This window comes from Marinobacter sp., from assembly GCF_052091845.1.
Classification (GTDB): domain Bacteria; phylum Pseudomonadota; class Gammaproteobacteria; order Pseudomonadales; family Oleiphilaceae; genus Marinobacter.
Genome location: NZ_JBQDCO010000032.1, coordinates 1 through 45046, shown reverse-complemented (window position 1 = coordinate 45046; position 45046 = coordinate 1). Strand labels below are relative to the sequence as shown.

Here is a 45046-nt window from a genome sequence, read left to right as displayed (position 1 = left end):
TGTCCCTCAAGCGAGATGCGCATTCTACAGAGCTGGGCGCAGGTGTCAACGGCCATCTTGAAAAAATCTCAAAATGGCCCTGGACTGCTCAACCTGTGATCAATATCCGTGCAATCTTCTTCTTGCCAGCCTGAATCACGCAACTATCACCTTCTACGAAGGATCGATCACCTTCAAATTGCTGCCCATCTACGAAAACGGCGCCACGCCCCAAAACGTCACGCGCGGCCGCTCCATTCTTTACAAGACCTGACAGACGCAGCACTGTGGCCATGAGGATTTCCGGCTGACCGTCCAGAGAGACCTCTACACTGGGTATGTTCTCCGGGATATCTCCAAGCCCCACCCGATTGCCCGCAGACTTGTGCGCCGTTTGCGCAGCCTCTTCATTATGGAAGCGGGTAATAATCTCTTCCGCCAGAAGCTTTTTGTAATCCTGGGGGTTAGCCCCACCCTCTACAGCCTTCTGAAACTCAGCCACTTCCGTAAGCGGGCGAAAGCTCAGCAACTCAAAATAACGCCACAACAAATCATCCGGCACAGAGAGCAGCTTGGTATACATCTCCCCGGGGGTATCGTTAACGCCAATATAATTCCCCAAAGACTTGGACATCTTCTGCACACCATCCAGCCCTTCAAGTATTGGCATGGTCAAAACAGCCTGAGGTAACTGGCCATAGTGCTTTTGCAGAATACGCCCCATAAGAAGATTGAACTTCTGGTCTGTCCCGCCCAACTCCACATCAGCTTTTAACGCAACGGAGTCGTAACCCTGAATCAAAGGATAGAGGAACTCGTGAATAGCTATAGACTGCTCGGCCCGGTAGCGCTTGGTGAAATCGTCCCGCTCAAGCATTCTCGCAACCGTATACTGGCCAGCCAGCTGAATCATATCCACTGCCGTCAGCTTACTCATCCACTCGGAGTTGAAGACGATCCGGGTTTTCTCCGGATCCAGGATTTTGAACACCTGCTCCTTGTAGGTAACGGCGTTCTGCGCCACCTGTTCGTCGGTTAGGGGGGGCCGCGTAGCGCTCTTGCCAGATGGATCGCCAATCTTGCCGGTAAAATCCCCTATCAGGAAGATAACCTCGTGACCCAGATCCTGGAACTGGCGTAATTTATTGATGAGCACGGTATGCCCCAGGTGCAAGTCGGGCGCCGTAGGATCGAAGCCCGCTTTGATACGCAAAGGGCGATTTTCTTTCAACTTCGCGATCAAATCGTCTTCGGGTATCAGTTCGTCTACGCCTCGCTTAATAATGGCAAGCGCCTCATCAATAGATGCCATGAATGCTTCATCCCCAGTCAGTTTGGTGAATTATCAGTTACAGACCTCAACAAAAGAAATCTGTGCGTTACCCGGAGCCCTGCTACAGTACAAATGCTCAGTTTTCAAACAAAACCATGCGGTCTGGACCGGCGCATTATACCGATAACGCCCCAATAAATCCGGCCAACAGCGCAACAACCGTAATGTTCTGCGCTGTTCCACATACTTTTTATGCGGTAATCTGTTGTTCTATACTTGGATAACAGCTTTAACTGGGCAGCACAAGCTGCCGGAATACCGATTAAAACGGATGCGATAAGTACCGAACATGTTCCCAAAAGCCCACATTACCATTGCTGCTGCCACAACGATTGTCGTGACTGCTGCTATTCTGATGAGCCCCAGCGCAGACGTTGAGGCCAAAAGAATGTCCTATACCCTTGATCTTGAGCAGGGTAAAGCGTCAAAAGCCGTCTCGCAAAAGTCGCAGCAAGAATCAAAAGAAGCCCCCGACGAAACAGTGGTTGCCGAAGCCCAGCCTCAAATCAACTCTGAGACGGCAGAGCAGCCAGATCCCGAGCCGACACCTCGCCTGGACTGGCAAACATTCGATATTGAGTCAGGCGACACCTTGTCCTCACTTTTCAAACAGGCGGGATTTAACGACGGCATAATGCTGGCTGTTATTCATGGCGAAGGAGAAGCCGACAAGTTACAACGCCTTTATGCTGGTGAGACCATTCGCTTCGGCAGTGACAGTGACGGCAAGCTTGCAGCAATCGAGCTTCAGCGAAACCTGCTCGAGACCCTGAGGATTGAGAAACAGGAAGAGTCGTTTAATGGCACGACCGAAATGCGGGAACCTGAACCCAGACCTGTATTTGCGTCAGGGACCATTGACGGCTCACTGTACCTCGCTGCCCGGGAGGCCGGGCTCAATGACCGCCTAACCATGAAAATGGCCGGCATTTTCGGCTGGGACATAGATTTTGTCTACGATGTTCGCAAGGGCGACCGGTTTGAGGTGGTATACGAGGAACTGTATCTCGATGGGGAAAAATTCGGCACCGGCCGCATTCTGTCTGCCCGCTTTGTAAACCGTGGAGAGGAGAACGTCGCCTTGCTGTACACCGATAGCAATGGCGATAGCGATTACTACTCCCCGGATGGTAAAAGCATGCGCAAGGCGTTTTTGCGGACCCCGATCAGCGCGCGCATTTCCTCTTCGTTCAACTTGCAGCGCCGTCACCCGGTTCTGGATGTTGTCCGCCCTCATGAGGGCACAGACTATGCCGCACCCACAGGCTCACCAATCAAGGCTGCGGGCAATGGTCGAGTCCAGTTCTCGGGATGGAAAGGCGGCTATGGTCGCACGGTCGTTCTGAAGCACGGCGACAACATTACAACGTTGTACGCACACATGAGCAAGATCGGCAAGAGCATGAAAACAGGCGCACGGGTTAAGCAAGGCGATACCATTGGCTATGTAGGCTCGTCTGGCATGGTTACGGGGGCACACCTGCACTACGAGTTTCGGGTTAATGGCTCGCCGCGCAACTCACGAACTGTAAAACTGCCGGATGCTCAACCCATTCCGGCCTCGGAAATGGCCAGATTCAAAAAGGTCACCTCGCAACAAATTGCACAATTCGAGGCGTTCAGAAACAACTACCAACACCTGGCCTTGGCCCCGGAAGACTGAAGCACAATGGATACGTGGATTGGACTCATGTCCGGCACCAGCATGGACGGCATAGACGCTGTGCTGGTGTCCTTTCAGGGTAAAACTGTCCGCATCCATGATTCACACTCCGCTCCCTACCCCGAAAATTTGCGCCAACGCCTGGTTATCGCGAGCCAAAACCAAGCGACACCGGATGAAGTCGGCGAGCTCGACACGCTAACAGGAACGCTTTTCGCAGACACCGCGGAAACTCTCATTCGTAAATCCGGTATAGAAAGATCCTCGGTTCGCGCCATCGGAAGCCACGGACAGACGCTGCGACATCAGCCTTCAGGCCTTGGTCGTTTTTCGCTCCAGGTGGGAAACCCTTCAATCATTGCAGAAAAAACCGGGGTCACGACGGTAGGGGACTTTCGCAGCCGGGACATGGCCGCTGGCGGGCAAGGCGCGCCACTGGTACCAGCATTTCACCAACATTTCTTTGGTTCTGAAACCGAGGACAGGTGCATTCTGAACCTTGGCGGCATTGCCAATATTACCTGGATTCCTTCCAACCAGAATAGTCCGGTAACGGGTTTTGACACAGGCCCCGCCAACGCCCTGATGGACGCCTGGTGCTTTGACCAAACTGGTCGCGCATACGACAAGGATGGTCAGTGGGCCGAGGAAGGAATCGTAGATCAGGCACTGCTAAGCGATATGCTGTCCGATGGATATTTCGAGCGCCAGCCACCCAAGAGCACAGGGAAAGAGAAATTTAATCTGGAATGGGTGAAAACACAGGTGCTGCGACACGACGGAATCCGGCCGGAAGACGTTCAGCGAACCCTGCTTCAGCTGTCGGTTATAACGGCTGCTCGGCAAATGCCTCAGACACCGGCCATGACCGTTTACGTTTGTGGAGGGGGAACTCGGAACCGGCTTCTAATGAAGGAGCTGTCTCAGACGCTAAGCCCTGTCCGTGCTCTCAACACCGACACGCTTGGCATTGACCCTCAATGGGTAGAGCCAACAGCCTTTGCATGGCTGGCCAGACAAACAATGGAGCGCAAGCCGGGCAACTTGGCCGAAGTCACTGGCGCACTTGGCCCTCGAATACTTGGCGCCATATACCCGGCTTAAGCCCAAGAGACGCTTCCAGACACAAACTGCCAGCAAAGCTCAAATGGTAAACGAGCTTCCGCAGCCACAGGTAGAGCTGGCATTGGGGTTCTGTACCACAAACTGGGAACCTTGCAGCCCTTCCTGGTAATCGACCGTGGCTCCCACAAGGTACTGATAGCTCATCGGGTCGATCAGCAGTGTCGCGCCTTCCCGTTCAATAACCGTATCTTCCTCATCCTGACTTTCATCGAATGAGAACCCGTATTGAAACCCGGAACAACCACCGCCGGTCACAAATACCCGCAGCCTGAGGTCGGTATTCCCCTCTTCATCAACAAGTTCGCGTACTTTGTTGACTGCGCTGTCGCTGAAAAACAGCGGCGCCGCCATTTGCTGCTGGACTACACTCAAGTTCGCCTCCGGATTACCTGATGGGACTTCATGGATTATGGTATTCCTGAGTAAAACAATCAACTATTCGGACTTTCCACCATCCTCTTCGGATGACTCACGGGCGCTTTCATTCGCCAATACACCCGCGGCTGAGGCACTATCCTGAGACAGCAGACCGGAAGGTTCGCGCTGATGAACAAGGCTGCCATTTACCGACGACCCTATGGCCATCTGGATAAGATTATAGTAAACACTGCCGTTAATAGCCGCCTTTTCAGCGAGTTCAAGATGGGCTGTTGCAAATACGTCGCCATTAACAGTGCCGTTAATTATCACATGTGGAGCGGCAATATCTCCGGTAATTTCACCCACTTCCGACACCCGCAAAACAGCATCACTGCCTTCGTCGGCCAGAACTTTGCCACGAACATGGCCATCCACATGCAGACCACCCGAGAAGTGTACATCGCCTTTGATCGTCGTGCGTGACGAAATCAGTGTATCAAAGTTGCCCGTGGGTCGGCGGGGCTTCTGCTTTTTCTTGCCAAGCATATTCAATTCTCCGTTAAGTCATTCCAGTTGAATGTGCGCTCAGCCTGCGCGGATTTTCGCCCTTTCGCCTGTGCAACCACTTGCACTTCAAGCGGCTCGAAACCACTAGGCAGTGCCAACTTGCCTTCCACGTCCTGGAAATACCGAAAGCGGAACTTCACGCCCAAATCTTCAATATCTTGAGACAGATCGCGCAATGCAATCACTTCTTTCTCATCACCGCGCATACCGATTATGTTGACAGCCACCAGGCCCGAAATATAACTCTTGTTGTTGCCAACCTGGGTGAGCACCAGCTTGAAATTATAGGTGCCGGCCTGTCGGTCGCTGGCGAGTGAAAAGCGGTCAACCTGCAACCCCTTGCTGGTCTCAGAGGGCGCCATGATATTTCTATAGAAGGTGAGGTCAGACTTAAGGTCACCGGCACGGCTTTCCAGATCAACAATAATTGTGCGGGCTTGATTCAGGGCCTGCTCGTCGATGAGTTTACCACGCTCAAGATTAACCAGCTTCTGTCGAGCCTCTCGATAATTGGCTTCTAGCGTCGCGACTTGGTCCTCCAGCCGCTCATTAGAAGCCTCGGCATTAGTGAAGCGAAAGCCGCCCTGAGCGAGGCCGGCTGCATAGCCGGCTACCGCGGCAATAACCGTGAATGCCAGTAAAATCAGCGTCCGCTTCAGCCGGTATCCTGGCCGATGGCGAATAACAACATACTTCTCAGCCGGCTTGCGTTGTTCGCTCACGGATATTCCTCAGGGCAGCAGTGCGGGTGCTTCAAGACCCTGACTTTCGTTGAGGCCAAACATAATATTCATGTTCTGGATTGCCTGGCCTGCTGCGCCCTTCACAAGATTGTCGATGACTGAGGAGACAATAACCACGTTACTCCGCTCCTGGCGATGCAGTGCCATACGGCACATATTTGCGCCTCGAACGCTGCGAGTTTCCGGATGACTACCAAAAGGCATCACATCCACAAACGGTTCGTCGCGGTAGCGCTCCTCAAACAATTGCTGCAGCCGATCGAAATCAGCCGGGTTGTTAAGCTCAGCGTACAGCGTTGCCTCGATACCACGAATCATCGGAATGAGGTGCGGCACAAATGTAACGCCTGCGGCCTTGCCCGCTGCCTCAGATAAACACTGGCTAATCTCGGGCAAATGGCGATGGCCTGAGGCACCATAGGCTTTAAAGCTTTCTCCTACTTCACCATGCAGCATGCCAATTTTGCTTTGCCGGCCACCGCCGCTGGAACCGGACTTGGCATCGGCTATGAGTCGCGATGGATCTACCAGACCCTGTTCCAATAAAGGCAGAAAACCAAGCTGCACCGCTGTTGGATAGCACCCCGGGTTGGCCACCAGCTGAGCTTTGGCAATTTCATCGCGGGCAACCTCTGGCAGCCCGTACACTGCCTTCTCCGCCCATTCTGCCGATTCATGAGGCATGCCGTACCATTGAGACCACACCTGAAGGTCTTTAAGACGAAAATCTGCCGAGAGATCCACAACCCGAACACCGGATGCCATAAGTTCAGGAATCATCCCCATAGCCACGCCATGCGGTGTTGCAAAAAACACCAGGTCGCAGGCTGCCAGAACACTGGGGTCTGGCGCGGAGTATGCCAAATCAAAATGACCACGGAGGTTCGGGTACATGTCGGCTACAGGCAAGCCGGCTTCCGATCTTGAAGTAATACAGCTGACTGTAACGCCCGGATGAACGGCGAGAATTCTGAGTAGTTCGACGCCGGTATAGCCGGTGCCACCTACGATACCTACTTTAATCAACTTGCACTCCAGCGATATAAAATCAGGATTTAGAAGTTTAGACGCGTAGTCTAACATGATAAACCAGTGACTTATTGCAGCTTACAGGGCGACGGTTACAATGTTGCCAAAAACCTTTACGCGAACCACCCTTTTGCTCCGGAAAACCGGCATTCATGACTAAAATCTGGCATCAGATTAGCGAAAAACTGACCTCGGCGTTCACGCGTAGGCTGTCTGGCGTGGATTCATTGCCGCAACTGGCTATTCTTGGCTTGTTGTCCGGAATAGTCACCGGGGCTGTAATCCTGGTCTTTCGTCTGGCCATTGAGTGGCCGTTGGAGTACTTCCTCCCGGGCGAAGGCTCGGAAGCCTTTGAAGATCTGGGCCTTGTTGCCCGCGGGGTATTGCCTCTGGCTGGCGCTCTGGGTATTGGCCTGTTTTTGCATCGCCTTGCCACACACGACCGGAAGGTAGGTGTGGTTCACGTTATGGAGCGCCTTAATTATCACCAGGGCTACATCACCGCGCGCAGTGCTGTTATTCAGTTTGTGGTAGGCGTTGCCACCGTTGTAACCGGGCAGTCTGCCGGCCGGGAAGGACCAGCCGTTCATTTGGGCGCGGCCTTCTCCAGCCTGATGGGCCAATGGATGCGGCTACCCAACAACAGCATTCGCACCCTGGTCGCGTGCGGGTGCGCGGCCGCCATTTCAGCTTCGTTCAATACCCCTATTTCTGGTGTCATTTTCGCCATGGAAGTGGTGATGATGGAATATACCATTGCAGGCTTCACTCCTATCGTACTGGCGGCCGTGAGCGCAGCGGTCGTCACGCAACTGGTTTATGGCGCAGAACCGGCTTTTAATGTTCCCGCGTTAACCATGAATTCGTTTTTGGAGATACCCTGGGTTTTAGTAATCGCCGTTATCATTGGTGTGTCGGCGGCACTTTTCATACAACTCGTTGGCGCAATGGGGCGCTTCAAACATCGCCCTGTTTTGTTGCGTGTGATAGTAGCGGGTGTCCTGATGGCACCAGTCGCCGTACTTGTCCCCCAAACCATGGGGATTGGCTACGACACCGTGAATGAAACCATGAATGGTGGGTTGGGCTTCTGGTTGCTGTTAAGCGTGGGAGTCGCAAAACTCGTTATCACTGCGCTTACAGTTGGCCTGGGCATGCCCAGCAGTATTATCGGCCCAACGCTTATCATAGGGGCAACGCTTGGCGGCGCTCTGGGCCTGGTTGGGGCAGACATTATGCCCGACCATGCCTCGTCTGTGGGTTTTTATGCCATGCTTGGAATGGGCGCGATGATGGGCGCCGTATTGCAAGCGCCACTCGCTGCGCTGATGGCATTGCTGGAACTCACCCGCAACCCCAATATCATTCTGCCCGGTATGCTGGTTATTACCACCGCCACACTGATCACAAGCGAGGCGTTCGGAAAAAAATCGCTGTTTTTGACAGTGTTGAAAGGCCAAGGGCTGAGTTATCAGAGCTCGCCGGTTATCCAGGCCTTGCGCCGGGTATCCGTAGCCGCAATCATGGATAAGGGCATTTTGCGTGTTAGCCGAAAGCTTACGACTGAAGAGGCGCGAAAAGCCCTTAAATCTGAACCTAAATGGCTGATAGTGGAGGGAAAGAACGGCCCTACCGCCTTACTGCCGGCAGTTGACCTGGCGCGTTATCTGGAAGACGCGGAGGAAATGGCTGCTGAAGATTCCGGCGAACCACCGGAATCTATCGATTTAATGGATATCCCGGCTAACCGGCGTGATATCGCACCGGTACAATACCAGGCCACCCTCGAAGAGGCCCTGCACGAATTCGAAACGACCAGCGCCGAGGCTCTATACGTGCAACGCCACGTAGCGCCGATGATTCAGCGGGTTTATGGTGTGGTGCTCAAATCTGATATTGAAAGCTATTACCAATACCGACGGAGTTAACGAATGCTGTGGGTTAAAGCGTTTCACATAATTTCTCTGGTGTGCTGGTTCGCCGGCATCTTTTACCTGCCCCGGCTGTTTGTCTACCACGCCGCTTGCGAAGACCAGCCCGGGCGGGAACGTTTCAAGGTTATGGAGCGCAAGCTCTACCGGGGCATCACTACGCCTTCGATGATTGCTACCGTGGTATTTGGCGTATGGCTGCTCAGCTATAACCTGTCAGGCTACTTCAGTCAGGGCTGGCTGCACGCAAAGCTTTTGCTCGTGGCGCTGCTGGTTGTTTATCACTTGTACTGCGGACACCTTGTAAAGGTGTTTCGCGACGACCTGAACACCCGTGGTCATGTATTCTACCGTTGGTTTAATGAATTGCCGGTATTCATCTTGCTGGCCGTTGTTATTCTCGCCGTTGTTAAACCTTTCTAGGGAGCTTTAGCTATTACACACTTTACTCGCCCTCAAGTGCTTATACTGTCTGGCCTGGACCCTTCCGGTGGTGCCGGCATTCAGGCAGATATTCAGGCCATCACATCCCTGGGCTGCCACCCATTACCTGTGCTTTCCTGCCTGACCGTTCAAGACACCCGGAACGTATACGGTGCCGAAACCGTTAGCCCGGAGCTGATTCGCCAACAACTCAGTTGCGTGGCTGACGATGCGCCCATACATGCAATTAAAACAGGCGCCCTGGGAAGCGCTGCGGTGGTGGACATACTGGTCGATTTTCTTGAAAAGCACCCAAACATTCCGGTTATAACCGACCCGGTTATCAAAGCCGCAGGCGGAGGCGATCTGGCGGATGACGAACTGCTTGCTGCCATGAAGGATCGATTGTTCCCACTGGCTGAAATGATAACCCCCAACGGCATAGAACTGGGCCTGCTGGGACAAAGCGATGACCCTGCTGAAGCCGCGCGAAAACTGCTCGATAAGGGCTGTGCGTCTGTGCTTGCAACTGGGGGCCACGGCACAGGCATCCACATCACCAATACGCTTTACAATCATTTGCCCACGCCTATGTCGTGGGATGTTGAACGCATTGGCGGCGAGTACCATGGCACCGGCTGCACACTCGCGGCAGCGATTGCTGCTGGCCGGGCTCAGGGGCTCTCAGCCAGAGCGGCTATTTCCCAGGCGCAGAACTATGTGCACCGCACTATTTTGCACGCACTTGAGGTGGGCGGTGGCCAACCGGTTCCAGACAGAGGCATACTGTGGGAACGATAGATACTCGCGTGCCCGCCGGGCTTTACGCCATTACCGACAGCCGGCTTACACCGTCAGAAACGTTGATTGCATCGGTAGAGGCGGCGATTCGCGGCGGCGCAGTGATGGTACAATACCGCGAGAAGCACGCGCCTATGACCGAACGCCTGGCGCAAGCGAAAAGCCTGCAGTCAGTATGCTCGGCGGCCGGCGTTCCGCTTCTCATCAATGACGATATAGAGCTTGCCAAACGGGTAGGGGCGGCAGGTGTACACCTTGGCCAAACAGATGGCTCAGCCTCAGAGGCGCGCCACCTGCTGGGCGACAGTGCAATTATTGGCATTACCTGCCATGCAGACCTCACACTGGCAGAAACAGCCACAAAAGCCGGCGCAGATTACTTGGCCTTCGGTCGTTTTTTTAACTCATCCACCAAGCCCAACACCCCGGCTGCGCCCACCGACATATTGGCACAGGCAAAACGCTTCCGAAAACCCATTACCGCTATCGGCGGCATCACCTCACAAAATGGTGAGCAGCTCATTCGCTCAGGCGCTGACCTTCTGGCCGTTGTCGGCGGGCTTTTCGGGGGCAGCCCCGAGACGACAGAGCGCAATGCAAAACTATTTCAGAGACTGTTTGCCAGCCACCACTCTATTAAAACCGAAAATAGCAGGAGACCTCACAAATGACACACTCCGAAACCCTGTTCGAACAGGCCCAGAAGTACATTCCCGGTGGTGTTAACTCCCCGGTTCGTGCATTCCGGGGTGTGGGCGGCACCCCCATTTTCTTCAAACACGCGGAAGGTGCCTACCTGTACGATGAAGATGGTCAGCGTTATATCGACTACATCGGCTCTTGGGGGCCAATGATTCTTGGTCACTCAGACCAACGAATTAAAGATGCCCTGCACGCTCAGGTAGATCTTGGCGTTGGCTACGGTGCTCCCACCTCTATCGAGACAGATATGGCTCGAAAAGTGTGTGAGTTAGTGCCTTCCATTGACCTGGTCCGCATGGTCAATTCCGGCACTGAAGCCACCATGAGCGCCGTTCGGCTGGCGCGAGGCTACACCGGGCGAGACAAGATTGTGAAATTTGAAGGCTGCTATCACGGACACGTGGATTCGCTACTGGTAAAAGCCGGATCTGGCGCGCTTACCCTGGGCGTTCCCAACTCACCGGGCATTCCCGCCAGCCTGGCAGAGCTCACTCTGACTCTGGATTTCAACGATATTGAAGGCGTGCGCGAAACCTTCAAGGAAATGGGCGACCAGATTGCTGCCATTATTGTCGAGCCTGTTGCCGGTAACATGAACTGCATCCCTTCGGCGCCAGGCTTCCTGGAAGGTCTTCGGGAGGTGTGCGATGAATACGGAACCGTGCTCATTTTCGATGAGGTAATGAGCGGCTTTCGGGTGGCTCTTGGCGGTGCCCAGGCGCTATACGGCGTTACCCCGGATCTGACGGCTCTGGGTAAGGTTATCGGCGGCGGACTGCCTGTGGGTGCCTTCGGCGGTAAGCGGGAAATCATGGAACATATTTCACCGCTTGGCCCCGTTTACCAGGCCGGAACCCTCAGTGGCAACCCATTGGCCATGTGCGCGGGCCTGACCACACTGAATGCCATTTCAGAGCCCGGTTTTCATGACCGCCTCACTGAAAAAACCAACGCCTTGCGTGAAGGACTGAAAGCCGCCGCCGATGCAGCAGGTATTCCTTTAACGGTTCAGGGCGCAGGTGCAATGTTCGGGCTTTTCTTCACCGAAGAACCCAGCATCACTCGCTTCGATCAAGCAGTGAACTGCGACACTGAACGCTTTAAGAAGTTCTTCCAGGGCATGCTTAAAGAGGGTATTTACCTTGCACCATCTGCCTTTGAGGCGGGCTTCACTAGCGAGGCACTGTCGGATCAGGATATTGCCGATACCGTGGAAGCCGCTAAAAAGGTGATGGCAACTCTCTAAAACCAAACAGCAATATCGGAAATACTCCCCGGCAGGGCCTGCAGCGCTGGCACGTTCTGTCGGGAAGATTTCGCATTGCACCTGTTACAGGGCAGATGCCCGCTTCTCTGCCTGACTGGCTCCGGCCACATTACCTCGCGCCCGGCGAATATCTGCCAGCAACAACCAACCCGACCGTTGCAGCCGGGCGTTATTTCCAGCAAGCGTCAATCCTTTCAGGGTAAACTGCTCTGCCGGCCCAAGCTTATTACCGGCCACGTAGGCTTCAGACAGCTTGAAATAAACCTCCGATGACCTGGGCGCAATCCGCTGCGCTCGCTCCAATCGAGCGATAGAGCCTTGAGTGTCCCCTCTTTTCAGAAGTTTGTCCGCCTCGTTAACCAGGCTAAGGGCTGCCGGCGAGAGCTCATCCCCTGCATTCTGATAACTTGGCTTGTTGCTGCGCTGTTGCCGCGGCTCGGACTTCCGGCTTTCAGTCTGCTCACTTTTCCGCCAGACCCGTGATTCCTTTTTATTTTTATCCTCCGCCGTCTGTGGCGGCTCTGGTGCGGGCGAGCCGCTCCCGGCCGGAACATAGATAGAACCTCCCGGGCCCGAGGCGCAACCCGCCAAGCTTAAAAGAGCGGCCAATATGCCTGCCTGAACAATACCTTGCTTACTCATTGGAACAATCCCTCAAACCAGCCTCGAATTTTCCGCTCAAGGGTACCGGAACAAGACACTCTTTGTGTAGGTTCGCTACCTGATATAAACGGCAGAAGGCGGGCATTATCGCAATGCTCGTCAGTTAATGCCTGTTTTTCAGGATTGACCCAATGGTAGTTCACCCCGTCGGGCACCACAGGAGAAAACCCGTGCTGTGGAACCTGAGCCATAAACCGCGACCACACAGGTAAAGCACCGGTGGCACCGGTCAAGGCCGTTGGGCCATTATCGTCCCGCCCAACCCAGGCTACGGCCAGAAAATCACCGCTAAACCCTGCAAACCACGAGTCGCGCCCCTCGTCTGTGGTGCCGGTTTTCCCGGCGAGCGTCAACTCTTTAGGCACAGAATAGTATGCTGAACGCCCTGTACCTTCTTGCATGGTTTCCTGCATTGCGTACTGCAACAAGTGCACGGCAGCCGGGTCTGCCACCTGATCCACCTCCAGGCTATAGCGCGAAAGTGCCTTGCCGCCCGAATCTGTTACTTCTCTGATAGTGCGCAGCGGCGTGTTGAACCCGGAGGTAGCCAAGCCCTGATAGATTTGAGCAACGGTTACAGGGCTCATGGCAACCGAACCCAGAAGCATGGAAGGGTATTCCGAAATGGGCGTAACCACACCAAAAGCACGCAGGGTCTCACGAACCGCGGGCACGCCAACATCCAGCCCCACTCGCACTGCCGGAAGGTTATAGGACTTCGAAAGAGCGCGATGCAAAGGAACGTCACCTCGCTCTTTGCCATCATAGTTTTTGGGTGACCAGCGCCTGCCATCATCAAACTCCAGTGTGAACGATTTGTCCATAAGCTGGGTCATCAGGGTATAGCGATCGGGCTGCTCCAGTGCCGTCAAATAGGTAAACGGCTTGATCAGCGAGCCAATCGGGCGATTCGCGTCCAAAGCCCGGTTGAACCCCGCAAATTGTGGGTCTTTGCCACCTACCAGCGCCACAACCTCACCGGTATTCTTGGCGGTAATTACCAGAGTCGCCTCCAGCGCGTCGGCAGTTTTACCGCTGGCCAGCTTAGGCAGAGTATCGGTAACCGCATACTCCGCGGCATACTGAATAGCCGGGTTGAGTGTGGTGAAAATGCGTAGCCCCTCGCTGCGAAGATCCTCTTCCTTGTAATCTCGCGCCAAGTGTCGCCTTACCAGGTCAATGTAGGCTGGATAACGGTTTTCAGAGTAGGACGGCTTGGCGCTTACACCCAGGGGCAGGCCGCGGGCGCGGGCAGCTTCCGACGAATCAACAAGGCCCTTATCTTCCATTTCACCAATAACCAGGTTTCGGCGCTGAGTGGCACGCTTCGGGTGCCGGCGGGGATTGTAATAACTGGGCCCTTTAACCATGCCCACCAACAACGCAATCTGGTGCACACCTAAATCTTGCAGCGATTCTCCGAAATAGAATTGGCTAGCGAGCCCAAAACCATTGATGCTTCGAGTGCCCGCCTGCCCCAGATACACTTCGTTCAGGTAGGTTTCCAGTATGTCATTCTTCTCGTAATGCAGTTCGAGCAGGAGAGACATTAAAGCCTCATTACCCTTGCGCAACAGGGTCTGGTCCCGGGTCAGGAAGAAGTTTTTTACCAGCTGCTGGGTCAGGGTACTGCCACCCTGGACAATCTTGCCGGCACTAATGTTCGCAAGCATGGCGCGAGCGATGGAAGCAGGCGCAATGCCAACATGATCATAAAATTTACGGTCCTCCACGACCATCAGTGCGTTGGGCAGTTGTGGGGGAACTTCATCCAGGCGTACCAGAATCCGGTCTTCTTTATGGGCCGGGTATATGCCACCAATACGGGCGGGCTCCAGCCTCACAATTGCACTGTTTTCCCCCTGTATCACCGAAAAGTCCTGAATCCGGTCGCCGTATATATTCAGGGAAAGCCTGCGCCTGGGCTCTGCACCGTCCGGAAAGCGAAACCCGCGTGTGCTGATAATAAAGTGGCCTCCGTTGCGGCGATAGCTGCCGGGCTTAACACCATCGCCTTTGCGATAGCCTGAAAGCGCCAGTTCCCGAGCCAGCGCCCCGGAACTCAAGCCAGCACCGTCATAAAGCTCAAGCGGCCGCGCGTACACCCGCGAGGGTACTTCAAACCGCCGACCTTCAAATCGCGAGGTCACCACTGCGTCCAGGTACACTGTCCAGCAAGCCAGCAGCACGATGCCAACAGCCGCTACACGGATAAACATTTTCCAGAACCAGGGACGACGTCCGCTTTGGCGTTTTTTACTCTGGGGTTTTCTATTGGACTTTGAGGGGGATCTGTTTTTTTTCATCCGGGGATTATAACGAAGGCAACGGGATATAAGGCAGGCTAACTATGTGTTATTTCTGTAACCTGCCCGTTATGATGGGCCAATAAAAATCAATGAGTTCAGGGAAGCGAGGAGCACACCGTGAGTGAAACATCCCCAGGCAATCTGTTACTGGCAATGCAAAACCCCGACCTGTACGACCATCCGGTTGACGGATTCCAGATTATCGAAACTCACATCTCCCAGGTGATTCTTACCGGCCAGTACGCCTACAAGATCAAAAAACCTATGGACTTCGGGTTCCTTGATTTTTCAACCCTGGTGCGTCGCAAGCACTTTTGTGAAGAAGAGCTACGCCTGAACAGTCGTTTGGCAGAGCCCCTGTATTTGGAGGTGCTGCCCATTACCGGTACCCCGGAACAGCCTGTTATCGGCGGCGAGGGCGAACCGTTCGAGTACCTTCTGAAAATGCACCAGTTTCGCCAAAACCAGCTATTTGATCACCTGCAGGAGACCGGGGCCCTCAAACCAGAGCTATTATCCAGCCTGGCAAAACAAGTAGCTGGTTTTCATAGCAACCTGGAACCTGTGCCAGACCACAAGCCGCTGGGAACCCCGGAAGCTGTATACGCGGGAATGCAGGAAAACTTCGACCAGATTCGTCCGATGATTGACGACCCGGCCCTACTCAGCCAGTTGGAGAACCTTGAAGCCTGGACTCAAACCACCTTCGAGCGCCACCGTGATCTGATTGCACAACGCAAAAACGACGGATTTGTGCGCGAGTGTCACGGCGACCTGCATTTGGCAAATATCACCATTTATGACGGCAAGGTTACGGTGTTTGACTGCATCGAATTCAGCGACCCCTTTCGCTGCATTGATGTCATCAACGACCTGGCGTTTTTGCTGATGGATCTGGAATCCCGGCGTGAGTATGCTCTGGCGAATCTGGTTCTGAATACCTATCTGGAATACCGGGACGATTTTTCTGCGCTGCCCTTACTGCCACTTTACAAGGCATACCGTGCATTGGTGCGGGGCAAGATAGCCCTCTTCACCCGGGCTAACCCCGCACTGAGCGAAGAAGAAAAAGCGGAGTTAATGCAGCGCTATAGTGATTATGCTCAGTTGGCTGAAGACTACAGCAACATTCCAAACCGCTACGTACTGGCTACGGTAGGCCTATCCGCCAGCGGCAAGACCTGTGTTAGCGCAGCTTTGTCGGGCGAGTTGGGCCTTATTCGTCTGAGGTCTGATATTGAGCGCAAGCGGCTGCATGGACTGGCGCCACTGGACGATAGCCAATCGCCCGCCGGCGGGCTCATGTACACTGAAGAAGCCAATCAAAAAACGTACCAACGCCTGGCAGTACTGGCCAGCGACCTGCTTTCTGCTGGTCTGCCTGTAATCGTCGATGCCGCCTGCCTGAAAGAGAAAGAGCGCGCGCTTTTTGCAGCGGTTGCAGAAAGCCAGGGCGTACCCTTTGCACTGATCCATTGTGAAGCGCCAGACGATTTACGCAAAGAATGGGCGCGCAAGCGCAAGGGTGATGCGTCGGAAGCAACCATAGACCTGTTGGACAAACAAAAAAGCTGGTTTGAGCCACTCACTATGGATGAAAAAGCTTACACGGCCAATCTGCGTACCGATCAGGACCAGGTGGCAGAAGCAGTGGCCGACCGCATCCGGCAGCATTTTGGCCTGAGTTCATAATGAGCCTGTGGCAACCCGTTTGCACTAGACAGACCGTGCAGGCCGGCGAGTTTTTCGAATTCTCGCTGGCTGGCACAAAGCCTGAGAACCATGCCGACGCCCTGCCCCTGACTGGTTTTTTGTTCCTGGATGGCGATACCCCCAGAACCTACGTGAACAAATGTCCTCACATGGGTGTTGAACTGAACTGGATGCCGGGCCGCTTCATGGATATCGACAACCTGTTCCTGCAATGCTCCACCCACGGCGCACTGTTTAAACCAGGAGACGGAGAGTGCATTGCCGGGCCTTGCCAAGGCGACGTACTAACGGCCCTGGAGGTACGGGAACACCAGGGCAGGCTAGAGGTCAGGCTTCCAGAATAATCGGGACAGGCCAGGTGAGAGCCAACTCGCCTGTCGGGCCTCCATCCTCACCGATTAAGCCCGCCCGATAAGCCACCACCTCCACGCCAGCGGCACGGGCTTGCCGTATAAGCTGACCGTAAAGTTTGTCGATATGATCCGCAGGCCGCACAGTGTCTATACCTGTGTGGTTAACCACAAAAAACAACACTGCCCTGTCACCCAGCGCAACCTGCGCCATCAGTTCTCGCAAGTGTTTCTGACCCCGGGTTGTGACAGCATCCGGGAAATAGCCCTGGCCAGACTCCTCCAGGGTAACGTTCTTCACCTCTACCCAGGCATCCGGCTTGGTCTCATGTCCGGAAAGCAGCAAATCAATACGGCTTTTCTCCTCACCATACCTCACTTCCGGGCGGCAATGACTGTAACCCGCCAATTCGTCGATACGGCCGGCTTCAATAGCCTCACGCGCCTGAGCGTTGGGCCTGGCCGTATTCACACACGCGAGCGTACCCGGCGCAGTTTCAACAAGCTCCCAAGTATAGGCCAGTTTACGCGCCGGGTTGTTGCTACGGCTCAGCCAAACCCTGGCATCGGCCGGCTGGCACCCCAGCATGGAACCGGTATTAGGGCAATGGGCGGTCACCTCCCTGCCATCCGGTAGGCGTACATCGGCCAAAAAGCGCTTATAGCGACGAATCAGACGGCCTTCAATCAAGGGTTCCGGGAACTTCATAGTCTCTCCAAAAGCAAAGTTGCATCACAGGGCTGGCACCTCCGTGACTAATCTGCTATTTTCCGCCAAATCCCGTTTCAGGACGACTGCTTCATCCAAGTGATAACCGCGCCGCGACGGGGGCTGGCGCGCAGGGAAGCACAGCGTTCTTGTGAGGTATATAAAAAGAGGCCGGGTCATATGGCAACCACAGCAGACCAATCACGCGAGCGTTTTACCAACTTCACCCCTTATGAAATGAAAAAGGGTGAAGAATATATGAGTGCCGAGATGCTTGAGCACTTCAAAGATCTGCTGCTGCAATGGAAGCAGGAGCTGATGGAAGAAGTGGATCGCACAATGCACCACATGCAAGAAGATGCTGCAAACTACGCAGATCCCAGTGATCGTGCAACCCAGGAAGAAGAGTTCAGTCTGGAGCTGCGCACCCGCGATCGTGAGCGCAAGCTGATCAAGAAAATTGATCAGACAAACGACCGTATCGATCAGGACGACTACGGCTTTTGCGATCAATGCGGTGTGGAAATTGGCATTCGCCGCCTTGAGGCACGCCCAACAGCAACACTGTGCATAGACTGCAAAACCCTTGCCGAAATCCGCGAGCGCCAAACAGGCATCTAGGATGGCAAACCCGAACTGGCCGGCACAGCCTGTTAAGGCACTGCCGGCCAATTTGTTTGACTCATGACCAGTCCGCACCCATACCGGGGCCGCTTTGCGCCCTCACCCACAGGTCCTCTGCATTTTGGCTCGCTGGTGACCGCACTGGCAAGCTACCTGGAAGCTAAATCCCGGAACGGACAATGGCTGATTCGCATTGAGGATCTCGACCCGCTTCGTGAGCCGGCAGAGGCCACAGGCCAAATCCTCGGTAGCCTTGACGCGCACGGGCTGTTCCCCAGCGAACCTGCGCTCTTCCAGTCACGGCGCCATGATGCTTATCACGCCGCTATCCAACACTTGCTCAGCGAAGGTAACGCCTACCGCTGCAGCTGCTCACGCAAGCAGTTACAAGCCAATTTTGGCCGACACCCGCAGCACTGCCGGGAGAACGACACCGCCCGCGAAGCACCCTTCGCCATACGCTTTGCCCTAAGCGATGATCAATGCCACTGGCACGACCAGCTACTGGGGCCCCAGCGCCAGGTTGTTCAGGCTGAGATTGATGATCCGGTTCTTTTACGCAAAGAGGGGTTTTTTGCCTACCAGCTCGCTGTGGTGGTAGATGACATCGCCCAAGGGATTACCCATGTGGTGCGAGGCTCTGACCTGCTGGACATGACCGCCCAGCAACTGCAAGTTTATCGTGCGCTTGGGGCTGCACCGCCCCACTGGTTGCACATTCCCGTCATTGTTAACAATGACGGGCAGAAGCTATCAAAACAGAACCATGCACCAGCGCTGGATAATCACACGCCGGTAAAAAACCTGTTTGCTGCACTGAGCGCCCTGAACCAACAACCACCCACATCATTGCTGGCCGGATCGGTCGACAATCTGTTGCAATGGGCCTGTACACACTGGGAACCCGGGGCCGCGTACCTGACACCCTGGTGACTGCCGTGGTATAAAGCCTTTCACAAACCCCAGCGCGGATCGCATGCCTGATGTACATCTATCGACTGGTTTTTTTGCTGGTTCTGGCCATCTATATTTTTTCACCCAACATTCTCGACTGGTGGACGTCCCCCGGGAATGTCTGGTACAGCCCATTCTTAATCTGGTCTGTCCTTATTGCCATCGGATTTTGGCTGGAATGGCGGCGAGACCCCAATGAGTTTTAGTGCCTCCGGGCTGCTCTTTGCCAGCCTCTCATACCTTGTTCTCTTGTTCGGCATCGCTTGGGTAACCGAGCGCAACATGCTGCCCCGACACTGGGTTCGTCACCCACTGGTCTACACCCTCAGCCTGGGTGTTTACGCCGGCATCTGGGCAGTCTACGCAGCTATAGGCCTGGCCGCTGAAACTGGCTACGGCTTTCTGGCCTACTATCTCGGCATTAGCGGTGCTTTTTTATTAGCGCCGGTTCTGCTGAACCCAATCATGCGCATTGGCCGCGCCTACCAGCTCACTTCTCTGGCAGATTTATTCGCTTACCGATACCGCAGCCAGTGGGCGGGAACACTCGTTACCCTGTGCTCTGGCGGCGCCATATTATCGTTGCTAAGCATGCAGATACAGGCTGTTTCCACCTCCGCCAGCATACTTGCGCCAGACACCTCCCCACACCTGATCAGTGTTATGTTCAGTCTGATTGTGGTGCTGTTTGCCATGCTTTTTGGCGCCCGGCGCCACCAGGAGGCAGATAACCACCCGGGCCTGGTGTTGGCTATCGCCTTCGACTCTCTGATTAAGCTGGCGGCGCTACTGGTGATTGGCGGCGTTATTCTCTTTGGCGTATTTGGTGGCATGAGCGGCCTGGACACATGGCTTGCAAGTAACGCAGCCACGTCGCCAGGCACCATGTCGCTGAGTATCGACGATGGCAGTTGGCGCGCGCTTATGCTGATGTCCTTTGCCGGCGCCCTGGTACTGCCTCACATGTACCACATGACTTTCAGCGAAAACCCGTCGCCCAAAGCCTTGGCTAAAGCCAGCTGGGGCCTGCCGTTGTACCTATTACTACTGGGCATTCCTGTACCACTGATTCTTTGGGGTGGGCAAGAGCTTGGTGTTACCGTAAGCCCTGATTTTTACACCATTGGCGTCGCCCAGGCCCTGGAAAGCCCAGCGCTGACCCTGTTCATGTATATTGCCGGGCTATCGGCTGCCAGCGGCCTGATGATTGTGAGCACCCTGGCCTTGGCGGGCATGGTTTTGAATCACCTGGTTCTGCCCTTAAGAACGCCGAAAGATCAGGGCGATATCTACCGCTGGCTGCAGTGGGTTAAGCGCCTTTTGATTGCGGCTATTATTTTGCTGGCCCTGCTATTTCACGAAACCCTCGGCAAAAATCTGGACCTGTCCATTCTCGGGGCTATATCCCTTGCCGGCACACTGCAACTGCTGCCTGGCGCCCTGGGCGTTATCTACTGGCCCGAGGGCAACCGGCGGGGGCTGATTGCCGGGCTGATTACAGGTCTGGTTATCTGGCTGATTACTCTCGTACTCCCGTTTTCTCACACCGCCAACTTGCTGGGCTGGCTGAACGCGCCCATAGTTCCCGATTACGGCAACTGGCATATATTCACCTTCGTTAGCCTGACGGCAAACCTGTCGGTATTCACGCTAATATCCGTTCTTAGCGGCAGTTCCAGTGAAGAAACCAGTGCCGCCCAGGCCTGCTCGATGGGCGCGCTAACACGCCCACAACGGCGCGAGCTACTGGCAAACTCCTCTGCCGACTTTGTGCGCCAACTGGCCGAACCTCTTGGCTTTGACGCCGGCAAACGAGAAATAACCCGGGCACTGGACCAGCTAAAGTTACCCAATGTGGAATACCGGCCCTACCAGTTAAGACGGCTGCGCGATCAGGTTGAAATTAACCTGTCGGGATTACTGGGCCCGTCAGTTGCCCGGGACATGGTCAAACGCCACCTGGGCTTCAAGCCTTTGGCCCGGGGCGGCACAGCCCAGGATATCCGCTACGTTGAACGCGCACTGGGTGACTACCAGAACCGCCTCACCGGCCTGGCAGGCGAACTGGACAACCTGCGCCGACATTACCGCCAAACCCTTCAAAATCTTCCTATACCTGCCTGTTCTGTAGGTGAAGATGGTGAAATCCTGATGTGGAATCAGGCCATTGAAGAGCTCACCGGCATCACCGCTGACGATGTTGTTGGCGCGCAACTGAGAGCATTGCCAGACCACTGGCATCACCTGCTGGATGATTTCAACAGCGGCGAAGATCTGCACCGCTATAAACACCGGCTGGATTTAAAAGGTCGGCCGCACTGGCTGAATCTTCACAAGGCTGCCTTGAGCGGCCCGGATCATCCGGATGGCGGCAGTATCATTCTGGTGGAAGACCAAACTGAAACCCGATTACTGGAAGACGAGCTGATGCACAGCGAACGTCTGGCGTCTGTTGGGCGTTTGGCGGCGGGTGTTGCCCACGAAATCGGCAACCCGGTCACGGGCATCTCCTCACTGGCCCAGAACCTCAGGCTCGAAACCGACAATCCCGAAATTCTGGAAACCGCCAGCCAAATCCAGCAGCAAACCCGGCGCATATCGACCATCTTGCAGTCGTTGATGAATTTCGCCCGCACCGGCAATCACTCTCAGGCCAACCTCTATGAGCCAGTAAGTATTCGGCGCTGCGTGGGCGAGTCCATCAACCTTCTTTCCCTCAGTGATCAGGGGCTGGGCATTCATTACACCAATGACTGCCCTGACACCCTCTTGATACTCGGCGACGAACAACGGCTTGTGCAAGTGTTTGTGAACCTGCTGGCCAACGCCCGGGACGCCTCCCCGGAAGGCGGCTATGTTCGGGTGGCTGGCAAGGAAGACGGCTACTCGGCTATCATCGAGATAGCAGATCAGGGCTCGGGCATACCCGTGGATCAACTTGATCACGTGTTCGAGCCCTTCTACACCACCAAGGCGACCAGTAAGGGAACCGGCCTTGGTTTGTCGTTAGTGTATAGCATCATTGAAGAGCACTACGGCAACATTCAGGTTGAAAGCCCAGCAGACCCTGCGACCGGGCTTGGCACCTGTGTACGACTCAAGCTTCCCGCTTATGAGCCGGAGACAGAAAACTCCGCCATCCGCCCGAACGAAAGGTTCTGAGACTACTATGCCCCGAATTCTGATCGTGGAAGATGAAGACATTATTCGCTCAGCTGTGCGCAAATTGCTGGTACATGCAGGCTATGAGGCTGAAGATGTCGGCTCAGTTGAAGAGGCTGAGCAGCGCCACGATCCTGACCAGTTTGATCTGATCATTTCAGACCTGCGCCTGCCTGGAGCAGCCGGCACAGAGCTTATCAACCGGGCGCCGAACACCCCGGTGCTTATCATGACCAGCTATGCCAGCCTGCGCTCCGCAGTGGATTCCATGAAAATGGGCGCGGTTGAGTATATTGCCAAACCGTTTGATCACGATGAAATGCTGGCCGCTGTGGAAGGCATTCTGGCCAGAACCCTGCCATCAACCCGGAAAAAGCAGGAAGAGACCGCAGCGTCGCCAGAAGACGGCGACCCCGCCAGCATCATGTATGGCCAATGCGAACCCATGCAGCGGGTTTTCACGCTTATACGCAAAGTAGCGCCAACAGAAACAACTGTGCTTGTGCAGGGCGAATCAGGTACAGGTAAAGAACTGGTTGCCCGGGCCCTGCATCTTTCCAGCCCGCGAGCAGCAAAACCACTGATCTCGGTAAACTGCGCAGCCATTCCGGAAAGCCTCATAGAATCCGAGCTGTTTGGCCACGAACGAGGAGCCTTCACCGGCGCTGTCTCTGCCAGAACCGGCCTGATTGAAGCGGCAGATGGCGGCAGCCTGTTTTTAGACGAGATTGGTGAGTTACCCGCAGAAGCACAGGCGCGACTGCTACGAGTGCTTCAGGAAAGCGAGATCCGCAAGGTGGGGTCAACTCAGAGCCGGAAGGTAAATGTGCGCATGATTGCCGCGACCCACCGTAATTTAAAGGCAATGACCCGCACCGGCGGCTTTCGGGAAGACCTCTACTACCGCCTCAACGTCATGCAGATACGAATCCCGCCCCTGCGCGAACGCCAAAGTGACATTTTGGGACTTACCCGGCGCTTCCTTGCCTCTCAGGGCAACAAGGTGGGCAAACCCAACCTGAACCTTAGCCCCGAAGCCATGCGGGCATTGGAGCGGCACCGCTGGCCCGGCAACGTACGCGAGCTGGAGAATGCTATAGAGAGAGCCAGCATTCTGTGTGACGGCGATATTATCACACCGTCCTTGCTGGACCTCGACAGTGAAAATGGCGATGAGTACATCCCGGAGACATTGGTAGAAGGTAATAATGAGCAGCTCCCAACCCGCGAAGCAGATAGCACCAACGACCTTTCCCTGGAAGACTACTTTCAGCACTTTGTTCTGGAAAACCAGGATCGCATGAGCGAAACCGAATTGGCGCAAAAACTGGGCATCAGCCGAAAATCCCTGTGGGAACGCCGGCAACGACTTGGCATACCCCGCAAAAAAACCTCAGGCAACTGAGCTTTTCGGGATAAGGCGAATCTTTTGTCTTGTCCCGAAAGCATGAACCCACGCTCAGCTGTTACCGTGTGTTCCTCTTGGTAACACTTCATAAGGCCACCATTCATTTCGGGTAACACTTATACAAAGTACGGGGTAACACTTATCTTCTCAAAAAACCTAAACGCCTGTTAATAAACAACTTTCAAAAGCTGGCACACCAACTGCAATCTATTAAGCGCACAACAACAAAAACAACAGTGACAAAGCAGCGCCACAACAAAAACAAAAAGCTGCGGGAATACGTTCAGCAACAAAAACAAAAATAGAACGTGAGCGAACTGAGTGTTTTGGGTACTTTGCTTTTTTGGTAGTCCCTTGGCACGTGTAAGTTGTAGAGATGCAGAGAAGAATCGCCCACGAGGTGACACCGCACCTACCAATGACTTGCTCGATGTCTTTGACTGCTCATTGTGTTCAAAGCCTTCCGTTTGCACTGCTGAGAAGCCTCAAATTTGAGGATATACAGTGGGGTACAAAAACGAAGAAAAATCCCGGCAAAAATAAAAACAATGCAGATCGTCAACGTTTTGAGGGCGGGTTCGCTAACGCGGACCCGCCTTTTGATTATCTGGAGCATGTTAAACGTGTGCAAATCCTGCTCAAACCGTTAAACTCTCGGTTTTGCTCACCGCAACCACGGATTTCAATGTCAAAAACATTCTCCTCCATCCTCGAACAGTCCGTTGATAAATTACGCTCGTTCATTCCCGGAAACGGAAACAAAAAGACACGGGCTTATCAGCGACGGGAAGTTCCCAGAGACCAGCATAACGTCTCACGTTCTGTTATCAGCGAGCCTGCCAAAAAGGTTCTCAGCCGTCTCAACAAATCCGGCTACGAGGCTTACCTGGTAGGTGGTGGCGTGCGCGACATTCTTCTGGGACAGCGCCCCAAAGATTTCGACATAGCCACCAACGCAACTCCCGAAGAAGTACACGACCTGTTTCGCAATTCTCGTCTGATCGGCAGGCGCTTTCGGATTGTGCACGTTGTATTCGGGCGTGAGGTCATTGAAGTGACCACCTTCCGTGGCAACGCAAACCAGGCCGACAAAGACAGCGCCGATGACGACCGCAAAACCAGTGAACACGGCCAACTGCTGCGAGACAACGTTTACGGTAACCTGGAAGAAGACGCGCTGCGCCGAGACTTTACAGTCAACGCACTTTACTACTGCATTCGCGACTTTACCGTGATTGATTTTGCCAACGGCATTGAGGACCTTCGCAACCAGCAACTGCGCTTGATAGGCGACCCGGAAACCCGTTACCGGGAAGATCCGGTGCGCATGCTCCGCGCCATCCGCTTCGCCGCCAAACTGGGCTTTGAAATAGAGCCGGAAACCGAAGCTCCCATAGGGGAACTGGCGCCGCTGCTGACGCACATTCCACCGGCGCGGCTGTTTGAAGAAGTGCTCAAACTTTTCTCAGCCGGCCATGGCGAGGCAACCTACGATCTTCTCACCCGCTACAATCTGCTTGCGCCACTGTTCCCGGAAACCGTCAGGGCCATTGAGGCCGGTGAGCCAGACGAATTGATTCGCCAGGCACTGCGCAACACTGACGCCCGCATTGCCCAGGGAAAGTCGGTCACGCCCTATTTCCTTTTTGCCGCCATGCTCTGGCCCGCACTGCAGCGGGAGTGGAACCACCGTCAGGATAACGGCGACCCGGTACAGCCCGCTCTGCACGGCGCCATTGGCAAAGTGATCGGCCGCCAGGTTCAGGCAACTTCGATACCCAAGCGCTTTTCAGGTCCTATGAAGGAAATATGGGAATTGCAGATGCGACTGCCCCGCCGGCAGGGTAAACGGGCTTTTGTAACCATGAGCCACCAAAGGTTTCGTGCCGCCTACGACTTCTTACTGGTTCGAGAGGCTTGCGGCGAAATCGAGCCGGGACTCGGTGACTGGTGGACAGAGTTTCAGCGCCTGGATGAGCGCGGGCAGGAGCGCATGCTTTCAGAGCTGTCCAGCGACGCGCCCAAAAAACGCCGGCGCCGCAAACCAGCACAGCGGCCAGCACCCTGATGCAAACAGACGCCTATATTGGACTGGGCAGTAACCTGAAAGAACCTGCGGCCCAGCTAGCCAAAGCTGTCGCGGAGTTAGCCGTGCTGCCCCAAACCACGCTTATCGCACAATCTCCGTTTTACGCCAGTCGTCCTGTGGGCCCACAGGACCAACCAGACTTTGTAAACGGCGCGGTATGGCTTAGTACTGAGCTTACGCCTCATACCCTGCTCGATCAGCTTCAGTCGATTGAGCAAGCTCACGGGCGGAAGCGACACAGGCACTGGGGCCCGCGCACACTTGACCTGGATCTTCTGGTATTTGGCAACCAAACACTCGACGACGAGCGGCTGACCATCCCTCATCGAGAGCTCCCTTACCGAGACTTTGTTCTTCAGCCGTTACTCGATCTAAACCCCGACCTGACGCTGCCAGACGGTGTTGCAATTGCCAGTCTGAGGTCACAATGCCCAGACAACCAGTTGCGCAGACTTCCTCCTCCGGATTACCCTTAGCACCTTAACGCCGGCTATTTCGGCGCGGTCTTGGCCCACCTACCCTAAAGGCAAGGATTTTATGGCTGTTACCATCAACACCCTGCGGGAATATAAGCAAAAGGGCGAAGCCTTCTCCGCCCTCACCTCTTATGATGCAACATTCTCCCAGGTAGTCAGCGAAGCCGGAGTAGACGTTATTCTCATTGGCGATTCGCTTGGCATGGTGCTTCAGGGGCACGACAGCACCCTGCCAGTCACCATGGAGCAAATCGTGTACCACACCAGCTGTGTTGCCAAAGGCAACCAGGGCTCTCTGATCATGGCAGACATGCCATTCATGAGCTACGGCACGGTAGATGCCGCTCTGGAAAACGCCGCAGAGCTCATGCGGGCAGGCGCCCACATGGTTAAGCTTGAGGGCACGGACTGGATGAAAGAAACCATCACTGCGCTGAGCCAGCGAGCCGTTCCGGTTTGTGCTCACCTGGGCCTGACACCGCAATTCGTTAACAAGTTTGGCGGCTATAAGGTTCAGGGTCGGGATGAAAAAGCAGCAGAGAAAATGATAGAGCATGCCTGCGAATTAGAGGCAGCCGGCGCTGACATCATTCTTCTGGAATGTGTACCTGCACCTTTGGCCGCCCGCATTGCCCAAGCCGTTAAAGCCCCTGTTATTGGCATTGGTGCAGGCGCCGATACCGACGGCCAGATTTTGGTACTGCACGACATGCTAGGCATCACCAGCGGCCGTAAACCACGTTTTGTAAAGAACTTCCTGGCAGAGACAGACTCCATTCAGGAAGCCATTACCGCCTACGCAAAAGCAGTGCGTGAGCGCACATTCCCCGCCGAGGAGCATACGTTCAAGGCATGAGAACCGTCCATTCACTGAAAGAACTGCGCGCCATCCTCCGCGGTTATCGCCAGCAGGAAAAAACCATCGGCCTGATCCCCACCATGGGCAACCTGCATGAGGGGCATATTTCACTGGTTCGCAAAGCTGCAGAAGCGGCAGATATTGTGATCACCAGTATTTTTGTTAACCCGATGCAGTTTGGCGCCAATGAGGATCTGGACACCTACCCCCGAACCCTGATTGGCGACCAGGAGAAGCTCGACGCAGCCGGCAACACCCTGGTATTCGCTCCTTCTGCCGAAGAGGTCTATCCAGACGGCCTTGCACGGCATACCCGGGTAGTGGTGCCGGAGGTCAGCGATGGTCACTGCGGAGCCAGCCGACCCGGGCACTTTGAAGGTGTTGCAACGGTAGTGTCTGTGCTGTTCAATATGATTCAGCCCGATTTCGCCGTGTTCGGCGAGAAAGATTTCCAACAGCTGGCGGTTATCCGCAAGATGACACGGGATCTAATGATGCCGGTTGAAGTGATTGGCGCAACGACTATTCGTGAAGAAGACGGCTTGGCCAAAAGCTCTCGCAACGGCTACCTCTCCGATGATGAGCGCAAAACCGCCCCGGTTATTTACCAGGTACTCCAGTCCGCCGCCACGAAGATAACCAACGGACACGGCGACCTACAGATGCTTGCGCAAGAAGCAGGCGACCAACTGCGCGATGCCGGCCTGCGACTGGATTACTTCAATATTGCAAATAGTCAGACCCTGAAACCGGCCACGCCCGAAGACCGCGATATAACGCTGCTGGCAGCTGCATACCTTGGCACCACCCGGCTGATTGATAATATCTCCATCACTCGCTGAGGCATTGCGCCTACCCACCAGGAAAGGACTCTCTGATGAACTCGCCACGCAAAGCACTGACCACCTCGCCCGAATGGCAAACGCTAGTAGCCCTTCGGGACAGCCTTCAGAACAGCCCCATGAAAGCTCTTTTTGCAGACGATCCCGAAAGAGCAAAACGTTATTTCATCGACGGTGCGGGGCTGTCTCTGGATTTCTCCAAAAACCGCCTGACCGATGAAGTTCTGGAGGCGCTGATGCAGTTGGCCCGCAGCTGCAAACTGGAAGAGCGCAGAACGGCCTTGCTTCGCGGGGACAAAGTAAACAAGACCGAAGACCGCCCGGCACTGCATACGGCATTGCGCAACCCTGGCACCGACACTATTTCAATTGATGGCCAGAATGTGGTCGCAGAAGTAAACGCGACACTGGCCCGTATGGACACCTTTGTGCAGGGAGTACTGAACCAGTCGCGCACCGGTTATACCGGAAAAGCGTTTACCGATGTGGTCAGCATTGGCATAGGCGGCTCCTTTTTGGGCCCCAAATTAGTGTCTGAAGCACTGCAGCCATACCAGTCATCCGGCCTCAACTGCCATTACGTAGCCAATATTGATGGCACAGAGATCTGCGAGACGCTGGCAAAGATCAACCCTGAAACCACACTGTTTCTGGTTCAGTCGAAATCCTTCGGCACGCGGGAAACTCTGGAAAATAGCCACGTCGCCCGTGAATGGTTGGTTCAGCGCAGCGGCAACAGGCAAGCGGTTGCCAACCATTTTATAGCGGTGACAGCCAATACGGTCGCCGCCTGTGACTTTGGCGTTGGTCCCGACAATGTGTTCCCCATGTGGGACTGGGTAGGCGGCCGGTATTCTCTTTGGTCCGCCATAGGCCTGCCGGTGGCGCTCACAGTCGGCATGGACAACTTCCGGGCACTTCTCGCCGGGGCCCACGCCATGGACACCCATTTCCGCGACGCCCCATTGAACGAGAACCTGCCCGTTGTTATGGCCATGCTGGGTGTTTGGTACAACAATTTCTGGGGCGCGCAAACCCACGCCATACTGCCTTACGACCACTACCTGCGCAGCTTGCCTGACCATCTGCAACAGCTGGATATGGAAAGTAACGGCAAACGGGTAAGCCAGCACGGGGAGCCCCTGGAATATCAATCAGGGCCGGTCATTTGGGGCGGCGTCGGCGCCAATGGCCAGCATGCTTACCATCAACTGATTCACCAGGGCACCCGGTTGGTTCCAGCAGACTTCATCATTCCTCTGCAAACCCATAATCCGGTCGCCACCCATCACGCCGACCTTTTTGCCAACTGCCTGGGGCAGTCCCGGGCGATGATGAAGGGTAAAACTTTAGAAGAGGCGAAAGCCGAGTTGGCGGCGGCTGGCGCGAGCGATACAGATATTGAGCGATTGGCACCACACAAAGCCGTCCCCGGCAATCAGCCCAGCAACACGCTGATAATGAAAAAGGTGACACCGGAAACCGTGGGCGCGCTGATCGCATTGTACGAACATCGCACTTTTGTGCAGGGTGTGATCTGGGATATTGATTCGTTTGATCAATGGGGCGTAGAACTGGGCAAGCAGCTTGGCCAGGATATTTTGCCAAGGCTCCTGCATTCAAACACAGCAGATGAAGCAAGCGACAGCGCTACGGACAACCTGATCAGGCTATTCTGCTCAGCCAACCGCCTGTGATATCAATCGCCCCTGCCAATAAAAGTCCACCGGCCAAAGTTTCTGGCCGGTGCAATGTGCCTGCCAGAGTTCCAGATAACTTTTCCGGCACACAGGATGTTTCACGGTAGGGGCAAGTTCCGCCAGCGGGCGCAGTACGTAGGCATTCTTGATGATCTCGGCCCTTGGTAATTCAACGCCGTCCAACCGGCCTACCGCCTCGCCGTAGGTCAAAATATCAAGGTCCAGCGTTTTTTCACTGAATTTCAGGGCGTCCGGGCAGCGGCCATTGTCCACCTCCAGCCGCTTGAATTGCTTTGACAATTCACCCACAGACAAGCTTGTTTTCACGCCGACCACCAGGTTCAGAAACGGCGCGCCGTCAAATCCCACTGCCTCACTTTCATACACCGGGGAAATACTCAGCTCCCCAAACCAGCCAGCCAGGGCATCCAGGGCCGCGCAAACATATCGCTCCCTGTCGATATTACTGCCAATGCCGATATACACTGAAACCTGCCCGGGCATTAGCGGGTTCCTCTTTCTATACACACGCCTACAGACCGGGCGGCAGGTACAGCTCCGGGCTTGCGCAATGTAAGTCGAAGCCAGCTAACGCCAAATTCTTGCTGCAACATCTTCGCCAGAACCTCGGCACCATGCTCAAGCAATTTAGGTTTGAGCTCTTTCAGGCATCGCCCTGCACGCTCACTGACCAAGGCATAATCCAATGCATCTGACACATCGTCAGACACACCAGGAATGCGGTTATCCCAAACCATCTCAAGATCCACAACCAGCGCCTGAGTGACGTTGCGCTCCCAGTCATAGACACCCACCACGGTCTCTACAACCAGGCCTTCGATCAAAACAAAGTCTGCCAAGGGAACTCCCGGGACAATCCCACATTCTGCTGATTGAATAACCTACAAACTGTGGATACTGTAATCACACCAGCCTGTCTATTTAAGGCCGGCATTTTCGCACACATAACCCTGACACGTCTTTGTCTCCGAGCTCGCAAATGGCCCTGAGTGATCCGATAGTAACCGTTTTGCTATGTATGGCTGCTTATCTGGCGGGCTCGGTGCTGTTTGCATTGCCAATTTGCCAACTCTTCGGGTTGCCCGACCCTCGTGCACAGGGCTCCGGAAACCCGGGCGCCACCAACGTATACAGAACCGGTGGCTGGCTACCCGCTCTGCTCACCCTGGCCCTGGATGCCGCCAAGGGGTGGCTCCCTGTTTGGCTGGCCCACCAAACAGGATTATCCCCGCTGGTTCAGGCGATGATCGCCCTGTGCGCAGTTACCGGGCACATGATCCCGGCGTTCTACCGCTTCAAAGGGGGGAAAGGCGTTGCAACTGCGCTGGGAGCTGGCCTGGCCCTGGCGCCTCTCACTACCTTCGTCATGGCCGCTTTGTGGCTATTGTTACTATGGCGCTGGCGCATCTCTGCCCTGGCTTCTGTAATAGCCATCGTATGCGGGCCAGTTATCAGCGCACTGATAGAGCCAGATCACCTGCCCCTGTTTGGCCTGCTGGCAATCCTGATTGTCGTGCGGCACCGAAACAACCTGATTCGGCTTGCACAGGGACGCGAAACCGGCCTTTAGCCAGCAAGGTGGCTAATCTATAAGACCATCCAGCCGAGCCTTGGTGAGTGGAGGCAACGTATGCATGGGCCACCTGGGCACCGCCATTATTTTCTCACCGTCACGCTGCCCTGCTTTCATACGCTGGGCACCGGCATAGGCAATCATCGCGCCATTGTCTGTACAAAATTCCTGGCGGGCATAAAACACATGGGCACCTCGTTTTTCAGCCATTTTCCCAAGGCCTGCGCGCAGCCGCTTGTTGGCACTTACCCCGCCAGCGATCACCAGGCGGTCGCAGCCAGTTTGCTCCAAAGCGCGCCGACACTTGATGGCTAATGTGTCCACTGCAGCCGTCTCAAACGCTAACGCAATGTCAGCGCAGGCCTGATCCGTTAGGCCAGTGGCTGTTTTCTTTTGCGCATTTACCGTGTTGAGCGTAAACGTTTTCAAGCCACTGAAACTGAAATCCAACCCTGGCCGGTCTGTCATAGGTCGGGGAAAGCGGTATCGGCCAGGTTCTCCTTTCTCCGCCAGAGCTGCCACCCGAGGCCCGCCAGGGTAGTCCAGTCCCAACATTTTGGCGGTTTTGTCGAAGGCCTCACCTGCGGCGTCATCTACTGATTCGCCCAGCATCTCGTATTCGCCAATACCGTCTACGCGCACCAGCTGCGTATGCCCACCCGAAACCAGCAACGCCACAAATGGAAAAGCCGGCGGGTTGTCTTCCAGCATCGGTGCCAGCAAATGGCCCTCCATGTGGTGCACGCCAAGCACAGGTATATCAAGCGCAAATCCCAGCGCATGGGCCACAGAGCCACCCACCATTAGTGCACCAATCAAACCGGGGCCGGCGGTGTAGGCAATGCCATCTATATCCTTACGGGCAAGCCCGGCTGCTGCCAACACCTGGTCACACAGGGGCAACAGTTTACGAACATGATCACGGGACGCCAGCTCCGGCACCACGCCGCCATAGTCGGCGTGCATGTCTATCTGGCTAAACAGCGCGTGGCTCAAAAGCCCTTTATCAGTGTCGAACAGCGCCACGCCGGTTTCATCACAGGAAGTTTCAATACCCAGAATCAACATATAATCTGGCCACCCAGGTTGGCGTAAATGAATAAACGAGCCGTATTTTAGCAGAAACCCGAAACTCACAGACAGTTTCGTAGAACAAACATTGACCTTGCGGGGATTCAAGCGGTATGATTGCCGCCCTAAATTACGAACTGGTCGAGTTTTAGCCAATTTGATCAGGGATCGAGCCAGTCTGGCACCGCCAGATGCGCATCTAAATGAAACCGAATCTATCAGGTAGGTGATTGTCGAATGCCAGCTGTTAAAGTGAAAGAGAACGAACCGTTTGACGTAGCTCTGCGTCGCTTCAAGCGCTCTTGCGAAAAGGCAGGTGTACTTTCCGAAGTACGTCGTCGTGAGCAATATGAAAAGCCCACAGCCGTCCGTAAGCGCAAAGCAGCTGCTGCCGTTAAGCGTCATCTCAAGAAGCTTCAGCGGGAACAGCGCAAGTTCGAGCGTCTGTACTGAGTTATCCCAGACGCCGCTTGACTGCAAAGCACTGATTGCCTGTTCAGCCACAGGCTGCACAGAGCGACCACAAAATGCCGCCGGGGCCTGGCTTCGGCGGCATTTTTGGCTGTTGGCCCTCTTGCGTTGCGGGCCTGATGTGGAGCCAATATGAGCGGACTGATCCCCCAACGCTTTGTGGAAGACCTGCTCGACCGACTGGATCTGGCAGAACTGATTGGCTCACGCGTTACGCTCAAAAAAGCCGGAGCCAACTACAAAGCATGCTGCCCGTTCCATGATGAGAAAACACCCTCATTCAACGTAAGGCCGGATAAAGGCTTTTATCACTGCTTTGGCTGTGGCGCCCATGGTGACGCCATCAGCTTTATACGCGAGTTCGAGGGCCTGGGTTTTACAGAGGCGGTTGAAGAACTGGCTCGCAGAGCCGGACTGGAAGTACCTTACGACCAAGCCGCCAAACAGGAAATTCAGCAAGCGAGAACGCTGACCGACGCGCTGGATTTCGCCAGCCGCTTTTACCAGTCAGCGCTTCATGGCGAGCAAGGTACCTACGCCCGCGATTACCTGAAGCAGCGGGGGCTAGACAACAGCATTATCCAGCAGTACCAGGTAGGTTATGCACCGGCCGCGGGTACATTGTTGTTTGATGCCGCCAATAAGGAATTACAAGGGCCGCTCATCGAGACCGGCACCGTGTCTGACAAATACGGCAAACCCCGGGACCTTTTTCGAAACCGGGTAATGTTCCCTATTCGCAACAGCCGAGGCAAAACCATCGCTTTTGGCGGACGGACACTCGGCGACGACAAGGCAAAATACATCAACTCTCCAGAGTCGAATGTATTTCATAAAAGCCGGGAAATATACGGCCTGTTTGAAGCAAAGCAAGCCGTAAGGCAGCTGGACAAGCTGCTCGTGGTAGAAGGCTACATGGATGTGATTGCCCTGGCTCAGCACGGCATTCACTACGCCGTTGCAACCCTGGGAACCGCCACAAACCAGGACAGTCTGGCCGCACTGTTAAAACAGGTACGGCACGCTGTGTTCTGTTTTGATGGCGACAAAGCCGGGTTTAAAGCAGCGGACCGAGCATTGGATAACGCTCTGGAGCTCATGGCAGATGGGTTGCATCTGCAGTTTTTAATGCTCCCTGAGGGCGAAGACCCAGACACACTGGTGCGCAAGGAAGGTTCCGAGGCATTCCGGAAACGTGTTGACAGCGCCACCCCGTTCTCGCGGTATTTATTTGACCGCAAAAGCGAAGGCCTGGATTTAACATTACCAGAGCACCGCGGCGAACTGAGAGCCAGAGCCGAACCTCTGCTGAACAAAATGCCCAAAAGCACCCTGCGGGATGCCATGTGGCACGAAATGCTCCGCTTATGCGGAGGCCGCAATCAGTGGCAAAACCGCCAGCCCCAACAATGGAACAAGTGGAAGGGTGGCAAACGAGACCGTGTTACAGAAGACCGTATAGACGTAAAGCTGAGCAAAGACAGCATTTTGTGTCTAGCCTTACTTGAGGCGCCAGACTTGGCCAGCGAGGTGACAGAACTGGCACAGGGTTCTCGCCAGTATAACCAGGCCGGCAAATTTGCCGCCTTTATTCTGAAGCGTGAAATACGGGATCGGAAATCACTTATAACCGCGCTGGCACTGGATAGCCAGGTGCGCGAGCAGTTCTACAATCTGTTTGACGGCATTGAGCACATCCCAACCCGGGAAAGCACGCTGGCCGCGGCACGAGAACTGCTTAGCCCCAACGAGGAAGCCTCAAGGCAGCAAAGGCTGGCCTTACTTTTACGCAACTTCGCAAACTTAACTGCCGAGGAACGGCAGGAGCTGCGAGAGCTAAGCGGTGGAACTCCGGATTAGCAGCACTTGAAACTTAGCGCACTGATCACCATCTAACCATCCGGTGGCAGAGCATTAGAGCGACAGCTATAATGGCTGTTTAATTTTTTCTTATTTAAGCGAGTTCACAAGGTGTCTATGTCAGGCAATTCGCAGAAATCACGTTTGAAAGACCTTATCGCACGGGGCAAAGAGCAAGGCTACCTGACTTACGCCGAGGTGAACGACCACCTCCCGGAAGACATTGCCGATCCGGATCAGGTCGAAGATATCATTCGCATGATCAACGACATGGGCATTCAGGTGTCAGAAGTGGCTCCGGATGCCGATACCCTCCTGATGACTGACGGCGATTCCACTGCCGACGAAGCAGCCGCCGCAGAAGCCGCGGCTGCTCTTGCTGCCGTGGAATCCGATGCCGGTCGCACCACTGACCCGGTTCGCATGTACATGCGCGAAATGGGCACGGTGGAACTGCTGACCCGTGAAGGCGAAATTGTCATCGCCAAGCGCATCGAAGAAGGCATTCGGGATGTCATGGCAGCCGTGGCTCACTTTCCCGGTACTGCCGGCACCGTCATCCAGGCCTACGATCGCATTATCGAAAACGAAGGCCGCATCAGCGATATCGTAACTGGCTTCCTGGACCCGGATGGCGCTGAGCCTTTCATGCCGGCTCCACCTCCAAAGCCGGAGAAAACAGAAGAAGAGAAGGCTGAAGACAGCGAGGACGAAGAGGAAGAAGAGCAGGAAAGCGGCCCGGATCCTGAAGAGACCCGCCTGCGATTCGAGCTTCTCAAGGAAAAACTCTCAGTCGCCGAAGACTTACTGGCAAAGCATGGTCGGGCAGATAAAAGGACTCAAGCAGCACTTAATGAACTGGGAAAGGTTTTCGCACCATTCAAACTTGGCAACAAGGCGTTTGACGAACTGGTCAATGTGGTTCGCTCTACCAACGCATTGGTGCGCGAAAACGAACGTGCCATCCTGAAAATCTGTGTTCGCGAATGCAAAATGCCGCGCAAGGATTTCATCAAATCATTCCCGGGGAATGAAGCAAACCAGGAATGGGGCGCAAAAATCGCCAAAAGCAAAAAGCCCTACGCTGCTGCGATCAACGAGCGCATGGACGAAATCGTTCGTCTTCAGAAACGCATAATGAATGTGCAAACTGAAGTAGACCTCGACGTAGCAGATATCAAGGAAATCAACCGTCGCGTCTCCATTGGCGAAGCGAGAGCCCGCCGCGCCAAAAAAGAGATGGTTGAAGCGAACCTGCGTCTGGTTATCTCGATTGCCAAGAAATACACCAACCGCGGCCTGCAATTCCTGGATTTGATACAGGAAGGCAACATCGGCCTGATGAAGGCCGTAGACAAGTTTGAATACCGCCGTGGCTACAAGTTCTCTACCTATGCCACCTGGTGGATTCGTCAGGCCATCACCCGCTCTATTGCGGACCAGGCGCGCACCATTCGTATTCCGGTGCATATGATTGAGACCATCAACAAGCTCAACCGTATCTCCCGCCAGATGCTTCAGGAAATGGGCCGTGAACCTCTTCCGGAAGAGCTGGGCGAGCGTATGGAGATGCCGGAAGATAAGATTCGTAAAGTACTGAAGATCGCCAAAGAACCGATCTCCATGGAAACACCGATTGGTGACGACGAAGACAGCCACCTGGGCGACTTTATTGAAGACATTCAGGCGCTTTCGCCGGTGGATTCTGCAACGGCCGAAGGCCTGCGCGAAGCGACCCGCTCTGTGCTCTCTGGCCTCACCGCTCGCGAATCCAAAGTATTGCGCATGCGTTTCGGTATCGAAATGAATACCGACCACACACTGGAAGAGGTCGGCAAGCAGTTCGATGTTACCCGTGAGCGCATTCGCCAAATCGAAGCAAAGGCTCTGCGCAAACTGCGCCACCCTTCTCGCTCCGACCACCTGCGCGGCTTTATTGACGACCAGGGAAACCAAGGATAAATCGCAAGAATAGTGGCGGGCACGGTATCTCATCGGTATACTGGCGCCCGCTTTACTTTCCTCTTTGCAGGGAGCGGTTAAATCCCAACCACTTGCAAGCAGAAACAACCGTTTAGGGCCTTTAGCTCAGTTGGTTAGAGCAGTCGACTCATAATCGATTGGTCGCTGGTTCAAGTCCAGCAAGGCCCACCATACAAAGCCCCGAGCCGTAAGGTTTTCGGGGCTTTTTTATACCGCCAAATACCCAGCGTTCAGCTGCGGCCACATATTCATACCCAAATCAGCAAATATAGTGACCACTTATTCATACAACTTCTTAGCAGAATATTGTGAATATTTTCAGTAATTTAAACTACTGACAGCAACAACAGACTCCTCTTTCACAACTCTCTGATCAAGATTTATTGCGAGTGAGTCATGGTTGATTGCCAGCTGGCTGCTAAGCTTTAAGGTAAGGTGCGCATGGCACTCCGAAGTTTTACGGCACATGTCGCCGTTCATACGAGTCCGTCAATCCTGGCGGCAGGATGGTTTCGTGCAGACAACGCTTTCCTGCAGAGCTTATAAACCGCTGAGAGGAGATCATGCATGAACAAGTATAAATCAATGCTATACATCGCCAGCATTGCTGGTGTAGCCCTTACCATTGGCGGCTGCGCCAGCTCTGGAGAGCGGCCAGACGCAGATCTGAATACCGCTGAAAACTCCCTTCAACAGGCTGTTGCTGCCGATGCGCGGGAGTATGAGCCGATACTTCTCAACGATGCTCAAAACAAGATATCCGATGCGGAGGACCTGATTGAGCAGAAAAAATACATCGATGCTGAACGCCTTCTGGAGCAGGCTTCCGTTGACGCTGAACTGGCTGATGCTCGCTCTGAAACGGCCAAAGCGAGACAGGCTGTGAAGGAGATCAATGACAACATTGAATCTCTTCGCCAGAAAATCAACCAAGACCAATAAACGCCCTAATCTCGAAAGGAGACCGTTATGAACAAACGCAACATAACATTGGGCACGGCTATGGCCTTGTCAGTATTGATCGCCGGCTGCGCCACAACACCTCCAGACAACGCAATGGTAAACGAGGCACAAGCCTCCTACGCCAAAATCAAAAACGATCCGGACGTTGCCCGCAGTGGCGACAGCCACATGCGTAGCGCAAAAAAGGAGCTCGACCGGGCAGAATCACTGCTGAAAGACGGCAAAGATACCCAACGTATTGAGCACGCCGCCTATTTGGCAAACCGCCATGCCCAAATCGCCGAACAACAAGGCGAGCGAGCCAGACTGGAGAAACAGGTTGAGTCTGCGGAAGAGCGTCGCCGCAAACTCATGCTGGAGAAACAATCCGGGGAAGCCGCGAGGGCCCAAAATGAAGCCGAAATGCTGCGCAAAAGAATGGAAGAGTTGCAGGCTGAACGCACCGATCGTGGCATGGTACTCACCCTTGGCGATGTCCTCTTTGATTTGAACAAAGCCGACCTGAAAGCGTCAGGAGAGCAGACCACCGGGCGCCTTGCGCAATTTATGCGTGAGTATGAAGACAGAAGGGTTCGCGTGGAAGGCTACACCGACAGCACAGGCAAAGACTCATACAACCAAAAACTTTCGGAGCGCCGGGCTGAAGCTGTCCGGGACGCACTCTTATCGCAAGGCATTGAGCGCAGCCGCGTGGAAACCAAAGGTTACGGCGAGGCCTATCCCGTGGCCAGTAACGACACCTCCGCCGGTCGGCAACAAAACCGCCGCGTGGAGATTGTTATCTCCGACGAAGAAGGCAACATTGAAACACGGTAACAAACCGCAATAACAGCGATCTGCAAGACACAGGGCGGCACTCCCGCCCTGTGTCTTGCCGCTGGCAAAGTACCTACTCCTTCCCTTAGCCCCCGCACCAGAATGTAGTTTTACTCCGCAAACATGGAAGTGTTCCTTTCGACGAATTCCCGTGTCTCCAAGGCCAACGCTCCCAAAAGACAAGGTCGTTACACTCGATCGCAGTAGTACAAATACCTAAAAGAGTGGCGCATTAATATGCTCGAGCCACACCAAAGACAAAAACAACAGGAGTCACATCCATGTTCGGTTCCCCCCGTTTTGCAGTACGGGCACTCACGCTTGCCGTTGCCACCACCTCAACCGGATTGGGTAGCCTCGCATCCGCCAGCATGGGTAACATTGGCACAACCTATGGCGTAATGCCCATAGACGTCGCGACCGCTCAGTCCCTCTCCATGTTTAATGAACAGGTATCTGCAACCTACTACAACCCGGCCTCACTTACCCGCGACGATCGCGGTGAGTTAACCTCTGGCCTTCTGCATGCTGAGCAGGAATTACGGTCGGCAAACCCTAATGCTAATAGCGACGTGGTTTCCAACTCCCCCAGCCAGCACGTACTGATCGGAATGAAAACCAACCTGGGCTCCCTTACCCGCTTTGATCACCCGATTTATCTGGGCTTCATTGCCGGCGTTAAAAAAAAAGTACGGTAAAGAGATGCTGGCCTTCGATTCGCAGACGTCAGACACTGGCCAGTTTCTGCAATATGGCAAAGAACCTCTGTTCCTGAACATCGGCGGCGCCACCCCAATTTGGCGCGGCATATCCCTGGGTGTATCTGCCCGCATCACTCTGGATGCAACCGCTAACCTCACCGCCGTATCCACACTTGGCGGAGACACCAGCCGCGAACGCCTGGCAGTGAATGCCGAGCCACAAATTAAAACCATTATTGGCACCACCATTGATCTCGGCAGCACCTTCTGCCCTGAAAGCAACTGCTTTTTACAAGGCTGGGAAACCGCTTTTACCTATCGCACCAAATCGTCTGCATCTACCGCGGTTGATTCAAATATTCTTGTAACACAAACCATTCCCGACCCGGGCCTTAGCCTTGTGGTATCCACCATCGATTCTTTCCAGCCAGAAACCTTCGGTTTCGGTGCACAGTACCAAGGCGATAACTGGCGCATTGGTGGCAGTGTTGAGCAGCAGAACTGGTCTGAACTGTCTGAAGAATTCAAAGGCGACACCATCAAAAATCAATCAACCATTCCCGCTGCCGACCGCATAAAGTTTGATGACACAATCGTGCCGCGCTTGGGTGCTGAATTTGACCTTAACAAAAACTTTTCCGTGCGAGGCGGCGTGGCTTACGAAGAGTCACTACTGAAGACCACGCGCAACCCCGAAATCAACTACCTGGATACCGACAAAATTGTGGTTGGTTTGGGTGTTAGCGCCACCTACGACCGCACACGCTTGCTGGCCTACCCTGTTCGTTTCGATTTAGGTTACCAGTATCAGCAGCTGCAGGAGCGAGATTTTACTCTGGTAGAAACTGACTCCAGCGGGAATGTGACGGATACCGGCGTAACAGCAGACGGCGATGTCCACGTTATCAGCGGCTCAGTTACCCTGAAGTTCTGAGGAGAAGTTTGCCATGAAGTACAACAAGACCCTGGCACTGGTTCCCGCCCTGCTGCTTGCAGCCTGTGGTGGCGATGAGCAAAGCGTAAACCCGAAAGCCGCACCTGGCTCGGTGATTTATTCCTATCCCGCAGATGGGCAGATGGATGTCAGCCCTGAAGCAGACATAGTTCTCCGGTTTTCCGATGCGCTAACGGAAGAAAAAGCAGACCTGAAGAACAAAATAAGCCTGATATCCGGTGATGAAGACATCGATTTCGGCATTGAAAAGATTGATGGCGGAAAAAGCCTGAAACTAACTACAGATGGCGTGCTGCAAACAGCATCCAAATACTCGGTTACCTTTGATGAGCCGCTCAAAGCAGCGGGCAATCGCTCCATTAGCATACCAGGCAACCTTGACGATTCAGACATCCATTTCAACACTCGAGGCAGTTACTCCAGTGTTGCCGAGCTGGCTGAAACAGACGATGTCTTTAAAATTGCCCAGCAGATACCTGCTAGCGACGGAGAGGATTCTCCCTTCAGTGCAATGAACTTCTCCACGTTCCGTCTTATCCTGACCCAGCCGGTTCACCCGGAGTGGGACTCAGAAGAACGTGGTGGTTCAATCAAGCTTCTGGACCAAGACGGTCAAACTGTCCCCGCTACAGTGCTTGTTAAAGGCAATCGCATAACCGTAGACCCCTGTGTTACGCCGGAGAAAACCCAGTGCGGTAGCAAAAACGACATTCTGAATAGTGGCGAAACCTATACGCTCAAGCTTAAGAACCTGACGAGCCTTACAAGCCCCGATGTCGAATACAAGGGTCCTGAAGAACTTGAGTACACGCCAAGGGATACAGGCCCAACGATTGTTCTCAAGCAGTCAGCAACCGACTCTGGCCTTGCCAACGGCATGTCTGAAGAGGCTGCCACCAAGTCCATACTGAATGGCCAGCCCATTAACGGCGTTACTTTGAACTCCGTGCTCCAGGGTAAAGCTGGTCCGTCCCAGCAAACCGGCGACATGTTTGCGGAACTCGCTTATGCCCCCGCATTTGAAGATAACGAAGCCCTGCCGCTCAGAATCCCCAAAGGTAGCGTGCTATCCAGCACCAGCCTGGATGTGTTGGTGGGTGGCAAAGTACCAGTACTGGATGCAGCAACAGGTGAGTTACAAACCACGGGCGACATCAAAGTCACCATGCTCTCAGATGCGTCTGGGTACATGAGCCCGAACCCTTACACCAATGACACGAGCGCACCGCGCCAGATCACGCTATTCATGGATGTATCCATGAACGCCGAAGAAGGCCAGCCTAACGCTGCGCTATCTCAGGACCTGATGGGTGTGGAGCTACGCGGTATTGCACTGGTACGGGATGGCGTGCTCACCATCGATGCCATTGGCATGGTTGAGCCGGCACTGCTGGGCCAGGAATACACCGATTCCACCATCGCATTCCATCTGGAAGCGGCGACGGATATAGATTCCGCTCTTGATGCGGACGACCTGAGAGAAATAGATAGAACCGGCCCAAGCCTGGTGAGCTGGATGCCTGGTGATGAGGATGCTATTCCTGATACTCGTCAATCCATGCAACGCCCGGGCGACCCGGTGATTCTGTTCTTCGACAAGCCTCTGGACCCGGATTCAGTGGCAGACGGGGTTTCTCTCTCAGGTCCTGGCGGCACTTCAGATGGCGAAACAACAGTAGGGAACGGGCTAAACGCTGAGGTTGACGGTACAACTCTCACACTCAACCCGGACGGCGGACTAATTCCAGGTGGTGACTATATAGTGAGTGTGCCAAGCCTAAGAGGCATTAATGGCAAGCCTGTAGAACGGGCCGGCAGTACCAACACAGACGCCGTTATCCGGGCCCTTGAGGGGCACCGCTACAGCTTCCTGAAAGATGAACAGTACTGGCGCGAGTTCGACCACCAGAATGTCCAGACCGTCTACGTCGTCCGGATCAAACCCCGTGAAACCGTGGTGGCAGACCAGTTCAGCTCTGATTACTTCGAGATTATCGACTTCCTGCCCGGTGATGAAGCCGCACAAACCCGCGAAGAGTGGGAGCAGCGCCGCAAAGAGGCAGGTAAGCCCACCCGCCTGTGACCGGGTCGCTTTACCAGGCCAGGCAGTTTCCTGATAATCGTTCCATCACAGGCGTTATGGGCGATTATCAGGAGCACTCAGGCAGTGGCAAATAGCAAAGGACTGGTTTCAGGCAACCCTCACACTCCCCCCACTCAATGCGATGTACTGGTGGTCGGGGGAGGCGTAAACGGCACCGGGATTGCCATGGACGCCGCAGGCCGGGGGCTTCAGGTCGTTCTGTGCGAGATGAACGACCTTGCCTCCGCCACCTCGTCCAGCAGCAGCAAACTCATCCACGGCGGCCTGCGCTACCTGGAGCATTACGAATTCCGGCTGGTCAGGGAAGCACTCGGTGAGCGGGAGGCCCTGCTACGAAATGCACCCCACATCATGTGGCCCATGCGTTTTCGCCTGCCCCATCAGCCCCATCTGCGACCGGCGTGGATGATCCGTACCGGCCTCTTCCTCTACGATCACCGGGACAAGCAGTACAATATCCGCGCCAAGGTGGTCGTTAACGCCACCGGCCCCTGGGTCAGCAGCCTGTTCGGTGAAAGCCTGTCTATGCCAGCGCCCAAGCAGATTCGCATGGTCAAGGGCAGCCACATCGTCGTACCCAGGCTCAACCAGGATACCGAAGCCTATATCCTTCAGAATCAGGACGAGCGCATTGTCTTCGTGATCCCCTACGAAGATCGCTTCTCCCTGATCGGCACCACCTATGTCGATTACGTGGGCGATCCGTCGCAGGCACGGATTTCCCCAGAGGAAACCGACTATCTGCTGTCCATCGTCAACCAGTATTTCCGCCGGCAACTGTCCGCCACCGATGTGGTCTGGAGTTACTCCGGTGTCCGGCCATTGATGGACGACGAGGGCGGCACCGCCCAGTCCGCCTCTCGCGATTACTCATTCGAGGTTGATAATCAGGACGGACAGCCCCCTTTGATCTCGGTATTCGGGGGTAAAATCACCACCTACCGGAAACTGGCCGAAGCCGTCACCGATCAGGTCAGTCACTATTTCCCCGGTGCCGGCCGCTCCTGGACGCGAACGGCCGTTCTGCCGGGCGGCGACTTCGATACGCAGGAACAACTGGCCATCGAACTCGCGGCCGATTTCCCCTGGCTGGAAGATGCAGTGATCCATCGCTTTGTGCGAAGCTATGGCACCAGCAGCTACCACATTCTGGAAGGCTGCCAGAACAGAGACGACCTCGGCCACTGGTTTACCGACACTCTGTCGCGTCGGGAGGTGGATTATCTGATGACCCACGAGTGGGCCATCACACCGGAGGATCTGCTCTGGCGGCGGACCAAACAGGGCCTGTATATCAACGATGAACAACAGCAGGCCCTCAGCCAATACATGCGGCAAGGATAATGACAACAACAAAACTGAACCCCGAACTGACCTTCGTTGACGCCAAAACCACAGCGCCCATTGCCCCGGTGGGGCTGATGGCCAGAGAAAAGTTCAACGATTTGCTACACATCCCCGAGCCGGTGAGCCTGTTACTGGTTACTGCACCGGCGGGCTACGGCAAAACCACCAGTATTGCCGAACGGCTTGACGCCCTTGAGGCAAGAACGGCCTGGTACCGGCTGGAAGAAAGCGACAACGACCCGGGCCGCTTTGCCGCCTACCTGGCGCGAACGCTGAACCAATCCGTTGCCCCCGAGCTATCTGTTCCCGGCCGGTTGCGAAATGCCGGCTACGATTCCCTTGAAAGCGTCCTGAGCGACCTGCTGGGCGAACTGCCCCAGGAAGAGGAGCCACTATACCTGGTACTGGACGACTACCACCTGATCAGTAATCCGGATATCCATCAGGCCCTGCGGTTCCTGCTTCGGCATTTACCCTCGCATCTGACTCTGGTGATCATTTCCCGGACGCTGCCGCCACTTGGCATCGCACAATTGCGAATGAAGGGCCAGATGACGGAGATCACCAGCAAACACCTGGCTCTGGATGCCGATGAAGCTCAGCGTTATCTGGAACAGCGTTTACCCTTTGAGGTGTCCCGTGAGCACATCGAACGGGCCGTACGACGGGTTGAAGGCTGGATCTCGGCACTGCAACTGCTTTCCGCGTCGTCCCATACCAGTGTTGAGTTCAGTGAGTTCGTTGATCAACTGGAACTGGGAAACCATCACATCTTCGAGTACTTCGATGAACTGGTTGGCCAGAGCCTGACCGAGCAGCAGCGCCGCTTTCTGCTCAGAACCTGTATTCTCGACCGGTTCAATGCCGCCATGGTGATGCGGGTGATGGACGATAACGATGGCCAGTCCCTGCTCAACAGCCTGCTGGCCATGGGCCTTTTCATCATGCCAGCGGATAACGGCGGGCTGTGGTTCCGCTACCACCAGCTGTTTGCAGTGTATCTGCGCCACCTGCTCTCCTGCACAACCCAGGAGAACCAACGCTCACTGCACCAACGCGCAACCGATGCCTGGCTTGAGCTGAATCACGCCGAGGAAGCCGCCAGGCACGCCGTAGCGGCCGCCGATCCGGAGCGTATACGGCAAGTGCTGGACGAACATGGCCGAAAGTTCTTTACCGAAGGCCAGTTCAGCCTGCTACAGAAGTGCCTGGATGCCCTGCCCCAGTCGTTTATCTCTGAAAACCCGACCTTCACCCTGCTCCGCGCCTGGGTGGCCCAGAGTCAGTACAAATTTGATGAGGTAGAGGATTGGCTGTCCGCCGCTGAAAACCATCTGAAAGCCACGTAAGCGCTCCACCAACCCCATCTTCTACAGCTGAGTAGCACGCGTCAGACTAGT

The 45046-nt window shown here is 54.8% G+C and carries 37 protein-coding genes, 1 tRNA gene and 3 pseudogenes; 30 read left to right on the top strand and 11 right to left on the bottom strand.

All coding sequences use genetic code 11. The annotated features are described in order from the left end of the window. Positions 1–88 precede the first annotated feature (88 nt). Positions 89–1291, bottom strand: coding sequence for a tyrosine--tRNA ligase (tyrS, locus tag ACTHYN_RS11400; protein ID WP_441812570.1), 1203 nt, complete (start codon positions 1289–1291; stop codon positions 89–91). A gap of 310 nt (positions 1292–1601) precedes the next feature. Between tyrS and ACTHYN_RS11395 the strand changes: the two genes are divergently transcribed. Together ACTHYN_RS11395 and ACTHYN_RS11390 are read left to right on the top strand one after the other, a co-directional pair. Then, positions 1602–2975 carry an OapA family protein gene (locus ACTHYN_RS11395; protein WP_441812569.1) on the top strand — a complete coding sequence of 458 codons (1374 nt, stop codon included), beginning with the start codon at positions 1602–1604 and terminating at the stop codon, positions 2973–2975. A gap of 6 nt (positions 2976–2981) precedes the next feature. Next, entirely contained in the window at positions 2982–4079 is a 1098-nt protein-coding gene (locus tag ACTHYN_RS11390; RefSeq protein WP_441812568.1) for an anhydro-N-acetylmuramic acid kinase, read from the top strand. Positions 4080–4118: 39 nt separating this feature from the next. Here the strand turns inward: ACTHYN_RS11390 and erpA are convergent, their stop codons facing one another. From erpA to argC, 4 genes are all read right to left on the bottom strand, one after another. Continuing rightward, entirely contained in the window at positions 4119–4451 is a 333-nt protein-coding gene (erpA, locus tag ACTHYN_RS11385) for an iron-sulfur cluster insertion protein ErpA (RefSeq protein WP_441812573.1), read from the bottom strand. Between the two features lie 84 nt (positions 4452–4535). Then, a complete protein-coding gene (locus ACTHYN_RS11380; protein ID WP_441812567.1) occupies positions 4536–5006 on the bottom strand; it encodes a bactofilin family protein in 471 nt (156 codons plus the stop codon). Between the two features lie 2 nt (positions 5007–5008). Further along, positions 5009–5749: a DUF6776 family protein gene (locus ACTHYN_RS11375; protein ID WP_441812566.1), complete on the bottom strand. Its 741-nt coding sequence runs from the start codon at positions 5747–5749 to the stop codon at positions 5009–5011. 9 nt (positions 5750–5758) lie between these two features. Continuing rightward, on the bottom strand, positions 5759–6796 hold the full coding sequence (argC, locus tag ACTHYN_RS11370) for an N-acetyl-gamma-glutamyl-phosphate reductase (protein WP_441812565.1): 1038 nt from the start codon (positions 6794–6796) through the stop codon (positions 5759–5761). A gap of 155 nt (positions 6797–6951) precedes the next feature. Here argC and ACTHYN_RS11365 point away from each other — a divergent pair, with 155 nt between their 5' ends. The 5 genes from ACTHYN_RS11365 to hemL are packed head-to-tail and all read left to right on the top strand — an operon-like array spanning position 6952 to position 11902. Next, entirely contained in the window at positions 6952–8727 is a 1776-nt protein-coding gene (locus tag ACTHYN_RS11365) for a chloride channel protein (protein WP_441812564.1), read from the top strand. 3 nt (positions 8728–8730) lie between these two features. Then, the gene (gene hemJ / locus ACTHYN_RS11360) at positions 8731–9153 is read left to right on the top strand and encodes a protoporphyrinogen oxidase HemJ (RefSeq protein WP_441812563.1); all 423 of its coding nucleotides are present in this window, start codon (positions 8731–8733) and stop codon (positions 9151–9153) included. A gap of 42 nt (positions 9154–9195) precedes the next feature. Further along, positions 9196–9954, top strand: a complete 759-nt coding sequence (gene thiD / locus ACTHYN_RS11355; RefSeq protein ID WP_441812572.1) for a bifunctional hydroxymethylpyrimidine kinase/phosphomethylpyrimidine kinase — start codon at positions 9196–9198, stop codon at positions 9952–9954. Next, a complete protein-coding gene (thiE, locus tag ACTHYN_RS11350; protein WP_441812562.1) occupies positions 9942–10625 on the top strand; it encodes a thiamine phosphate synthase in 684 nt (227 codons plus the stop codon). Before thiD ends, thiE begins: the two co-directional genes overlap by 13 nt. Beyond that, positions 10622–11902: a glutamate-1-semialdehyde 2,1-aminomutase gene (gene hemL, locus ACTHYN_RS11345; protein WP_441812561.1), complete on the top strand. Its 1281-nt coding sequence runs from the start codon at positions 10622–10624 to the stop codon at positions 11900–11902. Before thiE ends, hemL begins: the two co-directional genes overlap by 4 nt. 84 nt (positions 11903–11986) lie before the next feature. Here the strand turns inward: hemL and ACTHYN_RS11340 are convergent, their stop codons facing one another. Together ACTHYN_RS11340 and mrcB are read right to left on the bottom strand one after the other, a co-directional pair. Continuing rightward, on the bottom strand, positions 11987–12565 hold the full coding sequence (locus tag ACTHYN_RS11340) for a hypothetical protein (protein WP_441812560.1): 579 nt from the start codon (positions 12563–12565) through the stop codon (positions 11987–11989). Next, positions 12562–14892, bottom strand: coding sequence for a penicillin-binding protein 1B (gene mrcB, locus ACTHYN_RS11335; RefSeq protein ID WP_441812559.1), 2331 nt, complete (start codon positions 14890–14892; stop codon positions 12562–12564). Before mrcB ends, ACTHYN_RS11340 begins: the two co-directional genes overlap by 4 nt. Before the next feature lie 156 nt (positions 14893–15048). Here mrcB and ACTHYN_RS11330 point away from each other — a divergent pair, with 156 nt between their 5' ends. Beyond that, a complete protein-coding gene (locus ACTHYN_RS11330) occupies positions 15049–16587 on the top strand; it encodes an AAA family ATPase (protein ID WP_441812571.1) in 1539 nt (512 codons plus the stop codon). Then, positions 16587–16952 carry a Rieske (2Fe-2S) protein gene (locus ACTHYN_RS11325; protein ID WP_441812558.1) on the top strand — a complete coding sequence of 122 codons (366 nt, stop codon included), beginning with the start codon at positions 16587–16589 and terminating at the stop codon, positions 16950–16952. Before ACTHYN_RS11330 ends, ACTHYN_RS11325 begins: the two co-directional genes overlap by 1 nt. Here ACTHYN_RS11325 and sfsA read toward each other — a convergent pair. Then, the gene (gene sfsA / locus ACTHYN_RS11320) at positions 16936–17667 is read right to left on the bottom strand and encodes a DNA/RNA nuclease SfsA (RefSeq protein ID WP_441812557.1); all 732 of its coding nucleotides are present in this window, start codon (positions 17665–17667) and stop codon (positions 16936–16938) included. The two genes, ACTHYN_RS11325 and sfsA, sit on opposite strands and share 17 nt — an antisense overlap. A gap of 180 nt (positions 17668–17847) precedes the next feature. Here sfsA and dksA point away from each other — a divergent pair, with 180 nt between their 5' ends. The 9 genes from dksA (at position 17848) to pgi (ending at position 29778) form a co-directional block, all read left to right on the top strand. After that, positions 17848–18288, top strand: a complete 441-nt coding sequence (gene dksA, locus ACTHYN_RS11315) for an RNA polymerase-binding protein DksA (RefSeq protein ID WP_441812556.1) — start codon at positions 17848–17850, stop codon at positions 18286–18288. 63 nt (positions 18289–18351) lie between these two features. Next, entirely contained in the window at positions 18352–19224 is an 873-nt protein-coding gene (gene gluQRS / locus ACTHYN_RS11310) for a tRNA glutamyl-Q(34) synthetase GluQRS (RefSeq protein WP_441812555.1), read from the top strand. A 216-nt stretch (positions 19225–19440) separates the two neighbouring features. Next, positions 19441–22407 (top strand): ATP-binding protein, encoded by a 2967-nt coding sequence (locus ACTHYN_RS11305; protein ID WP_441812554.1) that lies wholly within the window; start codon positions 19441–19443, stop codon positions 22405–22407. 7 nt (positions 22408–22414) lie between these two features. Further along, entirely contained in the window at positions 22415–23812 is a 1398-nt protein-coding gene (locus ACTHYN_RS11300; RefSeq protein WP_441812553.1) for a sigma-54-dependent transcriptional regulator, read from the top strand. Positions 23813–24500: 688 nt separating this feature from the next. After that, the gene (gene pcnB / locus ACTHYN_RS11295) at positions 24501–25883 is read left to right on the top strand and encodes a polynucleotide adenylyltransferase PcnB (protein ID WP_441812552.1); all 1383 of its coding nucleotides are present in this window, start codon (positions 24501–24503) and stop codon (positions 25881–25883) included. Then, positions 25883–26380, top strand: coding sequence for a 2-amino-4-hydroxy-6-hydroxymethyldihydropteridine diphosphokinase (gene folK / locus ACTHYN_RS11290; protein ID WP_441812551.1), 498 nt, complete (start codon positions 25883–25885; stop codon positions 26378–26380). The genes pcnB and folK (ACTHYN_RS11290) overlap by 1 nt, the downstream gene beginning before the upstream one ends. Positions 26381–26441: 61 nt before the next feature. Beyond that, positions 26442–27236, top strand: a complete 795-nt coding sequence (gene panB / locus ACTHYN_RS11285) for a 3-methyl-2-oxobutanoate hydroxymethyltransferase (protein ID WP_441812550.1) — start codon at positions 26442–26444, stop codon at positions 27234–27236. Further along, positions 27233–28081, top strand: a complete 849-nt coding sequence (gene panC, locus ACTHYN_RS11280) for a pantoate--beta-alanine ligase (protein WP_441812549.1) — start codon at positions 27233–27235, stop codon at positions 28079–28081. The genes panB and panC overlap by 4 nt, the downstream gene beginning before the upstream one ends. A 35-nt stretch (positions 28082–28116) precedes the next feature. Next, complete coding sequence (gene pgi, locus ACTHYN_RS11275; RefSeq protein ID WP_441812548.1) at positions 28117–29778, top strand: glucose-6-phosphate isomerase; 1662 nt, start codon at positions 28117–28119, stop codon at positions 29776–29778. On the opposite strand, the gene folK (ACTHYN_RS11270) is transcribed toward pgi, so the two are convergent. Next, positions 29761–30285, bottom strand: a complete 525-nt coding sequence (gene folK / locus ACTHYN_RS11270; RefSeq protein ID WP_441812547.1) for a 2-amino-4-hydroxy-6-hydroxymethyldihydropteridine diphosphokinase — start codon at positions 30283–30285, stop codon at positions 29761–29763. The two genes, pgi and folK (ACTHYN_RS11270), sit on opposite strands and share 18 nt — an antisense overlap. Beyond that, positions 30285–30641: a dihydroneopterin aldolase gene (locus tag ACTHYN_RS11265; RefSeq protein ID WP_441812546.1), complete on the bottom strand. Its 357-nt coding sequence runs from the start codon at positions 30639–30641 to the stop codon at positions 30285–30287. The genes folK (ACTHYN_RS11270) and ACTHYN_RS11265 overlap by 1 nt, the downstream gene beginning before the upstream one ends. Positions 30642–30781: 140 nt before the next feature. On the opposite strand from ACTHYN_RS11265, the gene plsY reads away from it, so the two are divergent. Further along, complete coding sequence (gene plsY / locus ACTHYN_RS11260; RefSeq protein WP_441812545.1) at positions 30782–31372, top strand: glycerol-3-phosphate 1-O-acyltransferase PlsY; 591 nt, start codon at positions 30782–30784, stop codon at positions 31370–31372. Between the two features lie 12 nt (positions 31373–31384). Here plsY and tsaD read toward each other — a convergent pair whose 3' ends face one another. Beyond that, a complete protein-coding gene (gene tsaD / locus ACTHYN_RS11255) occupies positions 31385–32443 on the bottom strand; it encodes a tRNA (adenosine(37)-N6)-threonylcarbamoyltransferase complex transferase subunit TsaD (RefSeq protein ID WP_441812544.1) in 1059 nt (352 codons plus the stop codon). 240 nt (positions 32444–32683) lie between these two features. Between tsaD and rpsU the strand changes: the two genes are divergently transcribed. From rpsU to ACTHYN_RS11200, 11 genes and pseudogenes are all read left to right on the top strand, one after another. Then, the gene (rpsU, locus tag ACTHYN_RS11250) at positions 32684–32899 is read left to right on the top strand and encodes a 30S ribosomal protein S21 (RefSeq protein ID WP_441812543.1); all 216 of its coding nucleotides are present in this window, start codon (positions 32684–32686) and stop codon (positions 32897–32899) included. A 150-nt stretch (positions 32900–33049) separates the two neighbouring features. Then, a complete protein-coding gene (gene dnaG, locus ACTHYN_RS11245) occupies positions 33050–34777 on the top strand; it encodes a DNA primase (protein ID WP_441812542.1) in 1728 nt (575 codons plus the stop codon). Positions 34778–34894: 117 nt separating this feature from the next. Beyond that, positions 34895–36739: an RNA polymerase sigma factor RpoD gene (gene rpoD / locus ACTHYN_RS11240; RefSeq protein ID WP_441812541.1), complete on the top strand. Its 1845-nt coding sequence runs from the start codon at positions 34895–34897 to the stop codon at positions 36737–36739. 115 nt (positions 36740–36854) lie between these two features. Further along, positions 36855–36931 (top strand) — tRNA-Ile (locus ACTHYN_RS11235). Positions 36932–37327: 396 nt separating this feature from the next. Continuing rightward, positions 37328–37702, top strand: coding sequence for a DUF4398 domain-containing protein (locus ACTHYN_RS11230; RefSeq protein WP_441812540.1), 375 nt, complete (start codon positions 37328–37330; stop codon positions 37700–37702). A gap of 27 nt (positions 37703–37729) precedes the next feature. Further along, positions 37730–38539 carry an OmpA family protein gene (locus ACTHYN_RS11225; protein ID WP_441812539.1) on the top strand — a complete coding sequence of 270 codons (810 nt, stop codon included), beginning with the start codon at positions 37730–37732 and terminating at the stop codon, positions 38537–38539. Between the two features lie 281 nt (positions 38540–38820). Then, positions 38821–40174, top strand: a pseudogene (locus ACTHYN_RS11220) (outer membrane protein transport protein). A gap of 13 nt (positions 40175–40187) precedes the next feature. After that, positions 40188–40535: pseudogene (locus ACTHYN_RS11215) on the top strand (Ig-like domain-containing protein); the annotation flags it as partial. A gap of 1461 nt (positions 40536–41996) precedes the next feature. Next, positions 41997–42278 (top strand): annotated as a pseudogene (locus ACTHYN_RS11210) (branched-chain amino acid ABC transporter substrate-binding protein); the annotation flags it as partial. Positions 42279–42362: 84 nt separating this feature from the next. After that, on the top strand, positions 42363–43643 hold the full coding sequence (gene glpD, locus ACTHYN_RS11205) for a glycerol-3-phosphate dehydrogenase (protein ID WP_441812538.1): 1281 nt from the start codon (positions 42363–42365) through the stop codon (positions 43641–43643). After that, positions 43643–44995, top strand: coding sequence for an AAA family ATPase (locus tag ACTHYN_RS11200; RefSeq protein ID WP_441812537.1), 1353 nt, complete (start codon positions 43643–43645; stop codon positions 44993–44995). Before glpD ends, ACTHYN_RS11200 begins: the two co-directional genes overlap by 1 nt. Positions 44996–45046 lie beyond the last annotated feature (51 nt).

What these genes read in the sequence shown, in the direction of transcription:
- tyrS (WP_441812570.1), bottom strand. Translation starts at nt 1,291, where the DNA reads ATGGCATCTATTGATGAGGCGCTTGCCATTATTAAGCGAGGCGTAGAC.
- ACTHYN_RS11395 (WP_441812569.1), top strand. Translation starts at nt 1,602, where the DNA reads ATGTTCCCAAAAGCCCACATTACCATTGCTGCTGCCACAACGATTGTC.
- ACTHYN_RS11390 (WP_441812568.1), top strand. Translation starts at nt 2,982, where the DNA reads ATGGATACGTGGATTGGACTCATGTCCGGCACCAGCATGGACGGCATA.
- erpA (WP_441812573.1), bottom strand. Translation starts at nt 4,451, where the DNA reads ATGGCGGCGCCGCTGTTTTTCAGCGACAGCGCAGTCAACAAAGTACGC.
- ACTHYN_RS11380 (WP_441812567.1), bottom strand. Translation starts at nt 5,006, where the DNA reads ATGCTTGGCAAGAAAAAGCAGAAGCCCCGCCGACCCACGGGCAACTTT.
- ACTHYN_RS11365 (WP_441812564.1), top strand. Translation starts at nt 6,952, where the DNA reads ATGACTAAAATCTGGCATCAGATTAGCGAAAAACTGACCTCGGCGTTC.
- hemJ (WP_441812563.1), top strand. Translation starts at nt 8,731, where the DNA reads ATGCTGTGGGTTAAAGCGTTTCACATAATTTCTCTGGTGTGCTGGTTC.
- hemL (WP_441812561.1), top strand. Translation starts at nt 10,622, where the DNA reads ATGACACACTCCGAAACCCTGTTCGAACAGGCCCAGAAGTACATTCCC.
- ACTHYN_RS11340 (WP_441812560.1), bottom strand. Translation starts at nt 12,565, where the DNA reads ATGAGTAAGCAAGGTATTGTTCAGGCAGGCATATTGGCCGCTCTTTTA.
- mrcB (WP_441812559.1), bottom strand. Translation starts at nt 14,892, where the DNA reads ATGAAAAAAAACAGATCCCCCTCAAAGTCCAATAGAAAACCCCAGAGT.
- ACTHYN_RS11330 (WP_441812571.1), top strand. Translation starts at nt 15,049, where the DNA reads ATGCAAAACCCCGACCTGTACGACCATCCGGTTGACGGATTCCAGATT.
- ACTHYN_RS11325 (WP_441812558.1), top strand. Translation starts at nt 16,587, where the DNA reads ATGAGCCTGTGGCAACCCGTTTGCACTAGACAGACCGTGCAGGCCGGC.
- sfsA (WP_441812557.1), bottom strand. Translation starts at nt 17,667, where the DNA reads ATGAAGTTCCCGGAACCCTTGATTGAAGGCCGTCTGATTCGTCGCTAT.
- dksA (WP_441812556.1), top strand. Translation starts at nt 17,848, where the DNA reads ATGGCAACCACAGCAGACCAATCACGCGAGCGTTTTACCAACTTCACC.
- gluQRS (WP_441812555.1), top strand. Translation starts at nt 18,352, where the DNA reads ATGACCAGTCCGCACCCATACCGGGGCCGCTTTGCGCCCTCACCCACA.
- ACTHYN_RS11305 (WP_441812554.1), top strand. Translation starts at nt 19,441, where the DNA reads ATGAGTTTTAGTGCCTCCGGGCTGCTCTTTGCCAGCCTCTCATACCTT.
- ACTHYN_RS11300 (WP_441812553.1), top strand. Translation starts at nt 22,415, where the DNA reads ATGCCCCGAATTCTGATCGTGGAAGATGAAGACATTATTCGCTCAGCT.
- pcnB (WP_441812552.1), top strand. Translation starts at nt 24,501, where the DNA reads ATGTCAAAAACATTCTCCTCCATCCTCGAACAGTCCGTTGATAAATTA.
- folK (WP_441812551.1), top strand. Translation starts at nt 25,883, where the DNA reads ATGCAAACAGACGCCTATATTGGACTGGGCAGTAACCTGAAAGAACCT.
- panB (WP_441812550.1), top strand. Translation starts at nt 26,442, where the DNA reads ATGGCTGTTACCATCAACACCCTGCGGGAATATAAGCAAAAGGGCGAA.
- panC (WP_441812549.1), top strand. Translation starts at nt 27,233, where the DNA reads ATGAGAACCGTCCATTCACTGAAAGAACTGCGCGCCATCCTCCGCGGT.
- pgi (WP_441812548.1), top strand. Translation starts at nt 28,117, where the DNA reads ATGAACTCGCCACGCAAAGCACTGACCACCTCGCCCGAATGGCAAACG.
- folK (WP_441812547.1), bottom strand. Translation starts at nt 30,285, where the DNA reads ATGCCCGGGCAGGTTTCAGTGTATATCGGCATTGGCAGTAATATCGAC.
- plsY (WP_441812545.1), top strand. Translation starts at nt 30,782, where the DNA reads ATGGCCCTGAGTGATCCGATAGTAACCGTTTTGCTATGTATGGCTGCT.
- tsaD (WP_441812544.1), bottom strand. Translation starts at nt 32,443, where the DNA reads ATGTTGATTCTGGGTATTGAAACTTCCTGTGATGAAACCGGCGTGGCG.
- rpsU (WP_441812543.1), top strand. Translation starts at nt 32,684, where the DNA reads ATGCCAGCTGTTAAAGTGAAAGAGAACGAACCGTTTGACGTAGCTCTG.
- dnaG (WP_441812542.1), top strand. Translation starts at nt 33,050, where the DNA reads ATGAGCGGACTGATCCCCCAACGCTTTGTGGAAGACCTGCTCGACCGA.
- rpoD (WP_441812541.1), top strand. Translation starts at nt 34,895, where the DNA reads ATGTCAGGCAATTCGCAGAAATCACGTTTGAAAGACCTTATCGCACGG.
- ACTHYN_RS11230 (WP_441812540.1), top strand. Translation starts at nt 37,328, where the DNA reads ATGAACAAGTATAAATCAATGCTATACATCGCCAGCATTGCTGGTGTA.
- ACTHYN_RS11225 (WP_441812539.1), top strand. Translation starts at nt 37,730, where the DNA reads ATGAACAAACGCAACATAACATTGGGCACGGCTATGGCCTTGTCAGTA.
- ACTHYN_RS11200 (WP_441812537.1), top strand. Translation starts at nt 43,643, where the DNA reads ATGACAACAACAAAACTGAACCCCGAACTGACCTTCGTTGACGCCAAA.